The sequence below is a fragment of the Kitasatospora sp. NPDC127121 genome (genome assembly GCF_042677305.1).
Lineage (GTDB): Bacteria > Actinomycetota > Actinomycetes > Streptomycetales > Streptomycetaceae > Kitasatospora.
In genome coordinates this window covers 133685-189608 of record NZ_JBHXTQ010000003.1, presented here as the reverse complement: position 1 = coordinate 189608, position 55924 = coordinate 133685, and the positions used below count along the sequence as shown (strand labels likewise).

The following is a 55924-nucleotide window of genomic DNA, read 5'->3' as shown; positions in this document are numbered from 1 at the left end:
GGCCTCGGCGGGGGCTGTGCGGGGTGGGGCCCACCCGGGGTAAAGCTGTGCGCAGTGGTCCTGTGCGGGGTCAGATCGCGCAGGAGCCGTCCGCGCAGGCCTCCCCCGCCGGGGCGACCTGCACCGGCGCCGGGCGGGTCTCGCCGATCTCGGCGGCGACCTGCTCCAGCACCTTGCGGAAGGTCTCTTCGTCCTGGCCGCCCTGCACCGCCCACTTGCCCTCGAACACGAAGGTCGGCACGGCGGTGATGCCCAGCTCCCGGGCCTCGGCCAGCTGCGCGCTCACCTCGGTGGCGCCCTCGTCGCCCGCCAGGTAGGCGGTGACCCGCGCCCGGTCCAGGCCGGCCGCCACCGCGACGTCGGTCAGCGCGGCGCGGTCGCCGACGTCGACGCCGTCGGTGAAGTGTGCCTTCAGCAGCTCCTCCTTCAGCCGCCCCTGGACGGCCGCGCCGTACTCGGTCTCGGCGAGGTGCAGGAGGCGGTGGCCCAGGAAGGTGTTGGCGTGCAGCGCGGCGTCGAAGTCGTACGTGATGCCCTCGGCGCGGCCCAGCTCGGCCACCCGCGCGTCCATCGCCACCGACTGCGGGCCGTAGCGCTCGGCCAGCCACGCGCGGTGCGGGCTCGCCGTCGCCGGCGCGTCCGGGACCAGCTGGTACGGCCGGTAGACCACCTCGACGCCCTCCTTGCCGGCGAAGCCCTCCAGGGCCTGCTCGAAGCGGCGCTTACCGATGTAGCACCACGGGCAGGCGATGTCGGACCAGATCTCGACCTTCATGAGGGGACTCCAGGGGTGGGGCGGGGACGGGTGTCGGGATAGGTGAACGATGAACCATCTCGGTACATTCCCGGCACCCCGGTCAGCCTCCCTGGTCAGCGCCCCGAGCCGGGCTGGTCAGCGCACCGGCCCCGCCCCGGGTCAGCCCTCCGCAGGCGCCGGGACCACCAGCACCGGGCAGGCCGCGTGGTGCACCGCCGCCGAACTCACCGAACCCAGCAGCAGCCGCGCGAACCCCCCGTTCCCCCGCGTGCCGAGCACCAGCGTGTGCTGCCGGGTCGAGGCCTCCAGCAGCACCTCGATCACGTTCCCCAGCACCACGTGCAGCGACATCTCCCCCGCGTACGGCCGGGAACGCTGCCCCTGCACGGCCACCACCGCCCGGCGCAGCCCGTCCGCCATGCTCTCCACCAACGTCTCGACGCTCTCCTGCACCAGCTCCGCCATCCCCGGCGGATAGCCGGCCGGCGCCGGGTTCACCACGGCCAGCACGTACAGCGGCAGCCCGAACAGCTCCGCCTCGGTCATCGCCCGGTCCAACGCCCACAGCGAACCGTCCGACCCGTCGCATGCGGCCAGCACCCCCGGCGGGCGCCCCGTCGGCGGCCGCCCCAGCACCGACAGCACGACGGGAACGGACTGCTCCGGGCTCACGCTGGCCACCACGGCTCTCCTCACCGACGGACTCGTTGCCCGCCATCATCACCTGCCCCGGCTCCCGGACCCCGCCGCCCGGCCGGGCGCGGCGCGGGGGCGTGGGGCGCGCGGCGCGGGCGGCGGGGTCAGGAGGGACGGACGGGGCTGAGGGCCGGGGGTTGGGCCAGGGGAAGGCCGGTCCAGCAGGCTCCGTGGCGGCGGGCGCGGATGCGGCGGAGCCAGAGTTCGGTGGAGACCAGGTCGGCGAGGCCCGCCAGGGCGGCCGGGGAGAGGGGGGTGGCGGGGTCGGCGAGGCCGGCGCGGACGGCGGGGAGGTCGATGAGGCCGGCTTCGGCGAGGAGGGGTGCGTCGAAGAGTTCGGCGAGGCCGTCGGCGGCGAGGCGCAGGCCGGCCCGGGCGGGGGCGGTGCGGTCGGGGCGGGGGCCGCGGCCCCAGTCGGGGGGCAGGTCGGTGCGACCGGCGCCGGTGAGGACGGCGTGCAGGAGGGCGTGCCGGGCACCGGGCTGGAGGCGGACGTCGTCGGGGAGCAGGCGGGCGGCGCGGACCACCTGGTTGTCGAGGAACGGCGCGTGCAGCCGCTGGCCGGGCTGTTCGGCGGCGTGGACGAGGGTGCGGTAGGAGCGCGCGTGCCGGTAGAGGGCGTGCCGGGCGCGGTGTGCGCCCGGGCGTTCGTCGGGCGCCGGTCTGCGCGCCGCCAGTCGCAGCCGGAGGGCGACGGAGGAGAGCGCCTCGTCGGACAGCCAGCGGGCGGCCGGGCCGGGGACGCACCAGGCGAGGTCGCCGGCCGAACGGTCGCCCGCCGTGCGGCCGTTGCCCGGAAGATGGCGGGCCGTCAGCTTGGCGGCGGCGTCGTCCAGCGCCTCGGCGTACCGGACCCGGGAGAGCCGGTGGGCGGCCCGGACCACGGTGAGCGGGGTGCGCAGCGCGCCGGCCAGGACGCCGACGACGGCCCGGTCGGCACCGGCCAGCGCGGCGACCGGGGGCAGCAGTTCGCGCGGGCGGCCGGCCCGGATGAGGTCGGCGAGCCGGGCCGGGTGGCCGTCGAGGACCTGGCGGGCGCCGTAGCCGGTGAGGTGGTCGGTGCCGCCGACGTCGAAGCGGGCCTCGGCGCGGGCGGCGGCGACGAGTTCGGGCCCGGGCTCGTCGGTGAGCCGGCCGGGCGGTGCGTCGGCGTGCAGTCCGGCGTACGGGAGGGTGTCGGGGCCGGGGTGGAGCACGGTGTGCCGCAGCCGGGGGGTGTCGGGGGCGAGCGCGAGGGTGGTCGGGGGTTCGGTCTCGCCGAGCGTGACGGCGGCCAACTGTTCAGGGGCGGAGGGTTCTTGGGCGGCGACGCGGGTCCAGGAACCCTTGACCGCGCCGTTCCTGGCCCCGGCGCGGACGGCCGGCAGGCGCTCCGGGCCCGTGCTCGCGGGCACCGGCGGCAGCGGTACGGCGGCGGCGAGCAGGGCGACGGTGGCGGAGGCGGTGCCGTAGGAGAGGTCGACACCGAGCCGGGCGCGGCCGGCCGAACCCGGCGCGGTGGCGGGCGCGGTGGTGCGGACCCGGGAGCGGACGGACTCCAGCAGCGCGCGGGTGAGTTCGCGGACGGCGGGCGCCTCGTCGCGCGGCTGCTCCCGGACGGCGGGGTCGTCGTAGGCGGAGAGGTAGGGGTGGCCGCCGCGGATGGCGAGCACGTGGCCGGGGGGCACCCGCTGGACGCCCAGGTACGGGGTGCCGGTGCCGAGCGCCTCGGGCGATTCGGGGCAGGCGAGCCGGGCGGCGAGGTGGCCGGTGTCCAGCGGGGCGCCGACCAGGTCGGCGAGCGGGAGGGCGGCGGTGGCGTACGCGGTGCCGCCGGCCCAGGGGGTGTGGAAGACCGGCTGGGCGCCGGCCAGGTCGGTGAGCAGCAGGGTGGAGCGGGTGCCGGTGCGCAGGACGGCGGTGTAGCTGCCGGGCCAGGCGGTGAGGTGGCGGACGGCGCCGCCGCGGGCGGCGGCGAGGCCGGCGGCGAGTTCCGCGTCGGTGGCGCCGCAGTGGCCGAGGACGGCGAGGCGCAGGGTGGCGGGGGTGTCCTCGACGGGGTCGGGGGCGGTGGGGCCGGTGGTGACCGTGGCGGGGGCGCCGGGGCGGAGGGTGGCGAGGCGGATCTCCTCGGGGCGCCAGTCCCCGACGGCCCAGAGCGGGTTGGGTCCGGTCCACAGGGGGCGCGCGGCGATCGGTGCGACCGTGCCGAGTGCCTCGTGCGCCGGTGCGCCCGCCCGGGGCGCGCCCGTGCTCCAGCCCGTCAGCCACCGCATCGCGCCTCCACCGGACGAGGACCTGCACCCGTACGGCGCGTCCGCCGCCGGGCGGCTCCTCGCCGGTCCGCGGTGTGCCGTGGCGGCGGCCCCGGGTACCGGCGCGCCGTCAGGAGACATCGTGCCACCGGTTGGCGCTCCCGTGGCCCGTGTTGCCGGTTCCGGTTCCGCCGGTGACCCCGGCGCGGGGTGGTTCCGGCCCCGGCGGCGATCCCGGTGCGGGCAGCGGGTGTTGACGTGTTCGCGTGGTCCGCAGGGCGGGCCGGGCCTTCCCCTCCCCGGCCCGGACCGCCCGCCGCGCCGCCTTTGACATGGGCATCGCGAGATGGCCGAAAGGCGTCGCCCAGCCCGGGAGGGCATCCGCATGCCCTCCCGGACTCAGCCACCACCCGCGGGGATTGAGGCGGCGGCGTCCCCCGGCCCGCCGGGTCCTCGACGGCGGGCCGACCCACGACCACCAGCGAATCGCCGACCAGCCGGTCGAGCCAGGGGGCACGGCCGGGCGCACGTGAACACAGGACCGGAGCACGACGCTCCGGCGCGCGGCACCCCCGGCCCGATCCGAGTGGTCCGGACCAACCCCGGCGAGGAGCCGGCGCCGCACCGCCGGGTGCACGATCCCGCCATCCGGAATGCGGCCTCTTAACCGTCGGAACGCGTCCGACTACTCTAGGTACAGCAGCTACGGCCCGGTGCCGCCCGGGCCCCGCGCACAAGGCCGCAGGAGGTGCCGCCGCCACCATGACCGTCAGCCCACGAGGACCGAACGAACGGCTCGGCACGCTCCTGACCCTCGCCCAGATCAGCAACGCCGGACTGGCCCGCCGGGTCAACGACCTGGGCGCCCAGCGCGGGCTGACCCTGCGGTACGACAAGACCTCGGTGGCCCGCTGGGTCAGCAAGGGCATGGTCCCGCAGGGGCCCGTCCCGCACCTGATCGCCACCGCGATCGGCGGCAAGCTCGGCCGCCCGGTGCCGCTGGAGGAGATCGGCCTCGGCGACACCGACCCGGCCCCCGAACTCGGCCTGGCCTTCCCGCGCGACGTCGCCGAGGCGGTCCGCTCCGCCACCGACCTGTGGCGGGTCGACCTCGACCTGCGCCGCGGCCCCGGCGGCGGCCGCTGGAGCGACAGCCTGGCCGGCACCTTCTCGGTCGCCGCCTACGCGACGCCGGTGTCCCGCTGGCTGATCACCCCGGCGGACGGTTCGGTCGCCCGGGAGGCGCCGCGCGCGCCCAGCGAGGCGTCCTCCTACCGGGTCGGCCACTCGGACGCCGCCAAGCTCCGCGAGGCCGCCCAGGAGGCCCGCCGCTGGGACTCCAAGTACGGCGGCGGGGACTGGCGTTCGTCGATGGTGCCGGAGTGCCTGCGGGTGGAGGCGGCCCCGCTGCTGCTGGCCTCGTACAGCGACACCGTCGGCCGGGCGCTGTTCGGCGCGACCGCCGAACTGACCAGGCTGGCCGGGTGGATGGCCTTCGACACCGGGCAGCACGAGGCCGCCCAGCGCTACTACATCCAGGCCCTGCGGCTCGCCCGGGCCGCCGCCGACGTGCCGCTCGGCGGCTACGTGCTCGCCTCGATGAGCCTCCAGGCCGGCTACCGGGGCTTCGCCGAGGAGGCGGTGGACCTCGCCCAGGCCGCCCTGGAGCGCAACCGGGGCCTGGCCACCGCCCGGACGATGAGCTTCTTCCACCTGGTGGAGGCCCGGGCCCAGGCCAAGGCCCGCAACGCGGCGGCGTGCGCGACGGCGCTCGGCGCGGCGGAGAGCGCACTCGAACGGGCCCGCGCCGGGGATCCCGATCCGGCGTGGATCGACTTCTACGCCTACGACCGGCTCGCCGCCGACGCCGCCGAGTGCTTCCGCGACCTCGGAGTGCCCTCCAAGGTCCGCCAGTTCACCCGCGAGGCACTGGCCAAGCCCACCGAGGGCTTCGTCCGCTCGCACGGCCTGCGGCTGGTGGTCTCGGCGATGGCCGAGGCCGAGGCCGGCAACCTGGACGCCGCAGTCGCCGCCGGCGAGCGCGCCGTCGAGGTGGCCGGCCGGATCTCCTCCCAGCGCAGCCGGGAGTACGTGGTGGAGATGCTGCGCCGCCTGGAGCCCTTCCAGGGCGAGCGCCGCGTCCGGGAGCTGACCGAACGGGCCCGCGCGGTCCTGGTCGCCCCGGCGTGACCGGGGGCGAGCCCGGCGGTCATTGAGGTGCACCGGCAAGAGGGGCCCCGGGCACCCAGGCCCGACACCGCCGGCCGGCGCCACCGCCCGCCCCTCGGCGCCCTCGACCGGCCCCGCCCGGCGTGGCAGCATCGGCGGCGGGGGGAGCCGGGCGGACTGCGAGGAGCGGGCGGTGGCGTACGACTTCGACGTGCTGGTGGTGGGCGGCGGGATCGTCGGCCTCGCCACCGCGTACGCGCTGACCCGGGCCCGGCCGGGGCTGCGGCTCGCGGTGCTGGAGAAGGAGCCCGGCTTCGCCGCCCACCAGACCGGCCGCAACAGCGGGGTGATCCACAGCGGCGTCTACTACCGGCCGGGCTCGTACAAGGCCCGGTACGCGGTGGCGGGCGCCGCCGAGCTGGTGGCGTTCTGCCGCGAGCAGGGTGTCCCGTACGAGGTCACCGGCAAGCTGATCGTGGCCACGGGCCCGGAGGAGCTGCCCCGGCTGGCGGCGCTGGCCGAGCGCGGGCGGGCGAACGGCATCCCCGTCACCGAGGTGGACCGGGCCGGGATCGCCCGGTACGAGCCGCAGGTCACCGGGGTGGCGGGGCTGCACGTCGGTACGACCGGCGTCTGCGACTTCCCGGCCGTCGCCACCGCCTACGCCCGGCTGGCCCGGGAGGCGGGTGCGGAGCTCCGACTCGGCTGCGAGCTGCGGGCGGCGGCCCGGCGGGCGGACGGCGTGACGGTGCAGACCTCCACCGGGGAACTGCGCTGCCAGGTGCTGGTGAACTGCGCCGGGCTGCACAGCGACCGGATCGCCCGGCTGGCCGGGGACGAGCCCGGGGTGCGGATCGTGCCGTTCCGCGGCGAGTACTACGAACTGGCCGAAGGGCGACGGGACTTGGTGCGCGGCCTGGTCTACCCGGTGCCCGACCCGGCCTTCCCGTTCCTCGGCGTGCACCTCACCCGGGGCGTCCACGGGGACGTGCACGTCGGCCCGAACGCGGTGCCCGCGCTGGCCCGTGAGGGCTACGACTGGCGCACCGTGCGCCCGCGCGACCTGGCCGGGACGCTGGCCTTCCCCGGCACCTGGCGGATCGCCCGGCGGCACTGGCGCCAGGAGGTGGGCGAGTTGCACCGCTCGCTGTCGAAGCGGGCGTTCACCGCCGCCGTGCGACGGCTGCTGCCCGCGGTCGCCCCCGAGGACCTGGTGCCGGCCGGCGCCGGGGTCCGGGCCCAGGCCGTGGCCCGGGACGGCTCACTGCTGGACGACTTCGCCTTCGCCGGTTTCGACCCGGCCGACCCGCGCTCCCCGCGCCGCGCGGTGCACGTGCTGAACGCCCCCTCCCCCGCCGCCACGGCCTCGCTGCCGATCGGCCGCGAGGTGGCCCGCCGGGCGCTGGCGGCACTGGAGGCCGGCGGATGAGCCCGGTCACAGCACCTTCGGGAGGGGCCCGGGGTCCCCGTAGACTCGGGGAATTGTGACTGCCACCGCCCCGATCCCCCAGCCCTCGCCGTCCGCCCGGCTGTCCGCCGCGCCGGCCGGCTACCCCGCGCCGATGTACCCGCACAAGGCCACCGACGCCCAGCACCGCGAGCGGCGCATCCGCAGCTTCCAGCCGCGCCGGGGCCGGATGACCAACGCCCAGGCGGGCGCCCTGGACCGGGGCTGGGAGGCCTACGGCATACCGATCGACGGCAGCCCGCTCGACCTGCGGGAGCTGTTCGGCGAGCTGCCGGTCACCCTGGAGATCGGCTTCGGCATGGGCGAGACCACGGCCACCATGGCCGCCGCCGACCCGGCCATGGGCATCCTCGCCGCCGACGTCCACACCCCCGGCCACGGCAACCTGCTCGGCCTGCTGGAGCGCGACGGCTCGCGGAACGTGCGGCCGGCCGCCGGCGACGCCGTGATCCTGCTGCGCGACATGCTGCCGGACGCCTCGCTGGCCGGCCTGCGGGTCTACTTCGCCGACCCGTGGCCCAAGCCCAAGCACCACAAGCGCCGGCTGGTCCAGCCGTCCTTCCTGGAGCTCGTGCTGCCCCGGCTCGCCCCCGGCGCCCTGGTGCACTGCGCGACCGACTGGGAGCCGTACGCGGAGCAGATGCTGGCCGTGCTGTCCGCCTCGCCGGAGCTGGAGAACCTGCACCCCGAGGGTGACGGCAGCGGCTGGCTGGAGCCCGCGGACCACCCGGACGGCAGCATCCCCGGCTACGCGCCGCGGCCGGACTGGCGCCCGGTCACCAAGTTCGAACGGGCCGGACTGGCCAAGGGGCACGTCGTCCACGACCTGCTGTTCCGCCGCCGCTGAGCCGCCGTCGGCCGTTCGAACAGGCCACCACGCGCTGACCGGGGGGCCGTTCCCCGGGCGGACGGTTCGTCCCGAGTCCTCCCGACGGGCGGGTGCGGTGGCCTACCCTGTGCCGCATGGGCAGCCCGGCCGGCGGCGGGTCCCGGGCCACCGTCCAGGCCGCCGCCGACGCACCGGAGACGGTCCCGCGCACCGGCGACACCCGGACCATCCCGGGGCCCCGGAGGCGCCGGGCCCACCGCCTCGCGCCCCGGGCCGGCGCCGCTTCACCGCCACCGGCCGGAGCCGCCGCACCGCCCCGGCGCGGCCGCTCGGTGGCGGTCTCCTCCGTCACCGCCACCGCCGTACTGACCCTGGCCGGCTGCGGGGTGCTGATCCTGCACCTGGTCCAGCGGCAGACCGGCACCGTCGGACTGCTGGTCGGCGTCGGCCTGGCGATGGTGCCGCTGCCGTTCGTGCTCGGCGCCCTGGCCTGGCTCAACCTGACCGCCCGGGTGCCGCTGCGGCACACCGTGTTCTGCCTCGGCTGGGGCGCCTGCGCGGCCACCACCGTCGCCATCGTGGCCAACAACTGGACCGCCAGCTACCTGACCTCGCACCAGGGCCCGCTCGGCGAACTGCTGGGCGCCGGCATCGCCACCCCGCTGATCGAGGAGACCGCCAAGGCCACCGCCCTGCTGGTGCTGCTGCTGCCGCTCGGCCAGCGGCTGCGCTGCCACGGCCGCCGCACCGGCCGCCCCTGCGCTCCGCTGCTGCACCGGCTGCCGGCCCCCCGGCTCCCCCGGACGTACGCCCGCCGCCCGGCCGTCCCGCACGCCCGGGGCCGGCTGCGGCTGCGCCCCTACCTGCGCCCGCTGCCGTACCTGCGCCCGGCCCCGCCCTCCGGCGGCGGCCCGCACCGCCGCTCCCGGCCCCGCACCCTGGCGGCCGGGGTGGTGCTCGGCGGGATGACCGCCTGCGGCTTCGCCTTCACCGAGAACGCCCTCTACCTGGGCCGGGCGTTCACCACCGACCAGCGGCAGCGGCTGGACAGCATCGGCCTCGGCGATCCGCCCAGCCTGCGCGACTTCGACGGCACCGTGCAGACCTTCGTGCTGCGCGCCCTGCTCTCCCCCTTCGCGCACCCGCTGTTCACCGCGCTCACCGGGATCGGCCTGGCCGTCGCCCTGACCACCGGTCGGCGCTGGCTGGCCCGGCTGGCCGCGCCGACCGGGCTGCTGCTCGCGATGGCGCTGCACGGCACCTGGAACGCCGCCGCCGACCTCGGCACGGACGGCTTCCTGGTGGTGTACGGGGCGCTGATGGTGCCCTGCTTCGCCGCGCTGGTCTGCTTCGCGGCCTGGGCCAGGTCCCGGGCTGCCCGGCACGCCGCCCGGCGCGACAGGCGCTCCGCCAGGGTGGTCTGAAGAACCGATTTCCCATCTCGGCGACTTCCCCGTATTGTTGTGTTTACCGACGCGGGGTGGAGCAGCTCGGTAGCTCGCTGGGCTCATAACCCAGAGGTCGCAGGTTCAAATCCTGTCCCCGCTACTCAGTAGCAACGAAAGGCCCGGAGGATTCGTCCTCCGGGCCTTTCGCGTTCCCCGGCACGGCGAAGGAACGTTCTGCCGCGAAGCCGCAACAGGACCTGGGCCCTCGTCAGCGGAGACCTCCCGAACGACGGCGGCCCGGCCGACGGCCGCCGGGCGGGCCACCGATAAATCCGTTGCCCTCCGATCGGTGGGCTGCCTATCGTGGCGGCACACTGAAGGGAGGTGATCCTGAATTGAGTTCCATCAGGATGCGTGAGGTGGCTGCTCGCTAGAGCCGCCCCTGCCTGCGCGGGGTGAGGCCTGAGGCCTCCGGCAGGCGAAATCCATAGCAGTCACCCGGCCCGCAGGCCCACCGGAACATCCCCGGTGCCTCGGCGCCAGGCCAGTGCACGGGCCGGCGCGGAGGAGCAGCCTGCGGGCTGTCTGCGTTCTCCGCCGCCCTCCGGCGTCTTCCGGCGTCTTCCGGCGTTCTTGGTCGTCACCCGCGCCCTGTCCGGGGCGCCCCCGGGTCGTTCCCGCGGTGGGGCCGCGGCGCTAGAGTCGGCGCGGGTTCCGGAGCGGAGCGGCGCGGGCACAGGGGGTAGGCGATGGCGAAGGCGCGGCGGCGGAGCGGCACGACGGCCCTGCGGACGGCACGGTGGGCCGCGCCCGGGGCGCTGGCCGGGACGGGCCTGCTCGGGCTGCTGCTCTTCTCGCTCGGCCGGGAGCAGGCCTGGCAGGCTTTCGGCGGCGGGTTGGTGGTGGCCGGGGCCTCGACGGTGCTCGGCGGCGCGCTGGGCTTCCTGTTCGGGGTGCCCCGGGTGCGCAGCGGCAGCGGCGAACCGCAGGGCTCGTACGCCCCGAACACCAACCTGGAGCAGGTGTCCGACTGGCTGACCAAGGTGCTGCTGGGCGTCGGGCTGACCCAGCTCGGCTCGCTCGGCGAGCGGCTGCACCAGCTCGGCACCGCACTGGCCCCCGCGCTGGGCGGGGAGGACGCCGCGGTGCCGTTCGCGGCGGCACTGGTGCTGTACTTCGTGGTCTTCGGCTTCCTGGCCGGCTGGCTGGTGACCAGGCTCGCGCTGCCGCAGGTACTGACCGACGCCGACCAGGCCCTGGACCTCTTCCTCGCCGGGCAGGACCGCGACCGGCGAGGCGACAAGGTGGGCGCCGACGACCTGCGGGTCCGGGCGATGCAGCAGCTCGGGCTGCTGGGGGGCAGCGCGGAGCAGTCGGCCGCGCTGGCCGCGCAGTTGCCGCCCGCCTCCTCGCCCTCGTCCGGGCCGGAGGGCGTGGTGGCCGAGGTCCGCTCTACCGCGCGCCGCTCGGCGCTGACCGCCGACCAGGTGCGGGCGCTGTACGCGGACGGCTCCGAGGGCCGCCGGATCCAGGCGCTCGCGCTGATGCAGGGCGACCCGTCGCTGGCCGACCTGCCGAGCCTGCTGGACGCGATCGAGCGCCCGCGCTCCGGCTTCGAGCAGTACCACGCGCTGCTGGCCGCCCGGGGGCTGCTCTCCCGGCTGCCCGGCGCCGAGGCGCAGCGGCTGCGGGACGCGGTGGCCGGGCAGTTGGTGCTGCCGGAGGGGATCCCGTACGGGTCGGACCGCAGCTGGCTGGCGGAGAAGATCCTGTCCCGACTGGAGGCGACGGCCTTCGTCCCGACGCAGCCGGCCCCACCCGTCGAGCCTGCCCAACCGGGACAGTCGGGACAGTCGGCCCCACCCGCTCAGCCCGCTCAGCCCGTCCAGTCGGCTCCGTCGGCGGGCGACCACAGCTAGCTGCTGAACTCCTTGACGGTGAAGCGCAGTTCGGGCTGCTCCCAGGGCGTCTTGACCTGCGGCGGGCGGGTGCCCGTGCGCTCGGCGCCCATCTGGAGGTAGAAGCCCTCGGCGGGCGGGTGGGACACCACCTTGACCGAGGCGATCCCGGCCGCCCGGGCGCGCTCCAGCATGTCCGCGATCAGCTTCCGCCCGATGCCGAGCCCCTGGGCCTCGTCGGCGACGAACATGAGGTCCAGTTCGGCCGGTTCGCGGATCAGGCCGTAGAAGCCGAGCAGTCGGTCGGTGGTCGGGTCCGAGGCCAGGAACACCTCGTGCCGGGCGACGTACTCGGGGGTGACCCGGTAGCCGTCGATCATCGCCGCGTAGTCGCCGCGGTAGGCGGTGGAGGCCTGGATCAGCTCGGTGAGCCGGTCGGCGTCGGCCGCCCCGGCGCGCCTGATGGTCGTCTCGCTCATGCGGGCGAGTATAGGGGTGCTGACCAGGAGAGACCATTACTTTTCGGCGGCGGACCGGCGGCGGTGGTCGGCGGACCGCAGGACCAGGACGCGGCGGGTGCGGCCGTCCGCGGCGCGGGGGAAGCGGCGGATCTCGCTGGCGACGCGGCGCTCGCCGAGCGCGTACCGCAGCGGGTCGAGGTGGGCGCAGCGGAGGCCGTGGCCGTCGTGCAGCGGCTGGACGCGGACCTCGCCGTCCGGGGAGGTCACCCGGACGAGTTCCACCAGGGCGGCCAACTGTCGCTCGGGGCCGAACAGTTCGGGGTAGGCGAAGAGCAGGTAGCCGCTCAGGGTGAGCGCGAAGGCGCCGTCCGCGAACGGCAGTCGGGGCAGCGCGGCGGCCACGTACTGCTGCGGGTGCGCGGCCGAGTCGGCGGCGAACAGGCGGCGGGCGCGGTCCCAGCTGCGCAGGTAGCGGTCCGGTCGGCAGGAGCGCGGCGACGGGTACAGGTGCGGGCGGGCGGCCATCGCGGTGGCCATCGACGCACGGGCCGCCAGCGCGTGGGCCGCGACCTCGGGTGCGGGGAGCGCGTACGCCGGGTCGGCGGCGATCACCCGGCAGCCGAGCCGGCGCGCCTCGGCGGCCAGGCCGGCCGCGCCGCCCGGGCAGTCCAGCACCGGGCCCGGCAGCGCGGCGAGTTGGGCCCGGGTGAGGTCGAACAGGTCGCAGTACTCGTCCAGCGGGCGGGAGGTGACCAGGATGTCCCGGCCCAGGGCGCCCGGGTCGGCGGGGGTGTGTGCGGCGGCCACTCGGCCATCCGAACACGGGCCGGCCCCGTCCGCATCCGGAGCACGTCCGGGGCGCGGGCGGGGCCGGGAAGGCGGGCGGGGCCGGTGAGGCGGGCGGGACCGGGGAAGCGGGCGGGACCGGGAAGGCCCGCGGGGTTCAGCGGCCGAGCAGGCCCTGGGCGGCGGCCCGGTTCACGTTGGTCAGGCCGCGGACCAGCTGGGCGGTGAGGATGATGAGCAGCACCCCGACCAGCGAGAAGCCGGCGATCTGCCAGGCCCCCTCGACGTAGTAGACGTGCTGGACGTTGTCGCTGTCGTAGAAGTCGAAGAGCCGGTACCCGCGCCACGGGGTGAAGGCCGGGAAGACCCACTGGTAGAGCGGGTACAGCGCCATCGCCCAGCCGAGCAGCAGGAACACCAGCGACAGGGCGAAGCTGAGGACCGCCCACGGGAACATCACCACCTGGTAGAACGCGGCCTTCCACCCGGCCGGGTCCGCCAGCCGCGCGGTGATCGCCCCCCAGGTGCCCGGGCGGGTCTGGCGCACCGGCGCCGGGGCGGGCACGTCCAGGGCCAGCATGCCGCGCACCCGGGCCCGCTCCATCCGGCCCATGCCGCGGGCGACGGTGGTCAGGAGGGCGAGCACGGGCAGGCCGAGGACGGTGACGAAGGTTCCGACCCCCATGCAGAACAGGATGATCGAGACGGAGAAGCCGATGACCGACAGCGGCAGGCCGGTGAGCGTGTAGCCGATCTCGCGGTAGTAGTGCTTGGAGAACGGCGCCCGCCAGACGGCCGGCGGCTCCTCGGTCCGGTGGGCCCGAGCGGGACGCGGGTCGTCGCCGTAACCACCGAGGACGTCCCACTCGCGGTCCTGCGTGCTTCGGCTGATGCTCATGTCCCGGCCCCGGTCCCTCGTTCTCGGCTGCTGATGGCATCAGTCTGGTCGAACGGCGGGCCGGGGAGGATCCGGAGGCCTGGCGGATCGGGGGTGGGGTTAACCCCCCGGGCCTGACCTGGCAGGCCTGCCCCGGGTCCGCGCCAGATGTCCGCGCCGGACGTCCGCGCCGAAAGGTCAGCCGGTCGCGCCGGTCCACTCGTCGGCGAGCAGCGAGTACAGGTACGAGTCGGACCAGGCGCCACCCTTGTACAGGTCGTGCCGGACCCGCCCCTCCAGCTGGAACCCGAGCCGGACGAGCACCTTGGCGGAGGCGGCGTTGTCCACGTCGACCCGGGCCGCCAGCCGGTGCACGCCGAGGGCCTCGAAGGAGAGCTCACAGAGCAGGCCGGCGATCTCGCCCGCGTAGCCGCGGCCCCAGACGTCGCGGCCCAGCACGTAGCCGAGGTGGGCGGAGCGGTGCTTGCCGAGGGTGAGGGAGGCGTGGGCGATCGGCACGGCGTCCACCGGGTCCTCGGCGTCGTCGCGCCGGGTGACGGCCAGCCGGTAGGTGTCCCGCTCCGGCGCCATCGCCTCCTCCAGGTAGAGCTCGATCTGGTCGGCGCAGGTTTCGCGGTCGCGCGGCTCGAAGGGGAGGTAGCGGGTGACCTCCGGGTCGCCGAACAGCCCGTGCAGCGCGTCCACGTCGCCGGGGGTGTGGTGATACTCGCGGATGGCCAGCCGGGGGCCGGTGAGTCGTACGGGGACCATGGCAGCCGACCCTACTCCCGGCCAGCGGTTACCGTTCGAGCTATGAACGACGAAGACCTGCGGCTCGCCCCGCGCACCAGGGCCGCCGACCTGCTCGCCTGGGCGGCGGAAGAGGACCGCACCCCGGTGGCCGAAGCGCCGCTGCGCGCGGTGCTGGCCCTGCTGGAGCTGGGCGAGGGCAGGATGCACGACGGCTGGCCCGAACTGACCTCGAACGCGGTGGAGCACCTGCTGTACGAACGGCTCTACCTGTACGTCCAACCCGAACCGGAGGCGGACCCGTTCGCGTACGGCGCCGCCGTCCGGCTGCTGACCGACCACCAGCGGGCCGCCAAGCGGCTCAACGCCAAGCGCCAGGAGCGGCTGCACGCCGAGGCCGAGTGGCAGGGCGAGGTCGCGGCCGGGCTGCTGCGCCGCGCCGACCTGGTGACCTGGCCCCGGCTGTACGCGCTGCTGCTGCACGCGTACGGGGCGGACGTCACGGATCCGGAGGCGGTGCGGGAGTGGCTGACCGGCTTCCGGGAGCTGGCGCAGGAGGAGCGGCTGGCCAGGTTCGCCGCACTGGCGCAGACCGGCTGGCTGGACGAGGTGGACGAGCAGGGCTGGAGCCCGACCCGGGTGATCTCGGTCGGCATGGCCACCGACGGCGCGCGCCGGCTGCTGGAGCAGGGCCTGATGCGGCGCAGCTACCGCAACCTGACCGAGCTGACCGCGCTGGGGCGGCCGATGCCGGACGAACTGGCCGGGGACTTCGGGGCGTTCGAGGAGGCGGCGGTGGAGGCCGCGCTCGACCTGTACGGGGAGTGGACGGTGCCCGGGCTGCCGCGACTGCTGGTGGAGGAGTTCCCGGACCTCGCGCCGGAGCCGGGGCAGGAGGAGATCGACGCGTATCTGGCGGGGCTGGCGCAAGAGGAGTTCGACGCCCGCCTGAAGGAGCTGGCGGGGCCGGCGCAGGAAGAGCCCGACCCGCACCCGGCGGGGCCGGCCGACCCGGCGGACCAGGAAGACCCGGCGGACCAGGAAGACCCGGCGGCGGACCAGGCGCAGGAGTGACGCGGCGAAGCCCCGGCCGCCGGTGCCTTTCGGTTCCGGCGGCCGGGGCTTCGCGGGTGCGTCAGGGGTTGAGGCCGCGCTGCTGGAACCAGGTCTCCGGGTCGACGGGGGCGCCGCCACCGGGGCGGACCTCCACGTGCAGGTGCGCGCCGGTGACGTTGCCGGTGGCGCCGACCTTGCCGATCTGCTGGCCGGAGCCGACCTTGCCGGAGCCCTTGATGATCGAGGAGAGGTGGCAGTACCAGATCTCGGTGCCGTCGGGCAGGGTCTCGACGATCCGGTAGCCGTACGAGCCGGACCAGCCGGCCGAGGTGATGGTGCCCTGGCCGACCGCGTAGACGGGGGTGCCGGTGTCGGCGGCGAAGTCCAGGCCGGTGTGCAGGTGGGCCCAGTAGCGGGCGCTCTGGCCGTAGTGGGCGGTGAGGTGGTAGTCGCGCACCGGCAGGGTGAGGGCGGCGGCCTTGGCCCGCTCGGCCTCCTCGGCGGCCCGCTTGGCCTCGGCCTCCTTCGCGGCGGCCTTGGCCTCCGCCTCCTTCGCGGCCTGGACGCGGGCGTCCTCCTCGGCGGCGGTGCGCTGGCTGTCGGCCTGCAGCTGGATGCGGGCGGCGAGCGCGAGGCCGGGGTCGGCGGAGAGGGCGACCGGGGTTTCGTCCGGGGTCTCGATGGCGGGGGCGGCGGCCGGGGTGGCGGAGGCGAAGCCGGTGGCGCCCAGGGTGGCGGCGACGGCGGTGACGCCGAGCAACGGGGAGGTCCCACGGACCTGACGCGGCATCCGGTGCCGGTTGGTCTCGGCGTCCGGGCCCGCGTACTCGGGGCCGTCCGGGCCGGGGTGGTCGAGGAGCCGGGTACCTGCTGCGAGGCCGGCCGGGTGTGCCGGGGTGTGCGTCGACGCCACGGAGGCGCGCTCCTTTCCTTCCTTCGCGCCTACCGGGTTAGCTGACGGGTTCGGAGCAGGAAGGTCTCCTACGGCCGGGCCGGAGCCCCGCCGATTCACCCCAAGGAACGTGGTTCCCCGGCTCCCTGACCTGCCCGGAGGCCGGTCGGCGGGATTAGGCGACGGCGCACGGTGCCGTCTGGGTACGGCGTTGAGGACCGCGCTGCGTTATCAAACGTTAATCCTAGGAGGCCCTGATTCCAAGCCGTTCGCCCGGGACGACCGGAGACGGACGGGGCACTCTGGGACGCGAAGGGCGTTTTGTCCCCCTTGAGCCCCTTGGGCACGCTTGAACACCATTGACGCCACCTCACGTGATCGGACGTCAACGGACGGCCCTTCATTCAGGCACTCACCGCCGACCTCCCCCGCTCCACAGGGTGCGAAGGCTTGACGGCTAAGGCTATTAGCCTTAGCTTTATGGCTATCGGCAGCACGCCGAAGCCCCGCACCGGCAGCCCCCGGAGGCCCACCATGAACGCCACCAACGCCCCCACCACCCAGTACCTCGACGTCACCGGCGGCCGCCTCGCCTACGACGACACCCGGCAGGGCGACGGCGCCCCCGTCGTGCTGCTCCCCGGAATGCTCGACACCCGCGCCGCCTACCGGCACCTCCACCCGCTGCTGGCCGCCGCCGGCCGCCGGGTCATCACCATGGACCTGCGCGGCTTCGGCGAATCCTCGATCATCTGGGACGACTACTCCCCCGCCGCCATCGCCACCGACGTCCTCGCCCTACTCGACCACCTCGGCATCGACCGCGCCGTCCTGGTCGGCAACTCCTACACCGGCGCGACGGTCGTCAAGGCCGCCGGCGACGCCCCGGAGCGGGTCGCCGGCATCGCCCTGATCGACGCCTTCGTCGAGAACACCCCGCCCGGCGCCCTCATGCGCGGCGCCCTCCGCGCCATGGGCGCCCTGACCGTCCACTCGCCCGCCTTCTGGGGCCTCTACCACCGCAAGCTGGCCTACCCGGGCGCCAAGCCCGCCGACTTCGACACGTACGTGGCCGGACTCGTCGCCGCCATGCGCACCCCCGGCCGCAAGACCGCCACCCGCGGACACGTCGGCGGGGACTCCGCGCCCGTCGGCTGGACCGCGGCCGTCCGCTGCCCCTCGCTCGTCATCATGGGCAGCAAGGACCCCGACTTCCCCAAGCCGGAGGCCGTCGCCGACCGGCAGGCCGCCGCGCTCAACGCGCGGAAGGTCATGATCGACGGATCCGGGCACTACCCGATGGCCGACAACCCGCAGGCCACCGCCGGCGCCCTGCTGCCCTTCCTCGCCGAACTCGCCTGAGCCCCGCCCACCCCGTCCGCCCACGTCAGCCCCGCCCGCCCACACGCCCCGCCACACCACGCCCCGCCCCGCCCCGCCCCGCCACGTACGCCTTCCACCGACGGAGAGCCCACACCATGCCCCGAGTAGGACTCACCCCCGAGCAGGTCGTCGACCACGCCCTCGCCCTCATCGACGAGCAGGGCGCCGACGCCCTCACCCTGGCCGCCGTCGCCGCCCGGGCCGGGGTCGCCACCCCGTCGCTGTACAAGCACGTCAGCGGCGGCCTCACCGAACTGCGGCGGCTCATCGCCGTCCGGGTCACCGAGGAACTCGCCGACCGGCTCGCCGAGGCCGCCGTCGGCCGCAGCGGGGACGACGCCGTCGCCACCGTGCTGCGCGCCTACCACGCGTACGCCACCGAGCACCCGCACCGCTACAACGCCCTCCCCCAGGCCCCGCAGCCGGACGACGACCTCACCCGCGCGGCCGGCCGGCTCGTCGGGGTGATCATCGCCGTCCTGCGGGAGTACGGCCTCGACGGCGCGGAGGCGATCCACGCCGCCCGCACCGTCCGCTCCGTCGCCCACGGCTTCGCCTCCCTCTCCATCGGCGGCGGCTTCCAGCTCGCCGAAGACCTGGCCACCACCCAGAGCCGCCTCATCACCCTCCTCACCACCGGCCTCCGCACCTGGCCCACCCCCTGAGACGCCGGCCACCGCACCGACCGCGGCACGACCCGCCCGGCCTCCCACGACGGCGGAACCACCACCACACCGGGTGAGGCGTGCACGGGAAGTCGGACCCGCCGACTTCCCGTGCAACAGGCGGACGCGGGGGCGCGCCCGGAAACGGCCGGCGGCAAGACGTGCGCGCGGCAGGCGCGGCGTACGAGGCAGGCGCAGCAGGCGCGGCGTGCGCGAGAAGTCGGACCCGCCGACTTCCGGTGCGGCGGGCAGGCAGCGGGCCTGGGGGTGGTGGGGGTGGACGGGTTAGTGTGGCCGGGCTGACTGGTGGTCATGACAGGGGACCGCCGACCCCTTGGCGGAGGTCCACGTGCCCGCACCGATAGCGAGGGCGCGGCGGTGGTACCTGCGGCTGCTGGACGGGAACGCCCGGGCCGCGCGGTACGCGCTGGGGGTGCTGCTCGGGGTGACGGCGGTGCTGAGCGTCCTGCCGATCGTGCTGCCGTACAGCTGGCCGCCGTCGGCGCTGGTGCTGCCGCTGGTGGTCGGCGGGCTGCTGTTGCGGCGCGGGCAGCTGCTGGTGCTGGTGTGCGCGGCGCTGGCCGGCGGGGTGCTGGGGGCTGTGGTGCGGGATCCGCTCGGGGTGCGGATCGGGGTGACGCTGGTACTGGCCGCGACCGCGGTGACGGTGCTGGCCGCGAACCGGTTCCGGCACCGGCTGGGTCTGCGCGGGACGCAGGGCGATTCGATGCTGCTGGAGCTGGCCGAGCACACCCGGACGCTGGCCCGGCTTCCGGAGCGGCTGCTCGACTGGCACTTCGACAGTGCGCTGGCGCCGGCCGGCGACACCTCGTTCTCGGGTGACTTCCTGCTGTGCGCGCACCGCCCCGAGGAGGATCTGCTGGAACTGCTGCTGGTGGACGTGTCGGGCAAGGGCAGCCGGGCGGCGGCCCGCTCGACGCACCTGTCGGGCGCGTTCGCGATGCTGCTGGGGCGGGTGCCGCCGGAAGCGTTCCTGCCGGCGGCCAACGACCATCTGGTGCGGATGGGCTGGGAGGACGACTTCGCGACGGCGGTGCACCTCGCGCTGCGTCCGGCGACGGGCGACTACCTGCTGTTCAACGCCGGCCATCCGGCGCCCGCGCAGTTCCGCCGGGCGGACGGCGGCGGCTGGGCGCGGTCGGGGCACGGCGGTCCGGCGCTGGGGCTGGTGTCGGGCGCGCTGTACCCGGCGGTGTCGGGGCGGCTGCGGCGGGGCGATTCGCTGCTGCTGTTCAGTGACGGCCTGGTGGAGGTGCCGGGTCGGGATCTGGACGAGGGGGTGGGTCGGCTGCTGGCGGCGGCCGAGCCGGTGGTGCGGCCGTGGCGGACGCAGCAGCAGCTCACCCGGGGTGCGGCGGAGCGGCTGGTCCGGACGGTGGCGCGGGACGCGGCGGACGACCGGACGCTGGTGCTGGTGCGCCGTCTGGGTCACCATTCACCCGCTTCAGCACCCGCTTGAGAAATAAGGTATGAAGAATTAAGTGCCCGTTCGGGCACCCAGAGGGCACCCACCCCCCGAGAGCGGAAAGGCCGGGTATCCGATGGACCTGACCTCGCCGTGGGTTCCCCCCTCCGAGGACGAGAGCCGGACGCCGCGCAGCAGTCCCACCGCCCGCAGCCCCATGCGCTGCGTGCGCTTACTTCTCGGCTGCACCAGTGCCGCCGAACTGCTCGGCACCGTCCTCGCCGAGGGGCCGGGCTGGATCACCGGCGAGGGTTCCGCGCTCTACCTGCTGGATTCCGCCGGAATGCTCCGGCTGACCGCCTCGCACGGGCTGCCGGACTGGGCCCACGAGCGCTACAGCATCGTCGATCCGGCCGGTGACCTCCCCGCCGCGATGGCCCTGCGGTTACGCCGCCCCTACCTGCTCAGTCCCGAGCACACCAGCGTCGACTACCCGAACAAGAACGCCGGCATGGGCACCGGCATGGTCGCCGTGATCGCCCTGCCGATGGTCGTCGACGAGCGGCCGGTCGGCGTCCTCGCCCTCGCGCTGGCCCACCGGGGCACCGTCCCCCGCCGCGACCTGGACGTCCTGGAGACCATCGGCGAGGCCTGCGCCCACCGGCTTTCCCACCTGCTCGACCACGCGGACGCCCGGATACCCCAGGACCCGGCCGGGGCGCCGCCGGACGGGGCCGGCAGCCGCCCCGCCGGGCTGGCCCACCCGATGCTGTCGCTCGCCGTCCGGGCGGCCGGGCACGGCGCCTTCGAACGCGATCTGGTCACCGGCGAGAGCTACTGGGACGCCGCGGCGTTCCGGGTCACCGGCCAGCCCGCCACCGCCGACGGCTCCGCCCCGGAGCTGGACCGGATCGTCCACCCGGAGGACCTGCCGGACGTGCAGGCGGCGCTCGCCGAGTCGCTCACCACCGGCGGGTGGTACCGGATCGGGTACCGGGTGCTGCGCGGGGGCGGCAGGGTGGCGCGGATCGAGGAGACCGGCGAGGTGATGCTGGACGTCCACGGTCGGCCGGTCCGGGTCGCCGGGCTGCTCTCCGACCGGGACCAGGGCCGGGGCCGAGACCGGGACCGGGACCGGGACCGGGAACACCCCGGGCAGCAGGCCGGGCACCAGCAGCCCGAGGAGCAGTCCACCCCGGCCGGGGCACGGACGGCGCTGCTGCTCGCGCTCACCCGGTCGCTGTCGCGGGCGGTGACCGTCCGGGACGTCACCACCGCCGTCACCGACGTCGCCCGCCCGGCGTTCGGCGCCGCCAGCATCGTCCTGGACCTGGTGGACGAGGGCCGGCTGCTGCCCGTCTCGCACACCGTGTACGGCGGGCCCAGGCGCACCGAGCTGACCCGGCTGGCGGACCTCTCCGAGAACGTGATGCAGCACGCGCTGACCCGCTCGGCCCCGCTGTTCAGCGAGCCCGGCCCGGACCGGGGCCGGCACGGCCCGCTCACCCCGGCCTCCTGGGCGGTGCTGCCGCTGGTCGCCTCCGGGCGGCAGGTGGGCTCCTGCCTGATCACCTTCTCCGCCGAGCGGGCGTTCGGCCGGGAGGACCGCACCCTGTACTCGGCGTTCGCCGGGATCCTGGCGCAGTCCCTGGAGCGGGCCCGGCTGTACGACACCCACCACCACCGCGCCACCGAGCTGCAGCGCGCGATGCTGCCGCGCACCCTGCCCCGGCTGCCCGGGATCGCCAGTGCCGCCCGCTACCTGCCGAGCACCGAGGGCATGCAGATCGGCGGCGACTGGTACGACCTGCTGAGGCTGCCGGACGGCCGGATCGGGCTGGTGATCGGCGACGTCCAGGGCCACAACGCGGAGGCGACGGCGGTGATGGGCCAGCTGCGCAGCGGCCTGCGGGCGTACGCGACGGACGGGCACGATCCGGCCGCCACGCTGGCCCGGACCAGCCGGCTGCTGACCGAGCTGGACACCGACCTGTTCGCGACCTGCCTCTTCCTGGCCCTGGACCCGGCCGACGGCGCGCTGACCGCGGCCCGGGCCGGGCATCCCGCGCCGGTGCGGATCGCGGACGGCAGGGCCGTCGAGCTCGATCTGCCGGGCGGGCCGCCGCTGGGCGTGGACCCGGGGCAGCCGTACCCGCTGACGGTCGGCCGGCTGGCGGTCGGCGAGACGCTGCTGGTGTACACCGACGGGCTGGTCGAGGACCGCGAGGAGGACTACGACGAGTCGGTGCAGCGGATGCTCGGCGGGCTGGAGCTGTGGGCCCGGCAGACCGGCCCGACCCGGGTCGGCGCGGCGCCCGCGCTGGAGCGGCTGGCCGACCTGCTCACGCTGAACGTGACCGAGCGGCGGTCCCGGCCGGACGACGTGGCGCTGTTGCTCCTGCACCGGACGTCGCCCCTTCCGTAACACCGTGCACACGTTCCCCACACATCCCGGGACGTGACTCGGCCATCTGCCGCCCGGCCCGGCCGACGCGCCGCAGGCGCCCCACCGGGGACGAACGTCCTCGGGCCGTCCGGATCGCGGTCGAACGGCGCCGGTTTGACGCCGTATTGACTGGATATTGACGAGATCCGGTCACTTGGCGAGATCCGTTCACACCTTCGTAGGATCATCACCCTAGAATTCGCGGCGTGACGATGACTCAGTGGTGCACAACGGCAACCGGCGTACTCGCCGCCCTCGCCCTCGTGGCCACCGCCCGGTACCGCGCCGTGTCCGTCACCCAGCGCCGCCGCGCCGACCGGCTGCGACGCGACCTCGCCCGGCTCCAGGAGCAGCTGGGCGCCGAACTCTCCCGCCGCGGCGCCGACCTGGCCGCCGTCCAGCAGGAGCAGGAACTCACCGCCTCCACCCAGCGGGCCTTCCTCAGCGTCGCCCGCCGCATCCTCGTCATGGCCCACGACCAGCAGGCCCTGCTCGACGAGATGGAACGCACCCACGACGACCCGGCGCTGCTGGAGGGCCTGCTCAAGGCCGACCACGCCGCCGCCCAACAGGCCCGGCTGGCCCAGACCCTGGCCGTGCTGTGCGGCGCGCGGGCCGGCCGGCACTGGCCCGAGCCGGTCTCGCTGGAGGACGTCGTGCGCGGCGCCCAGTCCCGCATCCTGCCGTTCCAGCGGGTGGTGGTCCGCAGCCGGATCGAGACCGCCGTGGTCGGCGCCGCCGCCGAGGCGCTGATCCACGCCGTCGCCGAGCTGCTGGACAACGCCACCCGCTACTCCCCGCCCAGCACCCAGGTGTTCGTCACCCTGATGCCGGTGCACAACGGAGCCGTCATCGAGATCGACGACGGTGGCGTCGGCATGCCGGAACAGGCCGTCGCCAAGGCCGCCGCCGCCCTCGCCGGCGGCACCAGCCTGGAGGTCTCCCGGCTCGGCGAGGTGCCGCAGCTGGGCCTCGCCGCGGTCGGCCGGCTGGCCGAGCAGTACGGCTTCCGGGTCACCCTCAGCTCGGCGCCCTCGCCGTACGGCGGCGTCCGCGTCGTCGTGATGCTGCCGAACGCCCTGCTCACCGAACCGCTGCCGCCCACCGTCCCCGGCCTCGGACCGGACGACCGGGCGTTCAGCACCGACCTCCGGCCGACCGGACACCCCGCCGGACACCCCCTGGTGGAGACCCCGCCGGCCGGCCGACCCCCCGCGGCCGCCGACACCCCGCCGCCGCTGCCCCGCCGGAGCCACCGACGCGACCGCGCCGCCCGCCCCGCCCAACACGCCTCTCCCGCGCCGCCGCCCGCCCCGCCGTACCGCTCGGCCCGGGACGCGCAGGCGTTCATGGCGATGTTCCAGGCCGGCACCGCCAGCGGCCGATCGGCCGCCCGGGTCCAGGCCCAGCACGACCCTTCCCTGCCCGCTTCCCCCCGACTTCCCCAGCGCTCCGGAGAGTTCCATGACCACCACCCCTGATCTCGGCTGGATGCTCGCCGACATCGTCAACGTCCCGCAGGTCCAGCACGCCGTCGTCGTCTCCAACGACGGCCTGGAGATCGGCCGCAGCGCGAACATCGCGCGCGAGGACGCCGAACGGCTCGCCGCCGCCTGCTCCGGACTCCAGTCGCTGGCCCGCGGCGTCGCGACCGGGTTCGGCGGACCGGGCAGCGCCACCCGCCAGATCATCATCGAGTACGGCGGCGGCTACCTGTTCATCGTCGCCGCCGGGGCCGGCGCGCACCTGGCCGTGGTGACCAGCGACGCCGTGGACGCCGGCCTGGTCGCCTACCAGATGCAGGTCCTGGTCGAACGGATCGGCAGCCACCTCACCAGCCCGCCGCGGGTCGACCACGCGGCGGGGGGGCACCGGTGAGCGGGCCGGTCCGGCCCTACGTCATCACCGGTGGCCGCAGCCGGTCCACCCGGGCCGAGCTGGCCATCGAGAGCCTGGTCAGCGCGTTACCCGAGCCGCCGGAGCTCCCCGACCACGCCCTGCTCAACCGCGAGCACCGGCGCATCCTCGCGCTCTGCCACAGCCTGCTGTCGATCGCCGAGGTGGCGGCCCACCTGGGGCTGCCGCTCGGCGTCGTCAAGGTGCTGGTCGGCGACCTCTGGGACCTCGGCGCCGTCCAGGTCCTCCCGCCCGTCCCGCAGGCCGAACGCCTGCCCGCAACCCTTCTGGAAGAGGTGCTCGTTGGCCTCCGCCAACTCCGCTGAAGCCCCCGGGGCCACCGCCGACCTGCCCGCCGAGCCGCGGTACCTGCCGTCCTCGGTCCAGGGCGCGGTGAAGATCCTGGTCACCGGCCCGTTCGGGGTCGGCAAGACCACGCTGGTCGGCTCGCTCAGCGAGATCACTCCGCTGCGCACCGAGGAGACGATGACCGCCGCCAGCAGCGGCATCGACGACCTCACCGGGCGCGCCGGCAAGACCACCACCACGGTCGCGCTCGACTTCGGCCGGATCACGCTCAACCCGCGGCTCGCGCTGTACCTGTTCGGCACGCCCGGCCAGCGGCGGTTCTGGCCGCTCTGGGACGACCTGTCGCGCGGCGCGCTCGGCGCCATCGCCATGGTCGACCTGCGCCGCCCGGACGAGAGCTTCGACGTGCTCGGCCGCCTGGAGGAGCAGCGCATCCCGTTCGCCGTGGCGGTCAACACCTTCTCGGACACGCCGAGTTACCCCGAGGAGGAGCTGCGCTCCGCCCTCGACCTGCTGCCGGAGGTACCGATCCTGCACTGCGACGCCCGCGACCGGCGGCAGTCCTACGACCTGCTGATCGACTTCGTCGACCACCTGCACCGCAGCTCGATCCTGGAGCTCCAGGGATGACCGCGCCCGAACCCGGCACCGCCTCCCCCGGCTGCCCGTTCCCGCACGGCGGCAGCCTGCCCGCCGGCCTCCCGCTGACCCCGCTGTACGGCCCCGCCGTCGCCGAGGACCCGCACGGCCTGTACGCCCGGCTGCGCCAGCGCTACGGCCCGGTCGCGCCGATCGAGCTGGAGCCCGGGGTCGAGGCCTGGCTCGTCCTCGGCTACGCCGAACTGCTCGAACTCACCCGCAACGAGGCGCTGTTCTCCAAGGACTCGCGCCGCTGGCGGGTGCCCGCCGAGGGCCGGCTGGCCCCCGACTCCCGGCTGCTGCCGATGACCTCCTGGCGGCCCACCCTGCTCAACCTGGACGGCGCCGAGCACCAGCGGCTGCGCTCCGCCGTCTCGGACACCCTCGCCCAGATCGACCACCGCCAGCTGCGCGAGACCACCGAGGCCTGCGCCAACGACCTCATCGACAGCTGGGGCCCGGACGGCACCGCCGACCTGATCGCCCAGTACGCCCGCCCGCTGCCGCTGCTGGTCTTCACCCAGCTGGTCGGCCTCCCCCGCGAGGCCGGGCCCCACCTGGTCGAGCTGATCAGCCACTTCGTGGACAGCGGCCCCAAGTCGGTGCGCGCCAACGCCGAGTTCCAGGCGATCCTGATCGACCTGGTCCGGCGCCGCCGGACCGCCCCCAGCGCCGACCTCACCTCCTGGCTGCTCGCCCACCCGGCCGGGCTCACCGACGAGGAGGCCGTGCACCACCTGGTGGTGATGCTGGTCGCGGGCAACGAGACCAGCATCAACTGGACCGGCAACACGCTGCGGCTGCTGCTCACCGACCGCCGGTTCCGGGCCACCCTCACCGGCGGGCGGCTCACCGTCTCCGACGCGCTGGAGGAGGTGCTCTGGCGCGACCCACCGACGCAGAACTTCCCTGGCCGCTGGGCCACCGGCGACACCGTCCTCGGCGGCCAGTACATCAGCGCCGGCGACATGCTCGTCCTCGGCCTGGCCGCGGCCAACGCCGACCCGGCCGCCCAGGGCGTCGCCTCCGCCGCCCAGGGCTCGCTCGGCGGCAACCGGGCCCACCTCGCCTGGGGCGCCGGACGGCACGTCTGCCCGGCCCAGCACCCGGCCCGGATCATCGTCGAGACCGCCGTCGAGACCCTGCTGCACCGCCTGCCCGATCTCCAACTCGCCGTCCCCGCCGGCGACCTGGGATGGCGCCCGTCCCCGTGGTCACGGGCCCTGCTCGGCCTGCCGGTGCTGTACAGCGCCTTCACCCCGCCCCGCCCGCCAGCCCCCGAAAGGCCCGCATGGACACCGCCGTCGACCCCCGACCCGAGCCCGTCAGACTCGACCCCTTCGGACGCGACCAGCACCAGGAGAACGCCCGCCTCCGGGCGGCCGGCCCCGCGGTCCTGGTGGAGCTCCCTGGCGGGGTGGTGGTCTGGGCGATAACCCACCACGACACCCTCCAGGCGCTGCTCGCCGACCACCGGGTGGGCAAGAACGCCCAGCTGTGGACGACCTTCCGGGAGGGCCGGCTGCCCCAGGGCTGGCCGCTGCTCAACTTCGTCACCGTGCCCGGCATGGTCACCGCCGACGGCGACGACCACCGGCGGCTGCGCGGCCTGGTCAGCCAGGCCTTCACCCCGCGCCGAATAGCCGACCTGGCGCCCGCGATCGAGGCCCGCACCGTCTCGCTGCTCGACCGGGTCGCCGAGCTGGACGGGGCGTTCGACCTGCGCGAGCACTTCGCCTACCCGCTGCCGATGCAGGTGATCGGCGAACTGCTCGGCCTGGCGCTGGACGAGCAGGACAGGCTGCACGAGCTCTCCGACACCCTGGTCTCCAGCTCGGCCACCCCGGCGGCGGCCGCCGCCGCGCAGCAGGCCCTGTACGCGCTGCTGGGCTCCGTGGTGGCGGCCAAGCGGGCCGCGCCCGGCGACGACCTCACCACCGACCTGATCGCCGCCCGCGAGGCCGGGGACCGGCTCAGCGAGGCCGAACTGGTCGGCACCCTGCTGCTGATGCTGGTCGCCGGGCACGAGACCACGCTCAACCTGATCACCAACGCCGTCCGGGCCCTGCTCGCCCACCCCGACCAGCTGCGGCTGGTGCTCTCCGGCGAGCAGCCGTGGTCGGCGGTCATCGAGGAGACGCTGCGCTACGACTCGCCGGTCGGCCAGTTCCCGCTGCGCTACGCGACCGAGGACATCGAGGTCGGTGACGTGGTGATCCGGCGCGGCGAGGCGCTGCTCGCCTCCTACGCGGCGGCCGGCCGCGACGCCGGGCACCACCCGGACGCCGACCGCTTCGACGTCACCCGGCGGCCCAACCGGCACCTGTCGCTCGGCCACGGCCCGCACTTCTGCCTCGGCTCCGGACTGGCCCGGCTGGAGGCCGAGACCGCGCTGCGGCACCTGTTCGGACGGTTCCCCGGGCTGGCCCTCGCCGAGGGCGACGCGCCGGAGCCGATCGGCTCCTTCATCAGCAACAGCGTGCGAACCCTGCGGGTGACGGTCTGAGCCGCCCGGTTACCTGAAGGCGGCCCGGGTCGTTCGGCAGTGCATGAAGAAACTCGCCACCCTGGCCGCCCTCACCATGGCGGGCCTCGCGCTCGCCGCCCCGGCGGCGTCCGCCACCACCCAGACCGCGAGCTCCCCGGACGCCACCGGGGGCCTCACCGACGGTCTCAACCTCTCCCCGGCCGACCTCGCCATCCACGCCGCCGGCAAGTTGCCGGTGGTCGGCCACACCGCCCAGGAGGTGGAGGCCGTCGGCACCAACCAGATGACCCACCCGGGGCTCAGCGGTCAGATCGGCTGACCCGGATCGGCTGACCACGCCCACCGGGCACCGCCCCGGTTGCCGCCACCCCCGTCGGCGGCAACCGGGGCTTCGCCGTTCCCGGGCCCGCGCCACCCAGCACCGCCCGGCCCGCGCCGCCGGGCCCGCTCAGCGCCGGTCGGACCGCGAGAAGCCCGCTCAGAAGAGGCCGTTCAGCTCCTGGTAGGTCAGCCCGCCCTCCAGGGCGGTGTAGGTACCGCTCGCGTACACCTCCGCGGCGGCCCGGCGCACCGCCGCGTACGCCACCTCGGCCAGCCCGGGGCCGAGGCTCACCCGGGCCACGCCCAGCTTCGCCAGCTCCGGGACGGACGGCGCGCCCGGCCCCGCCATCACGTTCAGCGGCACCGGGACGGCCGCGGCCAGCGCGGCGATCGTCTCCCGGTCCGCGACACCGGGCACGAACACGCCGTCCGCACCCGCCTCGACGTAGGCCCGCAGCCGGCGCACCGCGTCGTCCAGCCGGCCCTCCGGCGCGCCGATCCCGTGCAGGAACACGTCGGTGCGCGCGTTGACGTAGGCGGGCACGCCCGCCGCGTCCGCCGCCGCCCGGGCCGCCGCGATCCGCTCGGCGGCCTCGGCCACCGGCCGGCCCTCGTCCTCCAGGTTGACGCCGACCGCGCCGGTGGCCAGCAGCGCGGCGACGGACTCGCCGACGCCGGCGGCGGTCCGCGCGAAGCCGCTCTCCAGGTCGGCGGTGACCGGCAGGTCCACCGCACGGACCACCTGCGCCGTCCGCACGAGGACCTGTTCGAGGTCGGCGCCGCCGCCGTCCCGGCTGCCGAGCGACCAGGAGACGCTCGCACTGGCCGTCGCCACCGCCCGCGCTCCGGCGGCGGCGACCAGGCGGGCGCTCGCCGCGTCCCACACGTTGGCGAGCACCAGCGGCTCGCCCGGCCGGTGCAGTTCCCGGAGCAGCCGGGCCTTCTCCTGCTGGACGTCCACCATGTCCGCCATGTTCGTCATGTCCCCGGGCCTCACTTGGCGGCCGGGCTGAGCCGGGAGGCCACCCCGATCCGGTTCCAGGCGTTGATGGTGACGATCAGCGCGATCAGCTGGGCCAGCTCGGTCTCGTCGAACTGGGCGGCGGCCTCGGCGTAGACCGCGTCCGGGACGTGGCCCTGGGTCAGCAGGGTGACCGACTCGGTGAGGGCCAGCGCGGCCCGCTCCCGGGCGGTGAACCAGGGGGTCTCGCGCCAGGCCGGGAGGGAGAGCAGCCGGTGGTCCTGCTCGCCGCCCTTCAGGGCGTCGGTGCTGTGCATGTCGATGCAGAAGGCGCAGCCGTTGATCATCGAGGCGTGCACCTTGACCAGCTCGGCGAGCGTGTGGTCGATGCCCTTCCGGGCGGCGCGGTCCACCGCGATCATGGCCTGGTAGAAGTCGGGGGCCAGGCTGTGCAGCGCGAGGCGCTGGGCGGGGGCCGGGACCGGGGCCTCGGTCGGCTGGTGCTCGTTCGTCGTCATGGCCACCAGCCTAGGGACCTGGTGGACCTGTTCCCTGGTGCATTTGAACCGCGAAATCCTGGGCCACTTCGGCCTGCGCCCGGCCGTGGGGCGAGTGTGCCACGGCGGCGGCCGAAAAGGGAGGGCCCTGGGGCGCCTCAGGGCGCGGACGCGCACTCCCGGCGCGCGAACGGGAGTGCGAGGATCGACCGCGGGGGCGCCACCACGCGTGCCCCCGCCGGGCGAGGTCAGGGGGCCGCGATCGTGTGTACGGCGTTCGTCAGCATCGAACCGGGAGCGGCCGTGCCGGTGCTGCTCCTCTCCGTCCGGGACGAGTACCTCGGGCGCGGCTGGCTGCCGCCGGACCACCACTGGCCGGACCGGCCGGACCTGGTCGGCGGACTCGACCTCGCCGCCGGCGGCACCTGGCTGGCCGTCGACCCCGGGCGGCGGACCGCCGCCTGCCTGCTGAACGGCTTCGGGCCGCTCGCCCCCGCCGACACCCGGCTGTCCCGTGGCGAACTGCCGCTCACCGCCGTCCGGGACGGCGGGATCGGCCACCTCGACCTCACCCCGTACGACCCGTTCCACCTCGTCCTGGTCCGGCCCGACGGCGCCCGGGTCGCCAGCTGGGGCGGCGGCCGGCTGGAGGAGCGCGAACTGCCGGTCGGCCTCAGCGTGGTGCTCAACGACGGGTTGGAGGGCACGGCCGCCAACCGGACCGCCTCCGAGCGGATCCGCGCGCTGATGGCCGCCCGCGCCGACCGCTTCCGGGCCCGCCTCGCCGCCGCGCCCCGGCCGGAGCCGACCGGCGACGGGCCCGCCGAACGGGCCTGGGGCGACTGGCTGCCGATCGTCGCGGGCGACGGCCTGCCGCTGGACGACGACGCGGCGCTGATCCAGCGGCGGGACTTCGGCGACGGGCGGATCTGGGGGTCCTCCTCGATCTCGCTGCTCGCGCTCGGGCCGGACGGGCCGCGCTACGACTTCGCCCCCGCGCCGGTGCCCGCCGACGGCGGGGCGTGGCGGCGAGTGCCGCTCGGCGGAGGCGGGTCGGCGGCGCGGTCCGGCGGCTGACCGGCTGCCAACCGGCGGCTGGCCGGCAGCGGTGGCGCCCAGACGTCCGCTCGATGAACTTCTGGCGGCGGGGCTGCCGGGCGTCTACATGCCCGTAGTAGCTTCGCGGGGCTCCCCCGGATCCAGACCCCCGAGCGAAGGTGCGCGATGTCCACCCTGACCTACCCGGAAGCGATAGGCGTCGGCCTGCTGCAGGGTGTGACGGAACTCTTCCCGGTCTCCAGCCTGGGCCACAGCATCCTGCTCCCCGCCCTGATCGGCGGGAAGATCCAGCGGGACCTCGACATGACCGCCGAGGGCTCCTCCTACCTCGCCGTCCTGGTCGGCCTGCATCTGGCCACCGCGTTCGCCCTGGTGGTGTTCTTCCGCAAGGACTGGGTCCGGGTGATCGGCGGCTTCCTCAGCTCGATCCGCCGCCGCCGGGTCGAGAGCAGGGACGAGAAGCTCGCCTGGCTGCTGATCATCTCCACCATCCCGGTCGGGGTGGCGGGCCTCGCCCTGGAGAAGGCGCTGCGCAACGCGCTCGGCAAGCCCGTCCCGGCCGCCGTCTTCCTGGCCCTCAACGGGCTGGTGCTGCTCGGTGCCGAACGGCTCAAGCGCGGCGGCACCGGCCGCCGGCGGGCCGGGCACGCCGCCCCGCCGACCGAGGAACCGGGCCTCGACCCGGCGATCGCCTCCGACCACCGCCTCGCCCGGCTCAGCTTCGTCCAGGGCGCCTGGATCGGCGCCGCCCAGATCCTCGCGCTCTTCCCCGGCATCAGCCGCTCCGGTGTCACCATGAGCGCCGGCATCCTGCGCGGCCTGCACCACGAGGACGCCGCCCGCTTCTCCTTCCTGCTCGCGACCCCGGTCATCCTGGCCGCCTCCGTGCTGAAGGTGCCGGAGCTGTTCAAGCCGGAGAACTCCGCCGTCCTCGGCCCGGTCGTCGCCGGCAGCATCGCCGCCTTCGTCGCCGGCTACGTCTCGGTGCGCTTCCTCACCAAGTACTTCGAGACCCGCAGCCTGACGCCGTTCGCGCTCTACTGCTTCCTCGCCGGCGTCGGCAGCGCGGTCTACCTGTCGGTCTGATCCGCCCCCACCCCGGGGTCGAGGATGCCGGGCCGCGCGATAATCGGGCCCGTGAGCAGCTCCTGGACTTCCTTCGGCGGCGACTTGCACCTGGACCTCACCGAGCGGCGCGCCGCCGGGGCCGGGCTGCGGGCCGCCCTGGAGGACGCGCTGCGCGAGGCCGTCCAGGACGGGCGGCTCGTGCCCGGCACCCGGCTGCCGTCCTCGCGGGCCCTCGGCGAGGACCTCGGGATCGCCCGGAACACCGTGGTCGAGGCGTACGGGCAGCTCACCGCGGAGGGCTGGCTCACCTCCCGGCAGGGCTCCGGCACCACCGTCGCCCGGCGGGCCGCGCCCGGCCGGAGCCGGCGGGCCGCCCGGCCCGCGGCGGGGCGGCGGACCGTCCGGCACGACCTGATGGCCGGGCGGCCCGACCTCTCGCTCTTCCCCCGTACCGCCTGGCTCGCCGCCGCCCGCCGGGCCCTCGCCACCGCGCCGCACGAGGCCTTCGGCTACGGCAGCCCGTTCGGCCGGATCGAGCTGCGGCGGGCGCTCACCGACTACCTGGCGCGGGTCCGCGGCGTCCGCACCGATCCCGACCACCTGCTGATCTGCACCGGTGTCTCCCAGGGCCTGGGCCTGCTCTGCGCCGCCCTGCGGGAACGCGGGGACCGCGCCCTCGCGGTCGAGGAGTACGGGCTGCCGCCGCAGCACGCCGTCGCCCGGGCGGCGGGGCTGGCCACCGTCCCAGTGCCGCTGGACGAGGCGGGCGCCCGGGTCGAGCGGCTCGACGGCCGGTGCGGGGCCGTCCTGCTCACCCCCGCGCACCAGTTCCCCACCGGTGCGCCGCTGGCCGCCGACCGGCGGGCCGCCGCCGTGCGCTGGGCGCGCGAGCGGGACGGGTACGTCGTCGAGGACGACTACGACGGCGAGTTCCGCTACGACCGGCAGCCGGTCGGCGCGATGCAGGCGCTCGACCCGGAGCGGGTGGTGTACGCCGGGACGGCCGCCAAGAGCCTCGCGCCGGGCCTGCGGCTGGCCTGGCTGGCCCTGCCGGACGCGCTGGTCGAGCCGGTGGCCCGGTTGAAGAGACTGGCCGACACGATGTCCCCGGTGCTCGACCAGCTGACCCTCGCCGAGCTGATCACCTCCGGGACATACGACCGGCACGTCCGCCGCTGCCGGCTGCACTACCGGCGCCGGCGGGACCAGTTGGTCGCCGCGCTCGCCGAGCACGCCCCGCGCGTGCGGGTCACCGGGATCGCCGCCGGGCTGCACGCCGTTCTCCAACTGCCGCCCGGTTCCGCGTCCGAGGCGGAGCTGCTGGCCCGGGCCGAGGCCGCCGGCCTGGCCGTCGAAGGGCTGTCCTGGCACCTCGCCGACCGGTCGGCCGCCGACCCGGACGCCGCCCCCGCTCTGGTGATCGGCTACGCGTCCCCGCCCGAGCACGCCTTCCCGGCGGCGCTGGACGCCCTCTGCGAGCTGCTGCGCGAGCGGTGAGGGCCGCGACCGCCCCGGTGGACTACTTGTTGCGGTTGCCCAGTTCGAACAGCAGCATGATGAAGCCGGCGACGGCGTGGATGCCGGCGGTGTAGATCACCAGGCGGACCCCGACCCGGCGGTTGGCCGAGATGCCGGCGTCGACGGTCAGCGGGGCGGGGGTCGGAGCGGCCGGGGCGGTGGCCGCGGCGGCCTGGTCGGGGCTGGTGGGATCGGCCATGAGGGATCTCCTCCAAGGGTTCTGACGTCGGGTCAGTGGGTTGCTGCGGGGCCGCCGAGGCAGAGTTCGCCGCCGGGGCTCTGCAGCAGGGTGTGGACGAAGAGCAGTTCGACGCCGTCCGGTGCGTCGGCGGCGATGCAGTGCGGGGTGAGCGAGTCGAAGTGGGCGGAGTCGCCGACGTCGAGGCGGTGGACGCGGTCGCCGAGGGTCAGCTTGAGCCGGCCCTGCAGGACGTACAGCCACTCCTCGCCGGGGTGGACCCGGACCACCGTGTCCTGCACTCCCGGGGGCACGTGGACGCGCAGCGCCTGCATGGCCCGGCCGGGGGCGCCGGCCCGGCGGTAGCCCCAGCCGCCGGCGCGGCCGGGTTCGATGGCGCCGCCGCGCACGACCGGGTCGGGTTCGGCCATGGTCTCGCCGAGCAGGCCGGAGACGGAGGTCCCGTAGGCGCGGGCGAGGCCGAGCAGGACGGGGAGGGAGGGCTGGCGGCGGCCGGTCTCCAGCCGGGACAGATAGGCTGGGGAGAGCCCGACCCTGGCGGAGGCCACTTCGAGGGTCAGGCGGCTGCTGAGCCGGTGTTCCCGGAGGCGGGCGGCGAGGCCGACCACTTCCTGGTCGTCGAGCCGGTCTTCCGGGGCGGCGTCCCCGGTCGGGCTGGTGGTCATGTGACCAGTGGACACCCGCCGTGCCGCTCGGGCAAGATTTTTGCCTCAGAGGCAAGAGGGCCCGGAGTCCCCCTTCTCGGCCGGACAGGGCCTACGGCCGCGGGATGTTGCGCAGGTTACTGCGGGCCAGGTCGATCATGCGCCCGACCCCGCCGGAGAGCACCGTCCGCCCGGCCGCCAGCGCGAAGCCCTTCAGCTGGGCCGCCGTGATGTACGGCGGGATGGACAGCGCGTTGGGGTCGGTGACCACGTCCACCAGAGCGGGGCCGGGCCGCTCCAGCGCCTCCGCCAGCACCTCCCGGACCCTCCCCGGCTCGGTGACCCGCTTGGCCGGGATGCCCATCGCCCGCGCGATCCCCGCGTAGTCGACGTCCCCGTTGTCGATCTCGTACTCCGGGTAGCCCGAGACCAGCATCTCCAGCTTGATCATGCCGAGCGCCCCGTTGTTGAAGACGACGGTCTTCACCGGCAGCCGGTGCTTGGCCACCGTCAGCAGTTCGCCGAGCAGCATGCCGATCCCGCCGTCACCTGCCATCGCGATCACCTGCCGCCCGGGGCAGGCCAGTTGGGCGCCGATGGCGTGCGGCAGGGCGTTGGCCATCGAGCCGTGCAGGAAGGAGCCGATCACCCGGCGGCGGCCGTTCGGCTGGAGGTAGCGGGCGGCCCAGACGTTGTTCATGCCGGTGTCCACGGTGAACACCGCGTCGTCGGCGGCCACCTCGTCGAGCACCGAGGCGACGTACTCGGGGTGGATCGGCAGGTGCTTCTCGATGTCCCGGGTGTAGGCGCCGACCACGTCCTCCAGCGAGCGGCAGTGCTTGCGCAGCATCCCGTCGAGGAAGGCGCGGTCGCGCTTGGCGTCCAGCAGCGGCAGGACGGCCCGCAGGGTGGCGGCGACATCGCCGTGGACGGCCAGTTCGAGCGCGGTGCGGCGGCCCAGCCGGGTGGCGTCGTGGTCGACCTGGACGGTGTGCGCCTGCGGCAGGAAGGAGTCGTACGGGAAGTCGGTGCCGAGCAGCAGCACCAGGTCGGCGGAGTGCAGCGCCTCGTGGCAGGCGCCGTAGCCGAGCAGGCCGCTCATGCCGACGTCGTACGGGTTGTCGTACTGGATCCACTCCTTGCCGCGCAGGGAGTGCCCGACCGGCGCGTTCAGGGCCCGGGCCGCCTCCATCACCTCGCCGTGCGCCCCACGCACCCCCGCGCCGCAGAACAGGGCGACCTTGCGGGCAGCGTTGAGCAGCCGGGCCAGCTCCTGCACCTGGGACCACGGCGGCGCGGCGACGGCCTGCTCGGTGAGGAAGTGGCTGGTCCCGGTGGGCCCGGCGGCGGGGAGCGCGGCGACGTCCCCGGGGAAGGCCAGCACCGAGACGCCGTGCGAGCCGAGCGCGTGCTGAATGGCGATCCGCATCAGCCGGGGCAGCTGGGCGGGGGTGGAGAGCATCTCGCACCAGGAGCTGCAGTCGGTGAACACCCGCTCGGGGTGGGTCTCCTGGAAGAAGCCGGTGCCGATCTGCCCGGACGGGATGTGCGAGGCGAGCGCCAGCACCGGCAGGCCGCTGCGCTGGGCGTCGTACAGGCCCTGGACGAGGTGGGTGTTGCCGGGCCCGCAGGAGCCGGCGCAGACCGCGAGCCGGCCGCTGAGCTCGGCCTCGGCGGCCGCCGCGAAGGCGCCCGCCTCCTCGTTGCGCACGTGCACCCAGCTGATGCCGTCGGTCCGCCGGATCGCGTCCACGACCGGGTTGAGGCTGTCTCCGACCACGCCGTAGACCCGCTCGACCCCGGCCTGCCGGAGCACCTCCACCATCTGTTCGGCCACGCTCGCCACGGGTGCTCTCCAATCACCGGCCGCCGACTGCCGCAGGACACCTGCACCCTCCGACGGCCGGGCCCGCCCCGCACCCGGAGCGGACCCGAACAGGTGAACGACCGGCCGGTGCGGCTACTCCGCCGCCAGGTGGTCCTGCTGCCCGAGCTTGCCGCTGACCAGGCCCGCCTGCGCCTGCCGCCGGGCGGGCTCGCGGCCGGGCGGCTGGCCGCACCGCTCCTTTGCCGGCGGCGCGGTGGTCGGCAGGGTGACCGGCTGCCCGGCCTTCACCTGCACCGGCTCGCCGTCGTGCCACAGGTGCAGCACCTCGCCGCGGCGCAGCGCGTACGTCGTCCCCTCGTGGGTGATCTGGACGCCCAGCAACTGCCCGCGGACCATCAGCGAGAACCCGAGCCTCATCAACCCGCCCGGCAGCCGGGGCCGGAAGGACAGCGAGTCGCTGTGGTCGCGCAGCCCCCCGAAGCCCGCCACCAGGGCGATGCAGGCGCCCGCGAGCGAGGCCATGTGCAGGCCGTCGCGGGTGTTGCCGCCGAGGTCGTGCAGGTCCATCAGCGCCGCCTCGGCCGTGTAGTCGTACGCGAGGTCGAGCTGGCCGACCTCGGCGGCGATCACCGCCTGGGTGCACGCGGAGAGCGAGGAGTCGCGGACGGTGAGCCGCTCGTAGTAGGCGAAGTTGCGGGCCTTCTGCTCGTCGGTGAACGCGTCGCCGCGGACCTGCATGGCGAGCACCAGGTCGGCCTGCTTGACCACCTGCTTGCGGTACAGGTCGAAGTACGGGTAGTGCAGCAGCAGCGGGTACTTCTCGGGCGGGGTGTGCTCGAAGTCCCAGACCTGGTGGTGGGTGAAGCCGTCGGCCTGCGGGTGCACGCCGAGGTCCTCGTCGTACGGGATGTACATCGCGGCCGCGGCGTCCCGCCAGGCGGCGGTCTCCTCGGTGTCGACGCCGAGTTCGGCGGCCTCGTGCGGGTGGCGGGCGGCGGCCTCGGCGGCGGCGCGCAGGTTCGTCTGCGCCATCAGGTTGGTGAACACGTTGTTGTCGGCGACGGCGCTGTACTCGTCCGGGCCGGTGACGCCCTCGATGCGGAACTTCCCCGAGACGTCGTGGTGGCCGAGCGAGCGCCACATCCGGGCGGTCTCCACGAGCAGTTCGAGCCCGTACGCGCGCTCGAACTCGGCGTCCCCGGTGGCCCGGACGTAGCGGGCGACGGCGGCGGCGATGTCGGCGCCGATGTGGAAGGCGGCGGTACCGGCCGGCCAGTACCCGGAGCACTCCTCGCCGCGGATGGTGCGCCAGGGGAACACCGCTCCGGCCAGGCCGAGTTGGGCGGCCCGCTCGCGGGCCAGCGGCAGCGTGGTGTGCCGCCAGCGCAGCGCCTGGTTGACGGCCCCGGGCAGGCAGTAGGTGAGCACCGGCAGGACGAAGGTCTCGGTGTCCCAGAAGCTGTGCCCGTCGTAACCCGGTCCGGTCAACCCCTTGGCGGGGATGGCCCGTTCCTCGCTGCGGGCGCCGGCCTGGAGGACGTGGAAGACGGCGAACCGGACGGCCTGCTGGAGTTCGACGTCGCCTTCGATCTCGACGTCGCTGGTCTCCCAGAACTCCTTGAGGTAGTCGGCCTGTTCGGCGGCCAGACCATCCCAGCCGGTGTACCGGGCGGCGGTCAGCGCGGCCTCCACCTGGTCCCGGACGGCGGGCAGCGAGCGCGTCCCCGACCAGCCGTAGGCCATGAACTTGACCAGCCGCAGCCGCTGTCCGGGCCGGAGCACGGTGGTGACGCTGATCCGGCAGTGGTCGGCCTCGGCCTCGGCGACGGTTTCGAGCTCCTCCGGGCCCTCGATCACGTGGTCCATCCCGGCGGCGACCCGGATCGCGCTGTAGCGGGTGCGGTGCACCAGGACGGCCTTGGTGCCGCTCGCGTGGTGCACCTCGGGCTGCAACGGCGCCTCCAGCACGGCGGAGGCCCGCGGATCGCCCTCGGGGCCGCCGGGCAGCTGCTCGTTGGCGACCAGCTCGGACTGGAGCACGATCCGCACCGGCCCGTCCACCGCCTCGACGCTGTACTCGACCGCGGCGACCGCGCGCTGAGTGAGCGAGACCAGCCGGGAGGAGCGCACCCGGATGGTCCGGCCGGCCGGGGAGGTCCACTCGGCCTCGCGGTGCAGCATCCCCTCCCGGAAGTCCAACCAGCGCTTGTGGCGGATGAGTTCGCCGTAGCGCAGGTCGAAGGGCTCGTCGTCGACCAACAGCCGGATGATCTTGCCGTTGGTCACGTTGATGACGCTCTGGCTGGACTCCGGGTAGCCGTAGCCGCCCTCGCCGTACGGCAGCGGGCGGAGCTCGAAGACACCGTTCAGGTAGGTGCCGGGGAGGCCGTGCGGCTCGCCCTCGTCCAGGTTGGCGCGCAGGCCGATGTGGCCGTTGGAGAGCGCGAACAGCGACTCGGCGCGGGCCATCGCGGTCAGGTCCAGGCCCTGCTCGGCGATCTGCCAGGGGTCGACGGAGAAGTTGTCCAAGCCACTCATGCGACTACCCCGCTCCACTCACTCATGCCTGCTCCTCCAGCAGTTCGGCGAGGTCGTCGACGACCACGGTCGCGCCGTCCCGGCGCAGTTCGGCGGCCTGCCCGGTGCGGTTGACCCCGACCACGGCCCCGAAGCCGCCCGCCCGGCCGGAGGCCACCCCGGCGAGCGCGTCCTCGAAGACGGCGGCGTGCGCGGGCTCGACGCCGAGCGTGCGGGCGGCGTACAGGTAGGTGTCGGGGGCGGGCTTGCCGGGCAGGCCCTCGCGCTGGGCGACGACGCCGTCCACGATCACGTCGAACAGCCCCTCGATGCCCGCCGCCCGCAGCACGTCCCGGCAGTTGGCGCTGGAGGACACCACGGCGCTGGGCAGCCCGAGCGCGCGCAGCCGGTGCACGTACGCGACCGAGCCGTCGTACGGCTGGACGCCCTGCTCGCGGATCAGCCGCAGGACGGTGTCGTTCTTGGCCCGGCTGATCCCGTGCACGGTAGGGGTGTTGGGCGGATCGGCGTCGGTGCCCTCGGGCAGGTCGACGCCCCGGCTGTGCAGGAACGCCCGGGTGCCGTCCAGTCTCGGGCGGCCGTCCACGTAGGTGTCGTAGTCGGTGACGGCGTCGAAGGGGACGAACTGCCCGCCGGTGCGGGCGGCTTCGGCGCGCAGGAAGGAGTCGAAGGTGTCCTTCCAGGCCGCGGCGTGCACTTTGGCGGTCTGGGTGAGGACCCCGTCGAGGTCGAAGAGGAAGGCGCGGATGTCGTCCGGTAGCCCCAGCATGGGTGCAGTCTTACCCGGGAACGCGGGGAAGCCGCCCATTTCCCGGCGGCGCGTCGCGGGAAGGGCGGCTTCCGGTTGCCCGGGTGCTCGTGGGCGGCCGGGTGGGCTCGTGGGTGCCCGGCGCCGGCACGGCGAGGGTGCCCAGCTGCTGTTACGGCGAGTCGGGCATCTGCGCCTCGGCGGCCTCCGCCACCGCGAACACCGCGCCCTGCGGGTCCTGGACGACCGCCATCCGGCCGGACTGCATGTCGAACGGAGGCTGGATCACCGAGCCGCCCGCCTTGACCAGGGCGTCCACGGTGGAGTCGGTGTCGTCCACCGAGAAGTAGGCCATCCAGTGCGAGGGCGTGCCCGCCCCCAGGTACTTGGGGATCGGCTGCATGCCGCCCACCGTACGGTCGCCGGCGTTGAGCGAGAAGTACCCCTCCATGCCCTGGATGGTCGCCGGGCGCAGCCCGAGCGCCGGGAGGTAGAAGCGGCCGGCCGCGTCGGTGTCGGCGGTGTTGAGCTCGTTCCAGACCAGTGCGCCGGGCTCGTTGACCACGCCCGCGCCGATGAAGTCCATCGCCTGCCAGACGCCGAACACCGCGCCGGTCGGGTCGGCGGCGACCAGCATCCGGCCGATCACGCCGACGTCCATCGCCGGGTAGAGGATCGTGCCGCCGTGCTCGGCGATGGCGGCCCCGCTCACGTCGGCGTCGTCCGAGGCCAGGTAGGTGGTCCAGGCGACGGGCGGCAGCGGCTGGCCCTCGGGCGCGGACCGCGCCATGATCCCGGCGACCGGTCGGTCGTTGAGCATGCACACGGCGTAGCCGCCGAACTCGGCCGGGCCGACCTCGCCCTGCCAGCCGAACAGGTCGCGGTAGAAGTCGAGCGCGGCCTGCTGGTCGCTCGCCATCAGGTCGATCCAGCACGGGGTGCCGGGCTTGTACGGAGCGGTGACTACGGGCATTGCTGGGCCTCCCGAAGGCAGTGGTCGCCGGCGTGGTCGTCGGGGCGGGCGGGTCCCGGCCGCCCGGTGCCGGGCTGCCGGTGCCGGCCGTCAGCGCGAACGGCGGGTACACCGCCCACCATCGGCCCGGCGCCGCGATCCCGCCACCGGACGGCGCCCTGGCGGGCGATCGGACGGGCCCAGGGCCGTTCGGCCGCCGGCGGGCCGTTCGCGCGGCGTCGTGCCGCTCACGCCGCCGCGTGGGCCGTTCACGCGGCGTCGTGCCGCTGGGCCGTGACGAAGTACGGCTGCACCTTGCCGCTCTGCGCGTAGTCCTTGAGCCGGACCAGCAGTTCGGCCCAGGTGCCGGCGACCAGCGGGACGCCGTCCTCGCTGCCCGGCTGCCAGCCGCCGTGCCGGAACAGCAGCCGGGTGCGGCCGGGCTCGTCGGGCTGGTCGGCGAGGTCCCAGCTGATCCAGGTGCCGGCCCAGTGCGGCGGGAAGGCCCCGGCGTTGGCCCACACCACCCGGTCCAGGTCGGCCCGCTCGCGGCGCAGCCGGAACGGCTCGGGGACGCCGGGGAAGTCGAACAGCAGGACGTCGCCCTCCCGGTCCACGCCGGTGGTCCACCAGCTGGTCAGCCCGCCGTGCGTGTTGAGCGCGGCGAGGACGACGGCCCGGGGTGCGGCGATGTCGAACTGGAGGGCGATCTCGGGCATGGGGGTCCGCCTTTCGGTGCGCGCCCCCCTTGTCCGTGGGCCGGGTCCGGTGTGCCGGGGTCCTACGCGTCGGGCCCCCGTCCCTCAGGTCGCCCGTCCCTCAGGTCGCCCAGGCCGAGCGCCTCCCCGGTTTCTCCGGCCACCATGGCACGACCCCCGGGCCCGCGCGCCCTGGACGGCGCCGGCCCGGGGGTCGTCCCCACGGCTCGGGTGCGGTCAGCCCCCACGGCTCGGGTGCGGTCAGCCGCCGCTGCCGTAGGTGGTGTTCGCGCAGATGTCGTCGTCCGCCGAGCGGGCGTCGTTGGTGACGGTGGTCGGCAGCGGCGCCGGGGGCGCCGGGGTGCCGTTCGCGGCCGCGCCGCCCGCCCCGGCGGCCGGGCCGGTGGCGCCGCCGCCGTTGGCCGCCGAGAAGTCCTTGCCGACGATCAGGGTCACGCCCGCCGAGTTGCCGGCCTCGACGCTGGCGCCCGGGAACAGCGCGGCGACCTTGTCGGCGTTCGCCTTCTGCCCGGAGCCGTACTCGATCATGGTGGTCTTGTACTTGGTGCTCGCCGCCTGGCCCGCCGTGGTGGCGACGAACTTGGCGGCCTTCAGCTGCGCGGTCGCCTTGCCGGCCAGGCCGTTCTCGGTCGTCCCGTTGTAGACCGCCACCTTGATCGACGAGTTGCCGGCGTCCGCGGCCGGCGCGGCGGGCGCGCTGGACGCGGCCGACTGCGACGCGGCCGGTGCGCTCGGGCTGGCGGCCGCGTCCGGCTGCTGGCCGGTGGCGTTCTGCCCGTCGATGGTCTGGTCGGCCTTGAGGGTCTCCCAGAGCTTGTTGGCGTCCGGCTGGACCAGGTCGAGGTCCTTGTCCTGGGTGCGGTAACGCCAGGGCGCCGTCACGAACTTGAGGTCGTGCATGTCGATGTTCTTGAGCGACAGCCCGAAGGAGAGCAGCTTGTCCGCGGAGGCCAGCCCCGGGTCGACCACCAGCGACTTGGTCGCGGCGTCGGCCAGCGGCAGCAGGTTGGTGGGGCTCAGCCCGTCCTTCTTGACCTTGCTCGCGAGCGAGCTGAGGAAGGCCTGCTGGCGCTTCATCCGGCCGATGTCGGAGCCGTCGCCGATGCCGTGCCGCAGGCGCACGTAGTCCAGCGCCTGCTGGCCCTGCACGGTCTGCTTGCCCTGCGGCAGGACGAGGTCGCCCTTCCTGTGCAGGTTGGGGTTGACGTCGCCCTCGTAGATGGCCTTCGGCAGGCAGACGTCGACGCCGTTCACGGCCTTGGTCATCGCGGAGAAGCCGTTGAAGTCGACCACGATGGTGTGGTCGACCCGGATCCCGGTGAGCTTCTCCACCGTGTTCTGGGCGCAGGCCGGGTTGCCGCCGTCGCTGCCGCCGACCGAGAAGGCCGCGTTGAACAGGTCGCTGGACGCCCCCTTGGTCCACTTGCCGTTGGGCAGCTTGCAGGGCGGGATCGGGACCTTCGCGTTGCGCGGGATCGAGATGCCCACGGCGTGCTTGTGGTCGGCGTAGACGTGCAGCAGGATCGTGGTGTCCGAGCGGGCGCCGCCGTCCTCGCCGCCGCCGAGGTCCGAGTTGTTGCCGCCGCGGCTGTCCGAACCGATCAGCAGGACGTTGACCGGCTTGTTGCCGTCCGCGTCGGCCTGCGCCTCCGGCGGGCGGTCGGTGGCTATCGCGTCGCCGTCGAAGGACTTGATGTTGGCGTTCAGCTTGAAGTAGATCGCCCCGCCGGCGCCCGCGATCAGCACCAGCACGCCGGCCGCCGACCAGGCGACGATCTTCTTCACGTTCTTCTTGGGCTTGCGGCTGTTGCGCGCCGCCGCCCGGCCGCCGCCGGCCGCCGCCTCCGGCCTGCCGCCGTCCTTGCCCGCGCCCCGACCGCCGTCCTTGCCCGCGTCCTTGCCGCCGTCCTTGCCGCCGTCCTTGCCAGCGCGGCCAGCGCCCTTGCCCTGGGCGGCGCGTCGGGCCTCCGCCCGGCCGCCGGTACGCGGAGGCGGCACGGACCCATCGCTCCCCGTCGTGAGCGCGCCGGGTGCGTTCTCCCCCCGAGCCGGGCCCTCGCCCCACTGACCTGACATGCGCGTACCTTTCACCGACGGAAGCGACGCCCCGGACGATCTGGCGCACCGCACACAGGGAGACGGTCGGAGCCGTTCCCAGGTTGCACATACGAACATCGGTACAAACCGATGAACGTGGCTTCCGATCATATTTAGGCCCGACGCGGTCACCGACCTCCGGTCCACCACCAACCCCGGCCACCACGGCGCAAGCTCGCCACAGAACACCCGAAACCAGCCGATTACGACGTGACCTACGCCACCTCTCCCCGCCCCAGCGGCACCATCCGGCACCACGCGCCGCACGTCCGCCGCCGCCCGGGACGGTCCGGGGGTTATCCTCACCCCGCCCCAGGGGGATGCCCCCGTTTCTCAAGGCCCGTTCGCTAGACCAGACTCAGCACCATGACCACCGATACCGCGGGGACGCCGACCGCGAAAACCCGGCCGCAGCCGCCCGCCGGACCACCGGACACCGCCCCGCCCGGAACCGGCGGGAGCGACTTCGCCCAACTGCTCGGCCGGATCAGCGCCGAGGCCCTGCTCGACCGACGCCCGGTCTACTACACCGTCCGCGCGGGCCTCGTCCTCGCCGCGTTCCTCGGCGGCTGGTGGGCCATGTTCGCCCTCGGCGACACCTGGCTCCAACTCGGCCTGGCCGCCGCGATGTCCATCGTCTTCGCCCAACTCGGACTGATGGCCCACGACCTGGCGCACCGCCAGGTGTTCACCGGGCGCCGCGCCGGCGAGATCGGCGGCCGCATCGTCGCCAACCTCCTGATGGGCATGAGCTACGGCTGGTGGATGAACAAGCACACCCGCCACCACGCCAACCCCAACCACGAGGAGCGGGACCCGGACGTCTCCCCCGACCTCGTCGTCTGGTCCCAGGACCAGGCCAGGAGGGCCAGCGGAATCGCCCGCTTCATCGGCCGCCGCCAGGCGTTCCTCTTCTTCCCGCTGCTCCTGCTCGAAGGCCTCAACCTCAGCTACAACAGCTTCCGCGCGCTGCGCAGCCCGATCATGAAGCGCCCCTACCTGGAGGGCTTCCTGCTGGTCGCCCACTTCGCCGCCTACCTCGGGCTGGTCTTCGCCGCCCTCCCGGTCGGCAAGGCCTTCGCCTTCCTCGCCGTCCACCAGGCGCTGCTCGGCGTCTACTTGGGCTGCGTCTTCGCCCCCAACCACAAGGGCATGCTGATGGTGACGCCCGGCATGCGGCTCGACTTCCTCCGCCGCCAGGTCCTCACCTCCCGCAACGTCCGCGGCGGCTACTTCATCGACGCCCTGATGGGCGGCCTCAACTACCAGGTCGAGCACCACCTCTTCCCCAGCATGCCCACCCCGGCCCTGCGCCGCGCCGCCGTCCTCACCCGCGACTTCTGCGCCGAGAAGGAGATCGCCTACTACGAGACCGGCCTCTTCCGCTCGTACCGCGAGATCCTCACCCACCTCCACCAGACCGGCGCCCCGATCCGCGCCGCGGGCTGACCCGCCCACGACCCACACCACACCGCGGCACCCCGGCTACTCGACCAGCCGGGGTGCCGCAGTGCGTTCACCGGCGGCGGACATGCAAAAGGCCAGGTCAGAGGGTTTCTGACCTGGCCTCGGTTCGGTGGGCCACCAGGGGCTCGAACCCTGAACCTACGGATTAAAAGTCCGCAGCTCTGCCAATTGAGCTAGTGGCCCGTGGCCCTCGTCCCGGTTGGGGAGGGCCACCGTGATCCTACCCGGTGGGGCGCAGGGCTCCGCCAGTGGATTGCGCGGGCGCGCCGGGGGCGGGGGGCGGAGCGTAGTGGGCGGCGCGGACGCGGCGGAGCCAGGATTCGGCGGGGCGCGGGTCCGGGGCGGCGGGGAGGACGCCGGGGCGGGCCAGGCGATCGGCGGCGTCGGCGAGCAGGGACTCGGCGACGGCGGGGCGGTCGGCGATGCGTTCGCCGAGGTCGCGGACGTGTCCGGGGTCGGCGAGGCGGACCAGGTTGTGGCCGGTCTCGTGCAGCCGGACGGCCTGCGCGACCAGCCGGACCAGGTGCCGGGCGTGCTTGGCGGCCCGGCCGCGGGTGACCGGGTCGGTGGTGTCGCGGGTCAGCAGTTTGCGGAACTGCTGCTCTGCGTAACCGAGATAGGCCTTCCGGACGGCCGATTCACTGAGGAAACTCGAGCGGATCTCGACCAGTTCGGCACCGAGCGGGGTGCGGATCTCGTACAGGTCGTCCGGCAGCCAGACGAGCTCGGAGGCGGTCGGGTTGCAGGACAGCGCCAGACGGCACCACTTGGCGGCCTCGTGCAGGGTGACGTCGGGCCCGGTGGTGACGTGCGACTCGGCCGGGCGGTGCAGACCGTGCAGCTCCTCGGTGGGGGCGGCGTACAGGCCGAGCCGGTCGACGTCGGAGCCGGCGTGGGCGAAGCCGTACGCGGTGGAGCCGACCACGCCGGAGAGCAGGACGGTGCCGGGGACGGCGGGTGCGGGTGCGGGTGCGGGTGCGTCGGGCATCGTCGGTCTCCTCTCGACCGGCAGGCTGGCAGGCTGGCAGGCTGGCAGGCTGGCAGGCTGGCAGGCTGGCAGGCTGGCAGGACGGTGCCGGCGGTGAGGGTGGTGGCGGCGCCGCTACCGCATCCTCGCCGGTCCGGGCCGCTCCGGGCGAACGATTTCCGCGCCGGGGCCCACCCCGGCCGGTCCGCCGGGTAGCGTACCGACCATGTCGACCACCATCCCCGACGACGGCGTCCTGATCGTCACCGGCGCCGGCCGCGGCATCGGCGCCGCCACCGCCCTGCTCGCCGCCCGGCGCGGCTACCGGGTCTGCGTCAACTACCGCACGGACGAGGCCTCGGCCACCGCCGTGGTGGACGCCGTCCGGGCCGAGGGCGGCACCGCACTCGCCGTCCGGGCCGACGTCACCCGCACCGCCGAGGTGGAGCGGCTGTTCACCACCGTGGACGCCGAACTCGGGCTGCTCACCGGCCTGGTGAACAACGCCGGCACGCTGGAGAAGCAGTGCCGGCTGGAGGACATCGACGAGGACCGGCTGAACCGGATCTGGGCCGCCAACATCACCGGCCCGTTCCTGTGCGCGGCCCAGGCCGTCCGCCGGATGTCCACCCGGCACGGCGGCCGCGGCGGTGCCATCGTCAACGTGTCCTCGGCCGCCTCGCGGCTCGGCTCGCCCAACGAGTACGTCGACTACGCGGCCGCCAAGGGCGCCGTCGACTCGATGACCCGCGGCCTCGCGCTGGAGGTCGCCGCCGAGGGGATCCGGGTCAACGCCGTCCGCCCCGGCCTGATCCACACCGACATCCACGCCCTCGGCGGCGAGCCCGGCCGGGTCGACCGGGTCGCCCCCGGACTGCCGATGCGGCGCGGCGGACGGGCGGAGGAGGTCGCCGAGGCGATCCTCTTCCTGCTCTCCCCCGCCGCCTCGTACACCACCAACGCGTTCCTGGACGTCTCCGGCGGGCGCTGAAAGGTTCCCTCCGGTTTCCTTCCGCCGGCCCGCCCGCCGCCCGTACCGTGGGGCCATGACCGACGCCTTCATCGACATCCCCGGTGTGCGCAACTTCCGTGACGCGGGCGGGATCGGCGCCCTGCGGCGGGGCGTGCTCTACCGCTCCGGCTCCTTCCACACCCTCACCGACGAGGGCGCCCGGCGCCTCAAGGCCCTCGGCCTGCGCACCGTCCTCGACCTGCGCAGTCCGGTCGAGCTGGAGGTCTGGCCCGACCTGCGGCACGGCCTCGACCACGAGGCCCTCAACCTGCCGACCCTGCCCGCCAACCGCGAGGACGTCGACCAGCCCTGGCCCGAGGACCAGGCGGCGCTCTACCCCTTCATGGCCCAGACCGCCGGCCCGTCCCTCGCCGCCGTCGTCCGCCGCCTCGCCGTCCCCGGCGCGCTGCCCGCCCTCGTGCACTGCGCCGTCGGCAAGGACCGCACCGGCCTGACCATCGCCGTCCTGCAGTCCCTGCTCGGCGCCTCGGAGGCCGACGTCACCGCCGACTTCCTGCTCTCCAACGTCGGCCTCGGCCTCGACCGGGGCCCCACCCCCTACGTCGACGAGACCGGCACCGAACGCGTCTCCCGCCCCGTCACCGCCGAACTCCTCGCCTCCGCCCTGGGCTGGATCCACACCCGGCACTCCTCCCTCCCCGCCTACCTCCGCGCCCACGGCGTCACCGACGAGGAGCTGACCGCCCTGCGCACCAACCTGTCGGCCTGACCGGCCCGGGGACGCACCTGCTCCTGGCCTTCGAAGCGCCACCACTGGGCGGGCGGGCCGGTGTCCTCCCCCTGGTGGACGGCGGGGTCGGGGGCGGTGCGGCGCGAAGGCCGCGGCCCGGCAGCCGACCCGGCACCCGCCACCGGGCCCGCCCGCAGCGCCGCCTATGCTGCGGCGGTGTCTTCCGACCATGATGCGCCGCACCGTCAGCAGCCCACCCTCCTGGAGGCGGTGGCCGGGCTGGAGGCGGTGGCCGCCGCCGGGGACGACGACCGCTTCGGCCCCGCCCTGGCGCTGGTGGGCGGGCTGTTCGGGTCGGCCGGTCCGGCCGAGGCCGCCGCAGCCGGTCCCCGGCTGGCCGCGCTGCTGCCGGGCGCCCCGCCGTTCCCCCGGGCGCACCTGGCGATGGTCGTGGGCGCCTGCGTGGAGAACGGCGCCGACCCGGTCGGCTGCGCGGGCCCGGTGCTGGCAGGCCTGCGCGGGGCGCTGACCGGCACGCAGCGGCTGACGCGGCGGTGGGCGCAGACCGGCGGCGGACCGCTGCCGGACCCTGAGGGCGACGACCCGGTCGAGGCGCACGACCGGGTCGCGGATCCGGCACACCTGGACGCGTGGCACGCGCACCTGGCCGTGGTCGGCTGGTGGACGCTGCACCTGTGGCAGCGGGCCGCCTGGGCCGTGTACGCGCACCCGCCGGTGCGCCGCGAGGCGCGCACCTCGGGCGTGACGGACGTGCTGCTGGAGCTGTTCGAGCGGTACGACGGCGGGCGGCACGACTTCAAGGGCCTGGCGCACCTGGCGCTGGTCCTCGACGACGAGCCGCTGCTGGTGCTGGACCGCCCCACCGGCACCGGCTACCTGCTGCGCATGGACGGGCTGGGCGACACCTTCCAACTGCACACCCTGCTCGCCGAGGTGCTGATCGGCGGCGGCCACCTGCCGGGCACCCGGCCGGACCCGGAGGTGGTGGCGCTGGCCCGTACCGCGCTCCCGGACGACCGCCGGGTGGTCGCGACCGGCGCGTTCAACCTGGTCGCCCCGGACGGCTCGTGGCTGTGGAACGAGGGGACGCCCAGCGACATCCCGGTGGTGGACGGCGTGCGCACCCTGGTCCTGGACCCGCCGCCGTACGAGCGCAGTTGGTCCGCCGGGCGGCTCCTCCAGGAGGTCCCGGGCGACCTGCGGCTGGAACGGGTGCTGCCCCCGGCGGAGGCCGCGCAGCGGCTGGCCCGCACGGTGCCGGCACAACCCGCCGAACAGGCGTTCCGGTAACGCGCCCGCGGGGAGACCCGAAAGCGGGGAGGCCCGAAAGCGGCGGGACCCGACGGCAGCAGGACCCGACGGCGGGGAGGCCCGGACGGGCGCGGGGCGGGCGGGCTATGGTCGGAAGCCGGAACAGGAAGTCGGGACAACCTCTACGAGTGGAGTCGACGATGGCGAAGGTCCCCAACGTGCTCTCGGCCGCCGCGCCCGCCGCGCTGACCGCGGCGAGCGGCCTGGTGGGCGGTTACGGCGTCGCCCGCTGGAGCGGCCGGCGCGAACTGGGCGGCGCGGTGCTGGCGGTGGCCGGTGCCGGGGCGGCCGCGCAGTGGCACCGCAGCTCGGGCGCGGCCACTGCGGCGGCGCTGACCGGCCTGTACGTGGCGGCGTTCGGCGGCTCGCATCCGCTGGCGAAGAAGATCGGCGCCTGGCCGTCGGTCTTCGCCGTCACCGGTGTGGTCGCGGCGGCCTCGACGGCCGCGACGGCGCTGGCCGCCCGCAAGCGGTAGCGGCACCCGGCGGCACCCAGCGGCACCCGGCGGCGGCCTCAGCGCACCCCCGCGCCGGGCTGCGCCGCCCCGCCGAACCGCGCCTCGAACGCGGCCCGGTTCGCCGAGACCGGTGAGCGGTCCCAGACCGCGAACACCACCTGTTCGAAGGCCGCCCCGTACCGGGAGAGCGCGCCCTCGAAGGCCTCGGCGACCTGGGCCGGGTCGTTGCGGAACACCCCGCAGCCCCAGGCCCCGAGCACCAGCGTGCGGACCTCGTGCCGAGCCGCCGCCGCGAGCACCCGGACGGCCCGCTCGGCGAGCACGCCCCGGACGTCCACGTCGGCCGAGCGCCGTTCCAGCTGGCCCGCGTTGGGTGCGGGCGAGGTCAGGAAGGTGACCGGGTACGGCCGCGCCAGCAGGTCGCCGCCCCGACCGCGGATCACCGGTACGTCGGGCGAGACGATCACCCGGTGGCTGTACCGGAGGTCGGTGGAGGCGCGGTGCGCCTCGTAGTAGTCCGGCGCCTCCAGCAGGCAGGTGTAGAGCAGCGCGCTGCGGCACAGGTCCTCCTCCTGGGCGCGGGCGCCGCGCAGGTAGCCGCCGCCGGGGTTGCGCGCGGAGGCGAAGTTGAGCACCCCGACCGGGCCCGCCCCGCCCTCGACCAGGCGCCGGGCGGCCTCGATGCTGCCTTCGGCCGTCACCTCCACCGCCCCGACGGGCCCCCCGGGCCGACCCGGCCGATCCGGCCCGGGCCCCGGGCCCCCGCCCCGCAGCAGCGCGTCCAGCGCCGGCGGCGCGTACGACACCGTGCCGGCCCTGGCGGCCGCCAACTGCTCCCCCACCGTGACGAGTTCGCCACCGGCCGCCCGGTAGCTCCCCCGCTCGGCGATCTCCTCGTTCACCCGGGCCACGTCATGCAGTCTGCTGCTCATGTCCGGGACGCTACGGGACTTCCGCCGGGCCGCGCCACAGGTTATTCTCAGCCGCAGAACAACACCTCGGGGGCGCGAGGGGTACCGGGGGAGGTACCCGGGGGGTATCGGGGGAACGCGACGGGCCCGCTCCAGTGCATGGAGCGGGCCCGTCGTGTGTGTTCAGCTGTTCAGCTACCGGTGGTCAACCACCGGCCGTACGGCGTCAGTTCTTCCAGCGCGGCTTGCGGTCGTCGCGGTTGAAGCCACCGGAACGGTCGCGGTCGAAGCCGCCCGAGCGGGCGCCGCCACGGTCGTCGCGGTCACGGCCGAAGCCACCACCGGAGGCCTGCGGACGGCCGCCGGAGCGGTGGTCGTCACGACGCGCGAACGGACGGTTGTTGCTGCCGCCGCGCTCGTCACGGTCCCGGCCGAAGGACGGGCGGTCACCGAAGGTGCGGGCCGGACGGTCGCCGAAGGAGCGGCCGCCGCGGTCGTCGCGGTCACGGTTGAAGCCACCGGAACGGTCGCGGTCGAAGCCACCACCGGTGCGGGCCGGGCGGTCACCGAAGGAACGGCCACCACGGTCGTCACGGTCACGGTTGAAACCGCCCGAGCGGGCGCCGTCACGGTCACCGAAGGAACGGCCACCACGGTCGTCACGGTCACGGTTGAAACCACCCGAGCGGGCGCCGCCACGGTCGTCACGGTCACCGAAGGAACGGCCACCACGGTCGTCACGGTCACGGTTGAAACCACCGGAACGGCCACCACGGTCATCGCGGTCGCGGTTGAAGCCACCCGAGCGGCCACCACGGTCATCGCGGTCACCGAAGGAACGGCCACCACGGTCGTCACGGTCACGGTTGAAGCCACCGGAACGGCCACCACGGTCGTCACGGTCGCGGTTGAAGGCCGGACGCTCGGTGCGCGCCTCGCGGTACGACGGCGTGCGCTCCTCGGCCTGCGGCGCGGCGGCCGGAGCCGGCGCCTCGGTGGCCGGGGTCTCCGCAGCGGCCTCGTCGCCCGCCTCGGCGGCCGGGGCCTCGTCCTCGATGCCCAGCTCGGCCCGCTCGCGGGCGGCCCGCGCGGCCAGGCGGTCGGCCTCCTCGCGCAGCTCGGTGGTGCGGCGCTGCGCGCGCTCCAGCTGGCGGGTCATGTCGGCGAGCTCGCGCTCGGCGGCACCGGCGATGCCGGCCGCGCTCTCGGCCTGGACCTCGATCAGCGAACGGGCGCCGGTGATCTTGGCGACCTCGGCGTCGAAGGCGTGGTCGAGGATGTGGCGCGAGGCGTCGACGCCCGCGTCCTCCATCAGGCGGAAGACGCCGCGGCGCTGGTGCGGCAGCACCAGGGTGACGACGGCGCCGGAGCGCCCGGCCCGGGCGGTGCGGCCGGAGCGGTGCAGGTAGTCCTTGTGGTCGCCGGCCGGGTCCACGTTGAGGACCAGGTCGATGCCGTCGACGTGGATGCCGCGGGCGGCGACGTCGGTGGCGACGACGACGTTGACGTAGCCGTCCTTGAAGTCGCCGAGGACGCGGGTACGGGCGCCCTGGGTCATCCCGCCGTGCAGCGCGTCGGCCTTCACGCCGGCCTCGATGAGCTGCTCGGCGACGCGGTCGGCGCCCATCTGGGTGCGGACGAAGATGATCGTGCGGCCCTTGCGGGCGGCGATCGCGTTGGTGATCGGCGCCTTGTCCTTGGGCTTCACCACGAGGATGTGGTGGGTCATGGTGGTGACCGCGCCGGCCGACGGGTCGACCTCGTGGGTGACCGGGTTCTTCAGGTAGCGCTTGACCAGGGTGTCGATCTCGTTCTCCAGGGTGGCGGAGAACAGCAGGCGCTGGCCACCGGCCGGCACCTGGTCGAGGATCTCGGTGACCTCGGGCAGGAAGCCCATGTCGGCCATCTGGTCGGCCTCGTCGAGCACGACGGTCCGGACGTCGGCCAGCTTGGCGCTGCCGCGGTTCAGCAGGTCGCGCAGACGGCCGGGGGTGGCGACCAGGACGTCGACGCCGCGCTCCAGCGCGTAGATCTGGTTCGACATCGAGGTGCCGCCGCAGACGACCTTGAGCTTGAGGCCGAGCACCGAGCCGAACGGCTCCAGGGCGTCGGCCACCTGCATGGCCAGCTCGCGGGTCGGGACGAGGATCAGGCCGCGCGGGTGCTTGGGCTTGGTGCGCTCGCCGTCGGCGAGGCGGGTCAGCAGCGGCAGGCCGAAGCTGAGGGTCTTGCCGGAGCCGGTACGGCCACGGCCCAGCACGTCCTTGCCGGCCAGGGCGTCCGGGATGGTCGCGGCCTGGATCGGGAACGGGGTGGTGACACCGCGCTTGGCGAGGGCACGCACGACGTCGTCGTGCAGGCCCAGGTCGCCGAAGGTGATGGTGGGCTCGGCGGGCTCCTCGGCCTCGACGGCGTCGGCGTTCAGCTCGACGTCGGCGTCGGTGGGCTCGACGGCCTCAACGGCCTCGACGGTGTCGGTGAGGGTGTCGGCGGTGTCGGTGACATCGGCGGCGGCCTCGCTCGCGGGCATGGCGAAGCGGGCGTCGTCAACGAGAGACATGTAAAACCTTCCGGAAGTGGCACGCGCCAAAGTCCGGGGGTTCTGTTTCACAACCGCCTCTATGCGGTCAGCCACGGATCGCCGGAACGCGCCAAGGGCGCCAGATGGGAATAGGGCGCCAGTCAAATGAATCAAACGAACGATCTACCACCATAGACGAACCTCGGGATCAGAGGCAAATGCCCTGGCCAGACCGCTAATGCCCACCCGCATGCGGGCTCGGGGCCGAGGAACCGGAGTTACCGGCCGAGGGCTCCGGGGTCGGTGGGACGGTCGCGGCCGGTGAGGTGTGCTCGGGCTCGGGGGACGTCGAGGGGCGGCTGCTCGGCGTGGCCGACGGCGTGCCCGCCGTATCGCCGGAGCGGCCCTCACCGGTGCCGCCGGCCCCTCCCGCGCCCCCGGTACCCGCCGCACCGCCGGTACCGGCCGACGCGCCGCCGCCCGGCCGGGGCGCGGGGCTGGCACTCACGCCCCCCGCCGAACCGTTCGCGCCGGTGCCGGCCGGCGCGGGGTCCACGGCGGGCGCCCCCGGCACCGGGACCACGCCGGCGGCCGCGCCGTTCACGCCGGGCGCCACCTCGCCCGCCGCCGTGGCCGTCGCCCCGGCCGGCGCGTTCTCGCCCTGCAAGCCCCCCGGACGCTCCGGGCGCCCGGACGCACTCCCCGGATGCACGCCGCTCGGCGAGGCCGACGGCCCGCTCGTCACCCCCGGCTTGCCCGCCGGACCGACCTGCCCGACCGGCGCCACCCCGCGCTTCACCTCCGCCTCCGGACCGACCGACATGCACCCCGTCAGCCCCAGCCCGGCCACCGCCAGCACCGCCGCCGCACGCACCGAAGCCGTACGCGCCGAAACCGCACGCGCCGAAGCCGTACGCACCACCGCCCGAACCGCCCGCACCGAAGCCACCGAGCTCCCTCTCCACCGCCCCACCCGGGCCGCCCACTGCTCGCGCGGCCGCTTTTCGGTGCCCAACGCGCGCCCGCCCCGACGGGACACGGGCAGCGCGCCAGGAAGCGCCCGGGCCGCCTCCGCCACAGCCCGCCGAACCGGCAGACCGGCGGCCTGCTCAGCCCCAGAACGCCGAGGCCAGCCCCGCCCCCGCGTACACCGCGGCCAGCCCCACCACCACGCTGCCCACCACGTTCGCCAGCGCGTACCGCCCCGCCCCGGTCTCGACCAGCCGCAGCGTCTCGTACGAGAAGGTCGAGTACGTGGTCAGCGCCCCGCACAGTCCCGTCCCCAGCAGCACCTGGACCTGCGGGGACGCGGCCCCCGCCGCCACCGCCCCGGTCACCAGGCCGAGCACCATGCAGCCGACCGCGTTCACCGCGAACGTCCCCCAGGGGAACACCGAGTCGTGCCGGGCCTGCACCGCCCGGTCGGTCAGGTACCGCAGCGGCGCGCCGACCACCGCGCCCGCCACCACCAGCAGCCAGTTCACCCCGAAGCCCCTTCCCGCCCCACGTACCTGACCACTTCGCAGCGGTCCAACAGCACCAAGCCCTCCGCCACCAGCCCGTCCAACTGCGGCAGGAACGCCCGCACCCGCTCCTCCTCGTCCACGATCACCACCGCCACCGGCAGGTCCTCGCTCAGCGACAGCAGCCGCGCCGTGTGCACCAGCGACGACGCCCCGAACCCCTCGATCCCCCGGAACACGCTCGCCCCGGCCAGCCCCGCCGCGCGCGCCCGGTGCACGATCTCGCTGTACAGCGGCCGGTGGTGCCAGCGGTCGTTCTCCCCCACCAGCACGGTCAGCCGCAGCGCCGGCCCGCTCAACCTGCTCACCGCACGCCCCCGCCACCACGGGCGATCAGACGGCGCGTCAGCCCGGCCGCCGCCCACACCGCGCCGAGCGCGCCCAGCAGCGTCAGCCCCAGGTACGCCAGCCCGAGCCCGAGCCGCCCCTCCTCCACCAGCCGCCGGATGTCCACCGCGTACGTCGAGAAGGTGGTGAAGCCGCCCAGCACCCCGGTGCCGAAGAACGGCCGCAGCAGCGGGTGCGCCGGACGCCCCTCGGTGATCACCACCAGGAACACCCCGATCACCGCGCACCCGACCACGTTGATCAGCAGCGTCGTCCACGGGAACGCCGCCGGCCCGTTCGCCCAGGCCAGCCCGGCGCCGTACCGCGCCACCGACCCGATCGCCCCGCCCACCGCGATCACCGCCACGGCCGGCCCCTGCCCGCGCCACACCGGCGGCCGCCTCCGGGCGACCGCCCCTTCGCCCGCCGGCCGGGTCCGCGCCGGGCCGTCCACCGTGCCGTCCGAGGTCGCCATAACCCCATCAAACACCGGCTCCCGCCGTCTGGCACAGCGTCACTCCAGACCCGACAATGAACCGGTGGAGATGACCCGGGACGAGTTCGAGACGCTGGTCAGCGACGCCCTCGACCAGATTCCCCCGCAGCTCGCGGCCATGATGGACAACGTCGCCGTCTTCGTCGAGGACGAGCCCGACCCCGCCGACCCGGAACTCCTCGGCCTCTACGAGGGCACCCCGCTCACCGAACGCGGCGAGTGGTACGCGGGCGTCCTGCCCGACCGGATCCTCATCTACCGCGGCCCCACCCTCCGGCACTGCGAGACCCACGACCAGGTCGTCGCCGAAGTCCGCACCACGGTCATCCACGAGGTCGCCCACCACTTCGGCTTCGACGACCACGAACTCGACGAACTCGGCTGGTCCTGACCCCCGCCCCAAGCGGCCCTCGGGCGGCCCCCACCCACCCGGCCGAAACCCGTTTTGGCGATCCGCCCTGCATCCCATATGCTTCTCGACGTCCCCGAACGCTGGGAACAGCGGGACAGGCCGCAAGCCCTCATCGTCTAGTGGCCCAGGACGCCGCCCTTTCAAGGCGGTAGCACGGGTTCGAATCCCGTTGGGGGCACGCAGTACCGTAGTAAAAGCAGTGCCGCAAGACCTTAGTGGGAAACCACTACAAGGTCCCGTGGAGCAGTTGGTTAGCTCGCCACCCTGTCAAGGTGGAGGTCGCGGGTTCAAGTCCCGTCGGGATCGCTCGTCTCGCAAGAGACGGTGCAGTACGGCCAGGTAGCTCAGTTGGTACGAGCGTCCGCCTGAAAAGCGGAAGGTCGCCGGTTCGACCCCGGCCCTGGCCACAGATCGGAAGCCCCGCAGCGATGACGCTGCGGGGCTTCCGCCGTTCCGGGGGCCCGGGGCCTGGGGCCGGGCGCCGACTACGCTGGGTGCCGGACACCGGTGGATTCGGTTCGGGAGGCGTCGCACTCATGGCCCCGGAACACTTCGAGCTTCTGGAAGAGGCCCGCAGGAGCCTGCCCGACGGCTTCAAGGTGGAGCTCTCCGGCGACACCATCACCATGATGGTGAGCCCCTCGGGGATCCACCAGCACAACCTGCTGGTGGTGCGCCGGCAGTTCGACGCCCACACCCCGGCCGGGCTGCTGCCGAGCGAGAACACCGATCTGATCTCGCCCAACGTCGGGAAGAGCCGCAATCCCGACCTGACGTACCTTCCGGACGACGCGCTGGCCACCACCGACAACCAGGTGCCCGCCGAGCTGGCCGCGATCGCGGTCGAGCTGGTCTCGCCCTCCAACCCCGAGAACGACTGGGTCGGGAAGGTGCGGGACTACCCGCTGATGGGGATTCCGCTGTACCTCCTGGTCGACGCGCGGGAGAAGACCGTCACCCTCTTCAGCAGGCCGGACGGCGCCCGGTACCACCGGCGCGAGGACATCGCGTTCGGCGAGACGATGCGCGTTCCGGAGCCCTTCGGCTTCGAGCTGGTCACCGGCGACCTGCTGCCCTGCTGATCTCGGGCGGCTCCCCTCGGGTCAGCTCGCCAGGCGGCCGGGCGAGCTGACCCGAGGGGGCGG

The 55924-nt window shown here is 74.8% G+C and carries 51 protein-coding genes, 5 tRNA genes and 1 riboswitch; of the genes, 31 read left to right on the top strand and 25 right to left on the bottom strand.

Annotated features, from left to right (window positions below; translation table 11 throughout):
- Positions 1–70 precede the first annotated feature (70 nt).
- The 3 genes from ACFVHI_RS04085 to ACFVHI_RS04075 form a co-directional block, all read right to left on the bottom strand.
- Complete coding sequence (locus tag ACFVHI_RS04085; RefSeq protein WP_079135703.1) at positions 71–775, bottom strand: DsbA family oxidoreductase; 705 nt, start codon at positions 773–775, stop codon at positions 71–73.
- 141 nt (positions 776–916) lie between these two features.
- On the bottom strand, positions 917–1438 hold the full coding sequence (locus tag ACFVHI_RS04080; protein WP_159398461.1) for a universal stress protein: 522 nt from the start codon (positions 1436–1438) through the stop codon (positions 917–919).
- Between the two features lie 119 nt (positions 1439–1557).
- Positions 1558–3708 carry an asparagine synthase-related protein gene (locus ACFVHI_RS04075; RefSeq protein WP_380335524.1) on the bottom strand — a complete coding sequence of 717 codons (2151 nt, stop codon included), beginning with the start codon at positions 3706–3708 and terminating at the stop codon, positions 1558–1560.
- Between the two features lie 741 nt (positions 3709–4449).
- Between ACFVHI_RS04075 and ACFVHI_RS04070 the strand changes: the two genes are divergently transcribed.
- From ACFVHI_RS04070 to ACFVHI_RS04045, 6 genes are all read left to right on the top strand, one after another.
- Entirely contained in the window at positions 4450–5877 is a 1428-nt protein-coding gene (locus ACFVHI_RS04070; protein ID WP_063348294.1) for a hypothetical protein, read from the top strand.
- A 172-nt stretch (positions 5878–6049) separates the two neighbouring features.
- Positions 6050–7285: an L-2-hydroxyglutarate oxidase gene (gene lhgO / locus ACFVHI_RS04065; RefSeq protein ID WP_380335521.1), complete on the top strand. Its 1236-nt coding sequence runs from the start codon at positions 6050–6052 to the stop codon at positions 7283–7285.
- Between the two features lie 55 nt (positions 7286–7340).
- Positions 7341–8171, top strand: coding sequence for a tRNA (guanosine(46)-N7)-methyltransferase TrmB (gene trmB, locus ACFVHI_RS04060; protein ID WP_208869083.1), 831 nt, complete (start codon positions 7341–7343; stop codon positions 8169–8171).
- A gap of 116 nt (positions 8172–8287) precedes the next feature.
- Positions 8288–9577 (top strand): PrsW family intramembrane metalloprotease, encoded by a 1290-nt coding sequence (locus ACFVHI_RS04055; RefSeq protein WP_380335518.1) that lies wholly within the window; start codon positions 8288–8290, stop codon positions 9575–9577.
- Between the two features lie 50 nt (positions 9578–9627).
- Positions 9628–9701, top strand: a tRNA-Met gene (locus ACFVHI_RS04050).
- 589 nt (positions 9702–10290) lie between these two features.
- On the top strand, positions 10291–11460 hold the full coding sequence (locus tag ACFVHI_RS04045; RefSeq protein WP_380335515.1) for a hypothetical protein: 1170 nt from the start codon (positions 10291–10293) through the stop codon (positions 11458–11460).
- Here the strand turns inward: ACFVHI_RS04045 and ACFVHI_RS04040 are convergent.
- The 4 genes from ACFVHI_RS04040 to ACFVHI_RS04025 all read right to left on the bottom strand — a co-directional run bounded on the left by ACFVHI_RS04040 (position 11457) and on the right by ACFVHI_RS04025 (position 14334).
- The gene (locus tag ACFVHI_RS04040; protein WP_363376805.1) at positions 11457–11918 is read right to left on the bottom strand and encodes a GNAT family N-acetyltransferase; all 462 of its coding nucleotides are present in this window, start codon (positions 11916–11918) and stop codon (positions 11457–11459) included. The two genes, ACFVHI_RS04045 and ACFVHI_RS04040, sit on opposite strands and share 4 nt — an antisense overlap.
- A gap of 36 nt (positions 11919–11954) precedes the next feature.
- A complete protein-coding gene (locus tag ACFVHI_RS04035) occupies positions 11955–12707 on the bottom strand; it encodes a hypothetical protein (RefSeq protein WP_380335512.1) in 753 nt (250 codons plus the stop codon).
- 136 nt (positions 12708–12843) lie between these two features.
- Complete coding sequence (locus ACFVHI_RS04030; protein ID WP_380335510.1) at positions 12844–13584, bottom strand: sensor domain-containing protein; 741 nt, start codon at positions 13582–13584, stop codon at positions 12844–12846.
- Positions 13585–13761: 177 nt separating this feature from the next.
- Entirely contained in the window at positions 13762–14334 is a 573-nt protein-coding gene (locus tag ACFVHI_RS04025; protein WP_380335507.1) for a GNAT family N-acetyltransferase, read from the bottom strand.
- 42 nt (positions 14335–14376) lie between these two features.
- Here ACFVHI_RS04025 and ACFVHI_RS04020 point away from each other — a divergent pair, with 42 nt between their 5' ends.
- Positions 14377–15387, top strand: coding sequence for a hypothetical protein (locus ACFVHI_RS04020; RefSeq protein ID WP_380335504.1), 1011 nt, complete (start codon positions 14377–14379; stop codon positions 15385–15387).
- Between the two features lie 61 nt (positions 15388–15448).
- On the opposite strand, the gene ACFVHI_RS04015 is transcribed toward ACFVHI_RS04020, so the two are convergent.
- On the bottom strand, positions 15449–16282 hold the full coding sequence (locus ACFVHI_RS04015; protein ID WP_063348302.1) for a M23 family metallopeptidase: 834 nt from the start codon (positions 16280–16282) through the stop codon (positions 15449–15451).
- Between the two features lie 12 nt (positions 16283–16294).
- A riboswitch (cyclic di-AMP (ydaO/yuaA leader) is annotated at positions 16295–16453 on the bottom strand.
- Positions 16454–16741: 288 nt separating this feature from the next.
- Between ACFVHI_RS04015 and ACFVHI_RS04010 the strand changes: the two genes are divergently transcribed.
- From ACFVHI_RS04010 to ACFVHI_RS03960, 11 genes are all read left to right on the top strand, one after another.
- Positions 16742–17623, top strand: a complete 882-nt coding sequence (locus ACFVHI_RS04010; RefSeq protein WP_380335500.1) for an alpha/beta fold hydrolase — start codon at positions 16742–16744, stop codon at positions 17621–17623.
- 116 nt (positions 17624–17739) lie between these two features.
- Positions 17740–18309: a TetR/AcrR family transcriptional regulator gene (locus ACFVHI_RS04005; protein WP_063348304.1), complete on the top strand. Its 570-nt coding sequence runs from the start codon at positions 17740–17742 to the stop codon at positions 18307–18309.
- A 349-nt stretch (positions 18310–18658) separates the two neighbouring features.
- The gene (locus tag ACFVHI_RS04000) at positions 18659–19789 is read left to right on the top strand and encodes a PP2C family protein-serine/threonine phosphatase (protein ID WP_079135705.1); all 1131 of its coding nucleotides are present in this window, start codon (positions 18659–18661) and stop codon (positions 19787–19789) included.
- A gap of 82 nt (positions 19790–19871) precedes the next feature.
- Positions 19872–22160 carry a SpoIIE family protein phosphatase gene (locus ACFVHI_RS03995; protein ID WP_380335496.1) on the top strand — a complete coding sequence of 763 codons (2289 nt, stop codon included), beginning with the start codon at positions 19872–19874 and terminating at the stop codon, positions 22158–22160.
- 233 nt (positions 22161–22393) lie between these two features.
- A complete protein-coding gene (locus ACFVHI_RS03990) occupies positions 22394–23662 on the top strand; it encodes a sensor histidine kinase KdpD (RefSeq protein WP_063348306.1) in 1269 nt (422 codons plus the stop codon).
- Positions 23646–24059: a roadblock/LC7 domain-containing protein gene (locus ACFVHI_RS03985; protein ID WP_063348307.1), complete on the top strand. Its 414-nt coding sequence runs from the start codon at positions 23646–23648 to the stop codon at positions 24057–24059. The genes ACFVHI_RS03990 and ACFVHI_RS03985 overlap by 17 nt, the downstream gene beginning before the upstream one ends.
- Positions 24056–24403, top strand: coding sequence for a DUF742 domain-containing protein (locus tag ACFVHI_RS03980; RefSeq protein WP_350880532.1), 348 nt, complete (start codon positions 24056–24058; stop codon positions 24401–24403). The genes ACFVHI_RS03985 and ACFVHI_RS03980 overlap by 4 nt, the downstream gene beginning before the upstream one ends.
- The gene (locus ACFVHI_RS03975) at positions 24381–25016 is read left to right on the top strand and encodes an ATP/GTP-binding protein (protein ID WP_380335493.1); all 636 of its coding nucleotides are present in this window, start codon (positions 24381–24383) and stop codon (positions 25014–25016) included. Before ACFVHI_RS03980 ends, ACFVHI_RS03975 begins: the two co-directional genes overlap by 23 nt.
- The gene (locus ACFVHI_RS03970) at positions 25013–26461 is read left to right on the top strand and encodes a cytochrome P450 (RefSeq protein ID WP_380335490.1); all 1449 of its coding nucleotides are present in this window, start codon (positions 25013–25015) and stop codon (positions 26459–26461) included. The genes ACFVHI_RS03975 and ACFVHI_RS03970 overlap by 4 nt, the downstream gene beginning before the upstream one ends.
- Positions 26425–27531, top strand: a complete 1107-nt coding sequence (locus ACFVHI_RS03965) for a cytochrome P450 (RefSeq protein ID WP_380335488.1) — start codon at positions 26425–26427, stop codon at positions 27529–27531. The genes ACFVHI_RS03970 and ACFVHI_RS03965 overlap by 37 nt, the downstream gene beginning before the upstream one ends.
- 43 nt (positions 27532–27574) lie before the next feature.
- Entirely contained in the window at positions 27575–27832 is a 258-nt protein-coding gene (locus ACFVHI_RS03960; RefSeq protein WP_063348310.1) for a hypothetical protein, read from the top strand.
- Positions 27833–27991: 159 nt separating this feature from the next.
- Here ACFVHI_RS03960 and ACFVHI_RS03955 read toward each other — a convergent pair whose 3' ends face one another.
- Positions 27992–28816 carry an isocitrate lyase/phosphoenolpyruvate mutase family protein gene (locus ACFVHI_RS03955; protein WP_380335485.1) on the bottom strand — a complete coding sequence of 275 codons (825 nt, stop codon included), beginning with the start codon at positions 28814–28816 and terminating at the stop codon, positions 27992–27994.
- Positions 28817–28827: 11 nt separating this feature from the next.
- On the bottom strand, positions 28828–29313 hold the full coding sequence (locus ACFVHI_RS03950) for a carboxymuconolactone decarboxylase family protein (RefSeq protein ID WP_063348311.1): 486 nt from the start codon (positions 29311–29313) through the stop codon (positions 28828–28830).
- On the opposite strand from ACFVHI_RS03950, the gene ACFVHI_RS03945 reads away from it, so the two are divergent.
- The 3 genes from ACFVHI_RS03945 (at position 29245) to ACFVHI_RS03935 (ending at position 32916) form a co-directional block, all read left to right on the top strand.
- Entirely contained in the window at positions 29245–30369 is a 1125-nt protein-coding gene (locus ACFVHI_RS03945) for an NRDE family protein (protein WP_380335482.1), read from the top strand. The two genes, ACFVHI_RS03950 and ACFVHI_RS03945, sit on opposite strands and share 69 nt — an antisense overlap.
- Before the next feature lie 147 nt (positions 30370–30516).
- Positions 30517–31437, top strand: coding sequence for an undecaprenyl-diphosphate phosphatase (locus ACFVHI_RS03940; protein WP_063348313.1), 921 nt, complete (start codon positions 30517–30519; stop codon positions 31435–31437).
- A gap of 51 nt (positions 31438–31488) precedes the next feature.
- On the top strand, positions 31489–32916 hold the full coding sequence (locus ACFVHI_RS03935) for a PLP-dependent aminotransferase family protein (RefSeq protein WP_063348314.1): 1428 nt from the start codon (positions 31489–31491) through the stop codon (positions 32914–32916).
- A gap of 22 nt (positions 32917–32938) precedes the next feature.
- Here the strand turns inward: ACFVHI_RS03935 and ACFVHI_RS03930 are convergent, their stop codons facing one another.
- From ACFVHI_RS03930 to ACFVHI_RS03895, 8 genes are all read right to left on the bottom strand, one after another.
- A complete protein-coding gene (locus ACFVHI_RS03930) occupies positions 32939–33136 on the bottom strand; it encodes a DUF6126 family protein (RefSeq protein WP_063348315.1) in 198 nt (65 codons plus the stop codon).
- Positions 33137–33168: 32 nt separating this feature from the next.
- Positions 33169–33801: a helix-turn-helix domain-containing protein gene (locus ACFVHI_RS03925; RefSeq protein ID WP_063348316.1), complete on the bottom strand. Its 633-nt coding sequence runs from the start codon at positions 33799–33801 to the stop codon at positions 33169–33171.
- Positions 33802–33892: 91 nt separating this feature from the next.
- On the bottom strand, positions 33893–35626 hold the full coding sequence (locus tag ACFVHI_RS03920) for a pyruvate dehydrogenase (protein ID WP_363376835.1): 1734 nt from the start codon (positions 35624–35626) through the stop codon (positions 33893–33895).
- Between the two features lie 114 nt (positions 35627–35740).
- A complete protein-coding gene (locus tag ACFVHI_RS03915; RefSeq protein ID WP_063348317.1) occupies positions 35741–38146 on the bottom strand; it encodes a glycoside hydrolase family 65 protein in 2406 nt (801 codons plus the stop codon).
- Between the two features lie 22 nt (positions 38147–38168).
- The gene (locus tag ACFVHI_RS03910; protein WP_063348318.1) at positions 38169–38915 is read right to left on the bottom strand and encodes an HAD family phosphatase; all 747 of its coding nucleotides are present in this window, start codon (positions 38913–38915) and stop codon (positions 38169–38171) included.
- 151 nt (positions 38916–39066) lie between these two features.
- Positions 39067–39867 (bottom strand): VOC family protein, encoded by an 801-nt coding sequence (locus ACFVHI_RS03905; RefSeq protein WP_350880560.1) that lies wholly within the window; start codon positions 39865–39867, stop codon positions 39067–39069.
- Between the two features lie 248 nt (positions 39868–40115).
- Positions 40116–40565 carry an SRPBCC domain-containing protein gene (locus tag ACFVHI_RS03900; protein ID WP_363376841.1) on the bottom strand — a complete coding sequence of 150 codons (450 nt, stop codon included), beginning with the start codon at positions 40563–40565 and terminating at the stop codon, positions 40116–40118.
- A gap of 240 nt (positions 40566–40805) precedes the next feature.
- Positions 40806–42563: an LCP family protein gene (locus ACFVHI_RS03895; protein ID WP_380335474.1), complete on the bottom strand. Its 1758-nt coding sequence runs from the start codon at positions 42561–42563 to the stop codon at positions 40806–40808.
- 465 nt (positions 42564–43028) lie between these two features.
- Here ACFVHI_RS03895 and ACFVHI_RS03890 point away from each other — a divergent pair, with 465 nt between their 5' ends.
- Entirely contained in the window at positions 43029–44111 is a 1083-nt protein-coding gene (locus tag ACFVHI_RS03890) for an acyl-CoA desaturase (protein ID WP_063348321.1), read from the top strand.
- A gap of 128 nt (positions 44112–44239) precedes the next feature.
- On the opposite strand, the gene ACFVHI_RS03885 is transcribed toward ACFVHI_RS03890, so the two are convergent.
- Positions 44240–44312: transfer RNA gene (locus ACFVHI_RS03885), tRNA-Lys, on the bottom strand.
- A gap of 37 nt (positions 44313–44349) precedes the next feature.
- Entirely contained in the window at positions 44350–45117 is a 768-nt protein-coding gene (locus tag ACFVHI_RS03880) for a DNA polymerase beta superfamily protein (protein WP_380335471.1), read from the bottom strand.
- A 205-nt stretch (positions 45118–45322) separates the two neighbouring features.
- Here ACFVHI_RS03880 and ACFVHI_RS03875 point away from each other — a divergent pair, with 205 nt between their 5' ends.
- From ACFVHI_RS03875 to ACFVHI_RS03860, 4 genes are all read left to right on the top strand, one after another.
- Positions 45323–46087 (top strand): SDR family oxidoreductase, encoded by a 765-nt coding sequence (locus tag ACFVHI_RS03875; RefSeq protein ID WP_380335468.1) that lies wholly within the window; start codon positions 45323–45325, stop codon positions 46085–46087.
- A 55-nt stretch (positions 46088–46142) separates the two neighbouring features.
- Positions 46143–46838, top strand: a complete 696-nt coding sequence (locus ACFVHI_RS03870) for a tyrosine-protein phosphatase (protein WP_380335465.1) — start codon at positions 46143–46145, stop codon at positions 46836–46838.
- Positions 46839–47015: 177 nt separating this feature from the next.
- Positions 47016–48110, top strand: coding sequence for a hypothetical protein (locus tag ACFVHI_RS03865; protein WP_380335463.1), 1095 nt, complete (start codon positions 47016–47018; stop codon positions 48108–48110).
- 161 nt (positions 48111–48271) lie between these two features.
- Positions 48272–48607: a hypothetical protein gene (locus ACFVHI_RS03860; protein WP_063348325.1), complete on the top strand. Its 336-nt coding sequence runs from the start codon at positions 48272–48274 to the stop codon at positions 48605–48607.
- Positions 48608–48645: 38 nt separating this feature from the next.
- On the opposite strand, the gene ACFVHI_RS03855 is transcribed toward ACFVHI_RS03860, so the two are convergent.
- The 5 genes from ACFVHI_RS03855 to crcB (ACFVHI_RS03835) all read right to left on the bottom strand — a co-directional run bounded on the left by ACFVHI_RS03855 (position 48646) and on the right by crcB (ACFVHI_RS03835) (position 54346).
- The gene (locus tag ACFVHI_RS03855) at positions 48646–49521 is read right to left on the bottom strand and encodes a TIGR02452 family protein (protein WP_380335460.1); all 876 of its coding nucleotides are present in this window, start codon (positions 49519–49521) and stop codon (positions 48646–48648) included.
- A gap of 205 nt (positions 49522–49726) precedes the next feature.
- Complete coding sequence (locus ACFVHI_RS03850; RefSeq protein ID WP_380335457.1) at positions 49727–52060, bottom strand: DEAD/DEAH box helicase; 2334 nt, start codon at positions 52058–52060, stop codon at positions 49727–49729.
- A gap of 1070 nt (positions 52061–53130) precedes the next feature.
- Entirely contained in the window at positions 53131–53505 is a 375-nt protein-coding gene (crcB, locus tag ACFVHI_RS03845; RefSeq protein WP_063348328.1) for a fluoride efflux transporter CrcB, read from the bottom strand.
- Positions 53502–53852 (bottom strand): DUF190 domain-containing protein, encoded by a 351-nt coding sequence (locus ACFVHI_RS03840; protein WP_063348329.1) that lies wholly within the window; start codon positions 53850–53852, stop codon positions 53502–53504. The genes crcB (ACFVHI_RS03845) and ACFVHI_RS03840 overlap by 4 nt, the downstream gene beginning before the upstream one ends.
- Positions 53849–54346: a fluoride efflux transporter CrcB gene (gene crcB / locus ACFVHI_RS03835; RefSeq protein ID WP_380335453.1), complete on the bottom strand. Its 498-nt coding sequence runs from the start codon at positions 54344–54346 to the stop codon at positions 53849–53851. The genes ACFVHI_RS03840 and crcB (ACFVHI_RS03835) overlap by 4 nt, the downstream gene beginning before the upstream one ends.
- A gap of 70 nt (positions 54347–54416) precedes the next feature.
- Between crcB (ACFVHI_RS03835) and ACFVHI_RS03830 the strand changes: the two genes are divergently transcribed.
- From ACFVHI_RS03830 to ACFVHI_RS03810, 5 genes are all read left to right on the top strand, one after another.
- Positions 54417–54758, top strand: coding sequence for a metallopeptidase family protein (locus tag ACFVHI_RS03830; RefSeq protein ID WP_063348331.1), 342 nt, complete (start codon positions 54417–54419; stop codon positions 54756–54758).
- Positions 54759–54884: 126 nt separating this feature from the next.
- Positions 54885–54957, top strand: a tRNA-Glu gene (locus ACFVHI_RS03825).
- A 54-nt stretch (positions 54958–55011) separates the two neighbouring features.
- Positions 55012–55085 (top strand) — tRNA-Asp (locus tag ACFVHI_RS03820).
- Positions 55086–55112: 27 nt separating this feature from the next.
- A tRNA-Phe gene (locus ACFVHI_RS03815) sits at positions 55113–55186 on the top strand.
- 129 nt (positions 55187–55315) lie between these two features.
- The gene (locus ACFVHI_RS03810) at positions 55316–55861 is read left to right on the top strand and encodes a Uma2 family endonuclease (protein ID WP_380335451.1); all 546 of its coding nucleotides are present in this window, start codon (positions 55316–55318) and stop codon (positions 55859–55861) included.
- The last annotated feature ends 63 nt before the right edge of the window (positions 55862–55924 follow it).

Coding starts and splice junctions, on each gene's coding strand:
- ACFVHI_RS03910 (WP_063348318.1), bottom strand. CDS start 38,915: ATGCTGGGGCTACCGGACGACATCCGCGCCTTCCTCTTCGACCTCGAC.
- ACFVHI_RS03875 (WP_380335468.1), top strand. CDS start 45,323: ATGTCGACCACCATCCCCGACGACGGCGTCCTGATCGTCACCGGCGCC.
- crcB (WP_380335453.1), bottom strand. CDS start 54,346: ATGGCGACCTCGGACGGCACGGTGGACGGCCCGGCGCGGACCCGGCCG.
- ACFVHI_RS03890 (WP_063348321.1), top strand. CDS start 43,029: ATGACCACCGATACCGCGGGGACGCCGACCGCGAAAACCCGGCCGCAG.
- ACFVHI_RS03950 (WP_063348311.1), bottom strand. CDS start 29,313: ATGACGACGAACGAGCACCAGCCGACCGAGGCCCCGGTCCCGGCCCCC.
- ACFVHI_RS03940 (WP_063348313.1), top strand. CDS start 30,517: ATGTCCACCCTGACCTACCCGGAAGCGATAGGCGTCGGCCTGCTGCAG.
- ACFVHI_RS03880 (WP_380335471.1), bottom strand. CDS start 45,117: ATGCCCGACGCACCCGCACCCGCACCCGCACCCGCCGTCCCCGGCACC.
- ACFVHI_RS03960 (WP_063348310.1), top strand. CDS start 27,575: ATGAAGAAACTCGCCACCCTGGCCGCCCTCACCATGGCGGGCCTCGCG.
- ACFVHI_RS03990 (WP_063348306.1), top strand. CDS start 22,394: ATGACTCAGTGGTGCACAACGGCAACCGGCGTACTCGCCGCCCTCGCC.
- ACFVHI_RS04085 (WP_079135703.1), bottom strand. CDS start 775: ATGAAGGTCGAGATCTGGTCCGACATCGCCTGCCCGTGGTGCTACATC.
- ACFVHI_RS03930 (WP_063348315.1), bottom strand. CDS start 33,136: ATGGCCGATCCCACCAGCCCCGACCAGGCCGCCGCGGCCACCGCCCCG.
- ACFVHI_RS03870 (WP_380335465.1), top strand. CDS start 46,143: ATGACCGACGCCTTCATCGACATCCCCGGTGTGCGCAACTTCCGTGAC.
- ACFVHI_RS04005 (WP_063348304.1), top strand. CDS start 17,740: ATGCCCCGAGTAGGACTCACCCCCGAGCAGGTCGTCGACCACGCCCTC.
- ACFVHI_RS04075 (WP_380335524.1), bottom strand. CDS start 3,708: ATGCGGTGGCTGACGGGCTGGAGCACGGGCGCGCCCCGGGCGGGCGCA.
- ACFVHI_RS04030 (WP_380335510.1), bottom strand. CDS start 13,584: ATGAGCATCAGCCGAAGCACGCAGGACCGCGAGTGGGACGTCCTCGGT.
- ACFVHI_RS04040 (WP_363376805.1), bottom strand. CDS start 11,918: ATGAGCGAGACGACCATCAGGCGCGCCGGGGCGGCCGACGCCGACCGG.
- ACFVHI_RS03850 (WP_380335457.1), bottom strand. CDS start 52,060: ATGTCTCTCGTTGACGACGCCCGCTTCGCCATGCCCGCGAGCGAGGCC.
- ACFVHI_RS04025 (WP_380335507.1), bottom strand. CDS start 14,334: ATGGTCCCCGTACGACTCACCGGCCCCCGGCTGGCCATCCGCGAGTAT.
- ACFVHI_RS04010 (WP_380335500.1), top strand. CDS start 16,742: ATGGCTATCGGCAGCACGCCGAAGCCCCGCACCGGCAGCCCCCGGAGG.
- ACFVHI_RS03970 (WP_380335490.1), top strand. CDS start 25,013: ATGACCGCGCCCGAACCCGGCACCGCCTCCCCCGGCTGCCCGTTCCCG.
- ACFVHI_RS03810 (WP_380335451.1), top strand. CDS start 55,316: ATGGCCCCGGAACACTTCGAGCTTCTGGAAGAGGCCCGCAGGAGCCTG.
- ACFVHI_RS03860 (WP_063348325.1), top strand. CDS start 48,272: ATGGCGAAGGTCCCCAACGTGCTCTCGGCCGCCGCGCCCGCCGCGCTG.
- ACFVHI_RS03855 (WP_380335460.1), bottom strand. CDS start 49,521: ATGAGCAGCAGACTGCATGACGTGGCCCGGGTGAACGAGGAGATCGCC.
- ACFVHI_RS04020 (WP_380335504.1), top strand. CDS start 14,377: ATGAACGACGAAGACCTGCGGCTCGCCCCGCGCACCAGGGCCGCCGAC.
- ACFVHI_RS04045 (WP_380335515.1), top strand. CDS start 10,291: ATGGCGAAGGCGCGGCGGCGGAGCGGCACGACGGCCCTGCGGACGGCA.
- ACFVHI_RS04055 (WP_380335518.1), top strand. CDS start 8,288: ATGGGCAGCCCGGCCGGCGGCGGGTCCCGGGCCACCGTCCAGGCCGCC.
- ACFVHI_RS03830 (WP_063348331.1), top strand. CDS start 54,417: ATGACCCGGGACGAGTTCGAGACGCTGGTCAGCGACGCCCTCGACCAG.
- ACFVHI_RS03995 (WP_380335496.1), top strand. CDS start 19,872: ATGGACCTGACCTCGCCGTGGGTTCCCCCCTCCGAGGACGAGAGCCGG.
- ACFVHI_RS03985 (WP_063348307.1), top strand. CDS start 23,646: ATGACCACCACCCCTGATCTCGGCTGGATGCTCGCCGACATCGTCAAC.
- ACFVHI_RS03955 (WP_380335485.1), bottom strand. CDS start 28,816: ATGACGAACATGGCGGACATGGTGGACGTCCAGCAGGAGAAGGCCCGG.
- ACFVHI_RS03900 (WP_363376841.1), bottom strand. CDS start 40,565: ATGCCCGAGATCGCCCTCCAGTTCGACATCGCCGCACCCCGGGCCGTC.
- ACFVHI_RS03905 (WP_350880560.1), bottom strand. CDS start 39,867: ATGCCCGTAGTCACCGCTCCGTACAAGCCCGGCACCCCGTGCTGGATC.
- ACFVHI_RS04070 (WP_063348294.1), top strand. CDS start 4,450: ATGACCGTCAGCCCACGAGGACCGAACGAACGGCTCGGCACGCTCCTG.
- ACFVHI_RS03915 (WP_063348317.1), bottom strand. CDS start 38,146: ATGAGTGGCTTGGACAACTTCTCCGTCGACCCCTGGCAGATCGCCGAG.
- ACFVHI_RS03925 (WP_063348316.1), bottom strand. CDS start 33,801: ATGACCACCAGCCCGACCGGGGACGCCGCCCCGGAAGACCGGCTCGAC.